Below are 54,268 nucleotides of genomic sequence, written 5' to 3' on the forward strand. Positions count from 1 at the left end.
GGGTGGGGGCCTGGGTCGGTGGGGGTGTGGTCGCGCTGGGGGTCGGCGTGGGGGCCGTCGGCGTCGGGGACGGGCTCGGCGCCTGCGGGACGACCGCGTAGACCTCCATGCCCCACAGCGAGTACCCGAAGCGCGTCGCGCGTGCCAGCCCTTGCATGCGGACGTACTGCGCCGTCACGGCGCCGAAGCGGACGGTCTCGTTCCCGCCCTGGCCGGAGGCCACCGTCGCCGCGGCGGTCCAGTGGACCCCGTCCATGGAGGTCTCGATCGCGTAGCGCGACGCGTACGCGTCCTGCCAGTGCAGGACGACCTCGCCCAGCGTCGCCGGCGCAGCCAACTGCACCTGGACCCACGCGTCGTCCTGGGCCGGTGACGACCACCGCGTCGTCGGATCGCCGTCGGCCACGTTGGCCGCGGGGAAGTCCGAGGTCTCGTCCGCGGACGAGCTCGCCGTGCCGGTGAGGGCCAGGTCGGGGCCGCTGGTGCGGGGGTAGACGTTCACGGTGACGTCCTGCGTCGCCTTGCGTCCGCCGACCGTGAAGACGACGTGCGCCGTGTAGGAGCCCGTCGGGGTGCTCGCCGCCGCCGCGAAGCTCAGCGGGACGCCCGCGCTGCCGCCACGCGGGAGCGCGACCGGGCCGGTGCCCGTGACGGTGACGCCCTTCGCCGTGGCCGGCAGCTGTGTCGCGACCGTCCCGGTCGCCCCGCCGACGCCCTGCGCCTGCAACACCCCGGGGAGCGAGACGGGGGCGCCGCCCGCCTCCAGGTCCACGCTCTGCGCGCCGAGCTGCAGCGTCGCCGGAGGCGTGTCCGCGTACCAGGGGATGACCTGGTAGACGACCGGGGCCTGGCTGCCGGGAGCGCCGGACCAGAGCAGCCGGATCGAGTCGACCTTCAGCTTGGGGTCGGCGGCGAGCTCGGTGTAGCCGCCGGAGGCGATCGCGCCGAGGCGGGTCCAGCCCTTCTCCGCGCTGTGCACCTCGACCCAGCCGGGGGCGGGCACGCTGCCGTCCGTCAGCACCACGACGCGGCCGAGCTGGCGCGCCTGACTGAGCGCCACCGTCAGCCCGTCGCCGGGCTCCGGCGCGGACGCCGCCTGGTAGGGGGCGTCCAGGTCGCCGTCGACGGCGTTGGAGACGGGGGATCCGGAGACCGCGGCGGGACCGGTCGCGGTCAGCGCGGTGGCGTCCGGCGCGCCGACGCTGAACTCGCGGACCGCGACCGCGCTGTCCTGGCCGGAGCCGGCCCGCAGCCGCAGATGGCGCGCGACGGCGCCGGCGGGCAGCGTCGCGTCGATCTCACCCTGACCGTGGTAGTGGCCGACCCGTACCCAGGCGCCGTCGTCGGTGGCGTACTCCAGGATCGCGTCCTGCATGATGTCGCCCTGCGCGACGTCGCCGTCAGGGCCGCCCATCAGGATGTGGACGGTCCGCACGGGGGTGTCGCTGCCGAGGTCGACGCCGACGGTGTCGCCCGCCTGCGGGGGCGCGTCGGACCAGTAGTAGGTGTTCGGGTCGCCGTCGACCATCAGCGCCGGGTCGTCGTCCTGGGCGGCGCCCATCGAGCTGGTCGGGGTGAGCTGGTCGCCGTCGAGGCCGGACCAGCTGTCGGCGGCCTTCAGCGCGCGGTCGAGGAAGGCGTCGAGGACGCCCGTGCCGACCGTGACACCGCTGTCGGCCAGCTGGGAGATCTCCTGCCGGAGCGCGCGGCGCTGGTTCCAGGCGGCAGCGCCGTTCCCGGTGCGCTGCGCCGCGAGCATGTCGACGGCGGCCTGCCCGGCGCGACCGTACAGCGCGAGCTGCTGGATCCAGGCGGAGTCCTCGGCGAGCAGCTGGCCGCCCCTGATCCCGGCCAGATTGTCAGTGGCCCGTGCCATGGTGGTGAACGCGGCACGGAGCCGCGCGGCAGCCTGGGCGCGGGCCGCCGTCGCCGCCGTGGCGCCGGCGTTCGGCTGGGGGGACGCCGGCTCGAAGGCGGCCCAGAAAGCGTCCAGCAGGGGCCGCAGGTACGCGGATTCCTGCCGCCCGAGCGGTGAGGAGGCGCTGTTGCCCGCCAGCGCGGCCAGCGCCGCGCGGGCCTGCTCGACGGGGGTCGCCGCGCCGAGGCGGGCTGTGCCCGTGCCGTAGGTCGTCGCCCCGGCCAGGGCGGAGACGGCGGCCTGCCAGGAGGCGTCCGGCTGGTAGGCCGACGGGTTCCAGGCGAAGTCCGCGGCGGTGAACAGGGGGATGCGCGAGGCGACGGGCTGCTGCATGGCGCTGACCAGCAGCCCGGCCGTCCCGCTCGCCACGCCCGGGTCCCGGCCCTGGTAGGGGCCCAGGTAGAGGCGGTCCTGCTCCGAGTCGTTGACGGGGTAGTTGTCCTCCGTCATCAGCGGGTGACCGAGGGCCTGCTGGGCGGCCGTCAGGTCGCCCGAGGTGATGGTGGCCGGCTCCACGCCCGCGCCGGTCCAGGCGATCCGCACGCTGCCGTCCAACTCGTCGGCCAGGGCGGTTCGGTAGGGCGTCGCGTCGGTCTCGTGGTACTCGCTGGGGAACACGGTCAGCGGGTCGGCGCCCGGGTGCTGTGCGAGGAACCGGCGCAGCACGACGGCCGTGACGTCGGCCTGCGCCTTGGCGGCGGCCTGCGGGCCGTGCCCGTAGCGGGCCGCGTCCGCGTCGCAGTGCCAGTGGGAGAAGGTCGCCTGGGAGAAGTCCAGTTGGAAGGAGCGCAGGCCCAGGCCCCACAGCTGCTCCAGCTTGGCCACCAGCGCGTCCTGGTCCGAGCGGGAGGTGTAGCACAGGGAGGCGCCGAGGGAGAGCGAGTAGCCGAGCGTGACGTGGTTCAGCGCTGCGCGCTGCGCCAGCGTGCGCAGTTCGGCCTGCTGGTCCGCCGGATAGGGGGTGCGCCACAGCGCGCCCCGGTAGGGGTCGTCGCCCGGAGCGTAGAGAAAGAGGTTCTGCTTGGTCTGCCCGAGGAAGTCGATCACGTCGGCGGTCTGGCCCGCCGTCCAGGGCGTGCCGTAGAAGCCCTCCACGACGCCGCGCACGGGTGCGGCGGGCCAGTCCTGCACCGCCAGCGCGGGCAGCGCCCCGCCGACGCCCAGGATCTGACGGAAGGACTGCACGGCGTTGTAGGTGCCGTCCGCGTCCACCCCGGCGAGGACGGCCACGCCCGCCTGGCCCTCCTGGCCCGTCTCGCCCCCCTTGCCGTCGCCCCCCTTGCCGGCGTCGCCTGCCTTGCCCGACGGCCCGCTCGACGACCTCGCGGCGATCGTGCCGGTGCCCAGGATGTAGCCGCCCGCGGGCAGGCCAGTGGGGGAGAGCGAGGAGTGCCCGGCGCCGGCGAGCGAGCGCAGCGCACGGTCGGTGCCCCCGCTCGCGCCCTCGGCCGCGCCGCCCAGGTAGATGGTCAGCACGCCGGGCTGCGGATCGCTGCCCGGGGACACGGTGTCGACGCGCTGCACGCCGGCCGCTGCCAGCGCGGCCTGCAGCGCTGCCAGCGCGCCCGGGTCGGCGTGCGGGGCCACCGCCAGGGCGACCCGCCCCGGGCGGGCCACCGGCGTGCCCTGAGCCTGCTCGCGCTGCGGACGCGGATAGATCGCGGGCCCGGAGGTCGGCCCGGCTGCCGATCCGGCGTCACCGTCCACCGGCTGCGGGCTCGTCCCTTGCGCGAGCACCTGCGCGGCCGCCCGCGGCCCGGCAACAGCCAAAGCCGAGGGGGCGCTGCCGACCAGACCGCTGCCGACGACGGCGGCGACGGTGAAGGCGGCGCTCGCCTTGAGCGCGGCGCTGCGGGTCCTGACCTGCGCGCGCACCTGCTCGGGCAGCGCTCCGAGCAGCGGCGCGGTGCCCTTGAGCTGGGAGATGATCCGGTCCGCGGTCTCCGGCGCCAGCCGTCGCGCGGTGCGGGCGGCCGTTCGCCGCGCCGTCAGCACGGTCGTGGTCCTCAGCAGCTGCTGCAGTGCCTGATGCTCCGCCACCGTCCGTCGCAGACTGCTGCCCAGAGCGGCGACGAAGCCGTCGGGGCCTGCTGCCGGTTCGGGCCGGTGGTCCACGGGGACTCCTGATGCCGTGTCGGGTAGGTGCGTCACTGCATGCTGTTCTGTGGTGCTTGCTTCTGTGGTGCTTGCTCTTCCGAGGCGGGGGCCGGCTCTCGCGCGGGGGCGGAAACGCCCGGGGGCGCGGGCAGCCGTGCGATCGCCCCGCGTGCCGGAAAACGGCTCGTCGCGGCCTGTCGCACAGCTCCCCGCGCCCCCGGAAGCCGTTTCTCGCCGACCGGAAACAGTGGCCCGGCCGAACTCCTCAACCCCACCATCCCCGCCCTTGGCATGTCAATGCACGGGCGTGTCCACTCGTATACGGGAGAGTGAACTCCGGTTGACGGATCGTCCCCGAAGCGAAGGGGCGGTCGGATCACCCGGTCGACGGTGTCGCGGGCCCGACCCGATGGGTAGGTGTCCTGGGCCGGTCGCAGCCGTTGAACCCAGGGACGCGTACTGCACCGAAACGCAGAGGAGAGCCCGTGGCACCCGAGGCCCACCGCCCCTTCCCCGCCGGCGCGAGTGCCCTGGAGACGCTGGCCCACGCCTACGGCGTGGACACCGAGTTCGAGGGCCGCGTCGTACCGCCGGACACGCTGCGTGCGGTGCTCGCCGCGATGGGCGTGGACGCCGGCAGCCCGGAGGCGGCCGAGGAGGCCCTCGCGGGGTTGCGGGCACGCCGCGCGCACCGGCTGCTCCCGCGGGCGATCGTGCTGCGCGCGGGCCTGAGCGAGGAGGTGCCGCTGCCCGCGGCCGCCGAGGCATGGGTGGAGCTGGAGGACGGGCAGACCGTCACCGTCGGCACGCCCTTCCCCCGCGGGCTGCACGTCGGCGAGGCGGGCGAGACCCGCCCGCTCCCTGCCGACCTCCCCGTCGGCCGCCACACGCTCTGCGCCCGCCTGGGCGACCGCGTCTCCACGGCCGCGCCGCTGCTCGTCGCCCCGCACCGGCTGGCCGGGCCCCCCGGGCGCAGCTGGGGCTTCCTGGTGCAGCTCTACTCGATGCTGAGCGAGCGCTCCTGGGGCATGGGCGACCTCGGCGACCTCGCCGACGTGGCCGGCTGGTCCGGCCACGCGCTCGGTGCGGGCTTCGTCCAGATGAACCCGCTGCACGCGGGCATGCCACCCGGTCCTGACGGCACCTCGGACCCGTCCCCCTACCGGCCCTCCTCGCGCCGCTTCGCCGATCCGGTCTACCTGCGGATCGAGGCTGTCCCCGAGTACGCCCACCTGACGCCCGAGGCCCGCGAGCGCGTTCTGGACGCCGCCCGGCGCGGCGCGCGGCTGCGCGAGGGCGTGCTGATCGAGGAGGCGCTGATCGACCGCGACGCGGTCTGGGCCGCCAAGCGGCAGGCCCTGGAGGTGATCCACGCCGTCCCGCGGGGCGTCGGCCGGGAGGCCGCCTACCAGGCGTTCCTGCGTCGCGAGGGCGAAGGCCTGCTCCAGTACGCGACGTGGTGCGCGCTCGCCGAGGTCCACGGCCCGGCCTGGCGCGGCTGGCCGGGCGGCTTGCGCGACCCCGGCAGCGCGGCGGTGCTCCGGGCCCGCAACGACCTGGCCGACCGTGTCGACTTCCACGCGTGGCTCGCCTGGCTGGTCGACGAACAGCTCGCCGCCGCGCAGGCGGCAGGCCGGGCTGCGGGCATGCCCGTCGGCCTCGTCCACGACCTCGCCGTCGGCGTCCACCCCGACGGCGCCGACGCCTGGGCGCTCCAACACTGTCTCGCCGAAGGCATCAGCGCCGGCGCGCCCCCGGACGCGTTCAACGCCCACGGCCAGGACTGGGGTCTGCCGCCGTGGCGCCCGGACGCGCTCGCCGACGCCGGCTACGCGCCCTACGCCGAGCTGCTGCGGGCCAACCTCCGCCACGCGGGCGGCCTCCGCGTCGACCACGTGATGGGCCTGTTCCGCCTCTGGTGGGTCCCCGAGGGCCGCCCGCCCACGGAGGGCACGTACGTCCGCTACGACCACGAGGCGATGCTCGGCGTCCTGGCGCTGGAGGCGCACCGCGCGGACGCGATCGTGATCGGCGAGGACCTCGGCACCGTCGAGCCCGGCGTGCGCGAGCAGTTGTCCGCGCGCGGCGTGCTGGGCACGTCCGTGCTCTGGTTCGAACGCGACTGGTCCGAGCAGGGCGGCGGCTCGCCGCTCCCGCCGGACCGCTGGCGCGAGGACTGCCTGGCGACGCTCACCACGCACGACCTGCCCCCGACCGCCTCCCGCCTCAGCGGCGACCACGTCGAGCTGCGCCACCGGCTGGGCCTGCTGTCCCGCCCGCTGGCGGAGGAGCAGGCCGAGGACGACGAGGAACGCGAGGAGTGGCTGGGCGAGTTGGCCCGAGAGGGCCTGATGACCGTCCCGCCCTACGGCGAGGGCCCCGCGGCCGATCCGCTGGAGCCCGCCGACGGCCGCCACCTGCCCGAGGCCGTCGCCGCGCTCCACCGCTACCTGCTGCGCACCCCGGCCAGGCTCGTCGGCGTCTGGCTCCCCGACGTCCTCGGCGACCCCCGCCCCCAGAACCTCCCGGGCACCTGCGACGAGTACCCCAACTGGCGCCTCCCGATCGCCGACGCCAACGGCAAGCCCGTGACGCTGGAGCAGCTGGCCGCCGCCGAGCGCACGGCCGAGTTCGCGGTCGTCATGCAGCACCCGGAGGGCGAGCCGAGCGAGTAGCGGTCGAAAACCGTGCCGGGGAGGTCGCTCGGACCGTAGTGTGCTGTCGCCGCAGGACCGGCGGCGACATCGGGGGAAGGGCCGACGAAGCAGAGGGTGGCGCGGGGCTTTCAGGCCCGGCGCCACCCTCCGTCGTCGGAGCCTGCGCTGCTACTTCGCGGCGGCGCGGTCCGCGGCCTGGGCCTTGAGGGCGCGCTCGACGCCCGAGCGGCACTCGACGACCATGCGGCGCAGCGCCGGGGCCGGGGCGTTCGCCTCGAGCCAGGCGTCCGTCGCCTCCAGGGTCTCCGAGGAGACCTGGATCGTCGGGTAGAGGCCGACGATGATCTGCTGGCCCATCTCGTGCGAGCGCTGCTCGAAGATGCCCTTGATCGCGGCGAAGTACTTCGCCGTGTAGGGGGCCAGCAGGTCCGCCTGCTCCGTCTGGACGAAGCCCGCGATGACGGCCTCCTGGACGGTGTTGGTGAGGGTCTCCGCCTCGACCACCGACGCCCACGCCGCGGCCTTGGCCTCGGCCGTCGGGCGGGACGCGCGGCACGTGGCGGCGTGCGCCTCGCCAGCCGCGGTGGGGTCGCGCTCCAGCTCCTCCATGACGGAGGCCTCGTCCGCGACGCCGGTCGCGGACAGGCGCTGCAGCAGCGCCCACCGCAGCTCGGTGTCGACGGCCAGGCCCTCGATCTCGACCGAGCCGTCGAGCAGGCCGGTCAGCAGGGCGAGGTGCTCCTCCGTGGACGCCGCCGCGGCGAACGCCCGCGCCCAGGCGAGCTGGTGGTCGCTGCCGGGCTCGGACGCGCGCAGCAGGCCCTCCGCGGCGTCGGCCCAGGTGGCCCGGCCGGTCGGCCGCCACTCGGGCGCGGCGTAGAGCTCGATCGCCAGGCTGGCCTGGCGCTGCAGCGACTGCACCACGCCGATGTCGGACTCGCGGCCCACGCCCTGGAGCACCAGCTCCAGGTAGTCACGGGTGGCCATCTCGCCGTCGCGGGTCATGTCCCAGGCCGCGGCCCAGCACAGCGCGCGCGGCAGCGACTCGGCGAAGTCGGCGATGTGGTGGGTGACGCTTGCCAGCGAGAACTCGTCCAGGCGGATCTTCGCGTAGGAGAGGTCGTCGTCGTTGAGCAGGATCACGGCCGGACGGTCGCGGCCGACCAGCTGCGGGACCTCCGTCAGCTCGGTCGCCTCGATGTCCAGCTCGATCCGCTCGACGCGCTTGAGGGCGGAGCCCTCCAGCTCGTACAGGCCGATGGCGATGCGGTGCGGCCGCAGCACGGCCTCGCCGCGCGCGCCGGCCGGCAGCGCCGGGGCCTCCTGGCGGACGGCGAAGGAGGTGATGACGCCGTCGGCGTCGACCTCCAGCTCCGGGCGCAGGATGTTGATGCCGGCCGTCTCCAGCCACGCCTTCGACCACGCCTTCAGGTCACGGCCGGAGGTCTGCTCCAGCGCGCTCAGCAGGTCGGACAGGCGAGTGTTGCCCCAGGCGTGGCGCTTGAAGTAGGCCTGCACGCCCGCGAAGAATGCGTCCTGGCCGACGTAGGCGACCAGCTGCTTCAGCACCGACGCGCCCTTGGCGTAGGTGATGCCGTCGAAGTTGACCTGGACGTCCTCCAGGTCGTTGATCTCCGCCATGATCGGGTGCGTGGACGGCAGCTGGTCCTGGCGGTACGCCCAGGTCTTCATCTGGTTGGCGAAGGTGGTCCAGACGTTCGGCCAGCGGCTGCCCTCGGCCTCGGCCTGGCAAACGGTCTCCGCGAAGGTCGCGAACGACTCGTTCAGCCAGAGGTCGTTCCACCACTCCATGGTGACCAGGTCGCCGAACCACATGTGCGCCAGCTCGTGCAGGATCGTGGTCGCGCGGCCCTCGTAGGCGGCGTCCGTCACCTTGGAGCGGAAGACGTACTGGTCGCGGATGGTGACCGCGCCCGCGTTCTCCATCGCGCCGGCGTTGAACTCCGGCACGAACAGCTGGTCGTACTTGGAGAACGGGTAGGCGAAGTCGAACTTGTCCTGGAAGTAGTCGAAGCCCTGCCGCGTCACGTCGAAGATGTGGTCCGCGTCCAGGTACTGCGCCAGCGACGGACGGCAGTAGACGCCGAGCGGCACCCGCTGTTCGCCGTCCGGGCTCACGTACTCGCTGAAGACGCCGTGGTACGGGCCCGCGATCAGCGCGGTGATGTACGTCGACATCCGGGGGGTGACCGGGAAGCGGTGCACCTCGGTGCCCTCGACGGCGCCCTTCTCCGGGTCCGGGGAGACCTCGTTGCTGATGACCTTCCACCCCGTCGGGGCGGTCACGGTGAACCGGAAGGTGGACTTGAGGTCCGGCTGCTCGAAGGAGGCGAAGACGCGGCGCGCGTCCGGCACCTCGAACTGCGTGTAGAGGTAGGTCTGCTGGTCGACCGGGTCGACGAACCGGTGCAGACCCTCACCGGAGCTGCTGTAGGCGCAGTCGGCGACGACACGCAGCTCGTTCTCGGCGGCCAGGCCCGGCAGCGCGATCCGGCTGTCGGCGAACACCTCGGCCGGGTCGAGCACGGCGCCGTTCAGCGTCACCTCGCGCACGGCGGGCGCGACGAGGTCGATGAAGGTGGAGGCGCCGGGCGTGGTGGCGGCGAACCGGACCACGGTGGTGGAGCGGAACGTGCCTCCCTCCGCGGCCGTGCTCAGGTCGAGCTCGATCTCGTAGGCGTCCACACGGAGGAGCTCTGCCCGGGCGCGGGCCTCCTCACGGGTCAGGTTGGTGCCAGGCACGCTGGGTGACTCCTTTGTCGACTGTGTCTTCGCTGGCATCTTTGCACGTCCGGGGTGACGGGCTCAGTGCATTACGCGCAGCGCGCAGACCGGCGTCGGTCCAGGCCCGGGTACGGCGGCATACGGGCTGCGCGGGGGGCGGGGGAGCGGGATGGCGGACTGTCGCCACGGCGGTTCACCGCCCGGGCGCACCGCCGGGGCGAGGGTGTCGGGTTGCTGCCGCCCGAGCCCGGATAGGGTGTCAGATCGCACGTGTGTCTGAAGGGGGATGGACATGGACGGCTTCCGCGTGGACACCGACCCGTTGCAGTCCTTGCGGGAGTTCACCGTCCGCGTCGACTACGGCCGGGAGCACACCACCTTCCTGGTGTACCAGGCGGGGCGGTCCGAGCCGGTCGTGCGCATGCACAAGGACTACCCGCACACCGTTGACGTGCGCCCCTACTACGTCCACCACCGCGCCCACGACTACGTCCACCCCGGAGCCGATCCGCGGCAGCTCCTCGGCTACGTCAAGCTGGGGAAGGCCTGGGACGCGCAGCAGGCCGAGATCGGCGCGATCGGCGCCATGGCGAAGCGCGGCCACATGGACCGGGGCCCCGTCGTGCAGCACGGCCTCGGGACCCTCACGCCGCAGCGGCAGCCCCTGACCGGCAAGAAGCGCGGTGTGCGGGCCGTGCTCGCGTTCATCGACGACTTCTCCTCCCACGGCATCCTCGGCGACCAGGGCCGGGAGGACGCGATGTTCTCGGCTCACGTGCGCTGTACCGGCCCGACGTCCGCCGGCTTCGAGCTGGTGCGGAGGGCCGGGGTGACCGCCACGTACGAGGTCGTGGTGCACGACCCGCAGCTCTCCCGGCTGCTGGTCCTCGCCTACGTGGAGTGCTTCAGCCACGTCTCCGACGGCGATCTGCGGCAGAACCTCGTCGGGCTGGCGACCAACCCGTTCCGTGACAGGAACAAGGCCGAGCACCGCCGGATGAAGCTCGAAAAGGAGCAACGCGAGGGCCGCTGACCAGGGATCGCGCGCTCATGACCCTAGGCTGGGTCCATGCCGCCGATCCGTGACGTCTCCACCGAACTCGTCCCGACCGAGGCGGGCGACGCCCGCCTCACCTGGCACCACCGCGACCGCGCGCCCCACGGCGTGCTGCTTCTCGGCCACGGCGCGGGCGGCGGCATCGAGGCCCCGGACCTCCAGGCGATCGCCACCGGGGTCGACGCGGTGGCCGTCGTCCTCGTCGAACAGCCCTGGCGCGTCGCGGGCAAGCGCCTCGCCCCCGCCCCGAAGACCCTGGACGCCGGCTGGCTCCCGGTCGTCGCCCACGTACGCGCGCAGGTGGGGGACTCCGTCCCGCTCTTCGTCGGCGGCCGCAGCGCCGGCGCCCGCGTCGCCTGCCGCACCGGCGCCCCAACGGGCGCGGCGGGCGTCGTCGCCCTGGCCTTCCCCCTGCACCCTCCGGGCAAGCCGGAGCGCTCGCGGGCCGACGAACTCCTGCAGACGGCCCTCCCCACCCTCGTCGTCCAGGGCGCCCGCGACCCTTTCGGCACCCCGCCCGAGTTTCCCCCGCTGCCCCGCAGGACCCACCGCCTCGTCGGCCTCGACGCGGGCAACCACGCATTCGCCGTGCGCAAGACGGAACCTGACGCGGTGCCGGATGTCGTGCGCGCGGTTGCGGATTGGCTGCAACGACAGATCCGGTAGGGAACTTGTCCGTGGCCGTCCTTATGATGTGTTCGGGCTGTCAGCCGAACAACGGGGAGGCACTCGATGAGTGGCTATGAAGTAGATCTGAGCTACCTGCAGGACACGGTCAAGAAGCTGCAGGGTGTCGCGGACGGCATGGACGACGCGAACCAGAAGGCGCAGTACCAGACGAACCTGATCCACACTCAGATCGGCAGTGAGACCTTCATCGAGGCCAGCAACCTGCACACCGCCCACGACAACATGAAGACACAGCTGGCGAACATGATCAAGACTCTGCAGACGATGATCCAGGAGTTCACCGACAAGACCGGCAGCGCGCACGACCAGTACGCGGCGCAGGACACGCAGACCAGCCAGAACTTCTCGAGGGGGGCCTCCTGATGGCTGACGCGGCAGCTGACTACCAGTACGCACAGCAGCAGGCCAAGGCGCGACAGCAGGCTCAGCAGCAGGGCGACAAGGACTGGAAGAAGTACCTCGACCAGAACAAGGGCGGCAAGAGCGGCTACGACGGCTACACGACCGACTTCGAGTCCGCCGGCGGCTACGAGGGCCTCCGAAAGATGATCGAGGACGCCGATCCGGCCGCGATGATGACGGTCTCCCAGCACTGGGGCTCGATCGGGACGATGCTCAACGAGACGGCGGGTGCGCTGACCACCCACGTCAACAACATGCTGGAGCACTGGACCGGCGACAGCGCGGACGCGTTCCGCCGGAACGCGCAGGATCTGAGCACGAGCCTGACGAACGGTTCGCAGTACGCCAGGATCGCCGAGGGCGCGATGAACCAGGCGAGCACCGCGCTGACCAACGCGAAGAGCACGTTCCCGAGCGCCCCGAGCGAGTGGGACCAGATCACCAGCTCCGGCGGCAGCGACGCCCAGTTCCACCAGGACGCCCTGAAGTACGGCCTGCAGCAGGCGCTGAAGATGGACGGCGGCGATCTGAGCGCCTGGGAGCGCGTACACCAGCAGGCTGTCGAGGTCATGCAGTCACTGGGTACGTCGTACAACTCGTCGGCTGCCCAGATGGGAAATGTGCCTGGCGGCTTGGGTGGGACCAGTGTCTGGCCTGCGCCTCCTGCAAGTGTGACGCCCAGCCCGATTGGAAGCACCGGACGCACGCCCACTGGCCCGAGCGGCGGCGGTGAGACCAGCCTCAAGCCCATTACCGGCGGTGACGGCGGCTTGAAGGACAACTTCAAGCCCGGCCAGAACGGTGGCAACGGTTACGTCCCCGGCGGCGGTGGAGTCGGTGGCATTCATGGCGGCGGTGGCGGCGTCACGCCGCCCAAGATCGGTGGCACGCTTGACGGCACACCAGGCGGCCTAAGGACGGGTACCGGCGTCGGCGGCGGTATGCCTGGTGGCGGAGGCGTCGGCGGTGTCCCCGGCCTCGGCATGGGCGGCGGCGGTGTCGGCGGAGGCGCGTTCGGCGGCGGTGCCGGCGGTCTCAGCGGTCTCGGTGCCAGCGGCCTCGGTAGCAGCTCAGGCAGGGCCAGTGGCGAGGGTGCGAACGGTCTGTCAGCCGAAGAGAAGGCCGCGATGGGCGCCGAGGGCGAGGGCGCTGGCGGTGCTGGCCAGGGCGAGGGCATGGGCATGGGCGGTGCGGGCGGCCTGGGCTCCGGCAGTCAGAAGAAGAAGCAGCGCAAGGCTCGCGCCGGCTATCTGATGGAGGACGAGGAGACCTGGAACGACACGGGTGCGTCCAACCCAGGCGTGATTGAGTTCTGACAGTCAAGTAGTGTCCTGCTGGTCGGTTGAACAAAGACGAGCGGGGTGACGGTATGGGCTTCAGGCGAGCACTGCGAAGTTTGGGAGGGGCAGCGCTCGCTGGAGCCCTTGTCGTTGGCATGGCGCCGGCTGCTCACGCCGACACCGCCAGGAACACCCAGTGGGCCCTGACGGATTACAAGGCGAGCCAGTACGTCTGGCCCAAGAGCACTGGCAAGGGTGTGACGGTCGCCGTCATCGACTCCGGAGTGCGGGCTACCCACGTCGACCTGGCTGGGCAGGTGCTGCCGGGTACGGACTTCCAGTTCGGTGGAAACGGTCAGACAGATCACTCGCCTGAGTTCCACGGAACACTCGTCGCGAGCCTGATCGCCGGACATGGTCACGGTCCCAACGGCGAGGACGGCATCATGGGGCTCGCCCCTGGTGCGAAGATTCTCCCTATCGGTATCGGCCCCGGGAACGCAGGTCCCGGAACGGACTACACCACCAAGGCCATCCGCTACGCCGTGGACCACGGTGCGGAGGTCATCAACATGTCCATCGGTGGGCCGGACAACGACTCGGTGACCGAAGCCGCTGTCGCATACGCAGAAGAGCACAACGTCGTGTTGGTTGCGGCGGCCGGGAATGATGGCATCTCCGATCCGCAGTACCCGGCGTCCTACCCGGGTGTGATCAAGGTCGGGGCGGTCGACAAGACCGGCAAGCTTTGGAGCAAGTCCGACACCGGCGGGATCACGGTCGTCGCTCCGGGTGTCAGCGTCCTTGGCGATGGCGGCGACAGCGACACCGGATACCGGATGGGTGATGGAACAAGCTTCGCCACGGCTTACGTTTCCGCGATCGCAGCGCTCTACCGCTCGGCCCATCCGAACCTGACAGCGGGCCAGATCGTCAACTACATCATCAAGACGGCGATTCCGCCCAACGGCATGACCACCCCCGATGCTTCCTACGGCTACGGGATCGCGTCGCCCGATCTCAATATGGCAGTCGTCCCTGGTCCGGCTGCCGGGCCGCTGCCCCAGTCGAGCCCGTTGCCTTCCGGAACATCGGCATCGAGCGGCACCACGACCACCGCGTCCGGTTCGTCCTCGGGTGGTAGTTCGATGGGGATCGTCCTCGGGGTCCTCGGCGGGCTCGTTGTCCTCGTGATCATCGTCGTGGTGATCGTGCGCAGCCGTCGTGGCGGCGGTGGCGGGAACGGTGGTGCCGGGGGCGGTGGTGGCCAGCCGGCGTATGTGGCGCAGGGGCAGCAGCCGCAGGCGTATCAGCCGCCGACAGGGCAGTACGGCGGGCAGAGTCCCTACGGGCAGGCGCCCCAGCAGAATCCGTACGGTGGGGGGAACCAGCAGTACCCGCCGCAGCAGAACCCCTACGGGAACCAGGGGCGGTAGCGACAGGACGAAGGGGCTTCAGCCGAGCGATGCTCGGCTGAAGCCCCTTCGCATGGGGTGCCTGGGGTTACTTGAAGAGTTGGGCGGCGGTGCCGCCGAGGTCGGGGGCGGCGAGCAGGATCTGGCCGTTGGGCAGCATGTAGACCGAGCCAGGGCTGTAGTTCACCGGGACGAGGTTCGACGGGAGTTTGGCGATCACGGTGGACTTGCCCGACGTGGGGTCGAGGGACACGATCTCGGGGGCGGCGTTCGAGCTGTAGCCGGGGGTGAAGGAGATCGCGTAGACCTTGCCGGCGCCCGAGCCGGATCCCGAGGCGCTCTGCGGGGTGCTGATGACGTCCGCGCCGCCGTGCGACTCGCCGTCGTAGGTCCAGAGGACGGCGCCCGTGCTCGGGTTGACTGCGGTGATGGCCTGCTTCGACGAGCTGCTGTTGGTCGGGACGAGCAGCGTCGACGGGCCGACGGCCACCGCGCCGGAGTCGGCGCTGTTCAGGCGCATCGGGGCCTGGACCGGGTCCGGCAGGGAGAGGGGCGTCGAGTTGCCGCTGCTGTCGTAGCGGTACGCGGCCTCGGAGCCGCCGCTCTCCGTCGTGGCGACGATCGGCGATCCGTCCAGGACGGTGCTGATCTGGATGTGGTCGGACTCCTGCTTCTGCCAGATCTGCTTGCCCGTCGCCGCGTCCAGCGCGCTCAGCGTGTACGTCGGGGTGACGTCGGCGCAGTAGTCGTCGACGATGACCGTGCCCGCGCCGCCGTACGGGTAGGCGTTGCAGTACTGGCCGCGGGCCTTGTAGCCCCAGACCACCTGGCCGTTGGTCAGGTTGACGCCGCCCAGCACGTTGCTGTTGACGATGACGCCGACCTGGCCGTCGATGAAGGTGGCGGTCGGGGTGGCGTCGGTGTGGTCCGACGAGGTGAGCGAGCTGGACCACAGCGTCTTGCCGGTGCTGGTGTCGATGCCGACCAGCGTCGTGCAGCTGTCGACGTTGGGGCCGAACCCGATCGTGCCGATGCCGGAGGCCGAGACCGTCGGCGACATGGCGCACGGGACGGCGGAGCCGGAGAGCGGCTGGGCGGTCCACGCCGGAGCGCCGTTGCTGAGGTTGTACGCCTTGACGCCGGCCGAACTTGCCCGGACCAGGTACTGGTTGGTGACCCAGGTGCCGACCTGCTGGTCGGAGAGGCTGCCTTTGACCGTCCAGCCCGCCGCCAGCGTGCGCGCCGAGCCACCGCCGCCGGTCCCGCCTCCGCCGCCTCCACCGCCGGAGGTGAGCGCGATGGCCGCCACCGCGACGACCACCAAGGCGACGCCGCCCGCGATGATGCCGGTGATCGCGTTGCGGCTCAGGCCGCTGCGCGGGGCGGCGGCGGGCTGCGGATAGCCGGGATACGGATATCCCGGCTGGGGCTGACCCTCCATCGGGAGCGGCGGCATCTGCGGCCACTGCCCCTGGCCGTTCGGTCCCACCCCGGGCTGGCCGTACGGGGCCTGCCCCGTGGGGCCTTGCTGGTAGGGCTGCTGCTGCTCGAACGGCGGCTGGCCGTAAGGGGCTTGCTCGTACCCCGGCTGCGCGCCGTAGGGAGACTGTCCGTACGGAGGCTGCGCCATCGGTTGGCCCATCGGCTGCGCCATCGGATTGGGCACCGGCTCGCCCATCGGCGGCAGGGGGTAGGGCTGCGCGGGGGCGGCGCCGTCGGCCTGCATCGGAGCGCCGGGGCCCGGATAGCCGTAGCCCTGCGTCGGCCCGGCCGCGAACGGCTGCTGTCCCTGCCCCTGCCCTTGCCCCTGCCCGGGCGAGTACGCCTGCGGCTGCTGCTGATGCGGGAAGCCGTACCCGCCGCCCGGTGGCATCTGGCCGCCGCCGCCCGCGTGAGCGCCGCCCTGGGCCTGGTGCGGAACCTGCGGTGTGGCCATCTCCGTCGGGGTGTAGGCCCAGCCGGGCTGCCCGGAGAGCTGCGGCGGAGGTCCGTCCGTTCCGGCCCCGCCCGCCGTCGCACCGCCCGCCGCGTCCGCGCCCGCCGCGTCCGCGCCCGCCGCGTCCGCGGCGGCCTTCGGCACCGCGTCCTGTGGCGTGCCCGCCGCCAGGCGGTAGTCGTCGTCTCTCTCGGCCGAGCCCGAACTGTGGTCTGTCATCCCGTGCGCCTCTCCAAAACCGTCGACTGACGATCAGCCAACGCGAGGGCATGCAGCGCCACGCCCCCGTCAAGCCAGCCTAGCGGGACCGGACAGACGGGGGCGAAACACTTCAGGAGATGGACTCAGCGCGCGTCGCAGGCCTGCGCGCGCAGGGCGCGGGCGAGGTCGTCGCGGCACTCGCGCACGAGACGGCGCAGCGCGGGGGCCGCGTCCTCGTGCTCGGCGAGCCACTGGTCCGTGCGGGCCAGCGTCGCGTCCGTGCTGATCAGGCGCGGGAAGAGGCCGTTGACGATGCGCAGCGCGATCTCGATGGACCGCTCCGCCCAGACCTTCTCCAGCACCTCGAAGTACGGCTCCGCGTACGGCGCGACGAGCTCGCGCTGCGAGGCCTGCTGGAAGCCGGCGATCTCCGCCTCCAGCAGGGCGTTCGGCAGCTCGTCCGTCTCCACCACCGCGTGCCAGGTGCGGGCCTTGGTCTCGGCGTTCGGGGCCGCGGCCCGGGCCGCGGTCTCCAGCCGCTTGCCACTGGCGGTGTTGTCGCGCTGCAGTTCGGCGCTCAGCTCGGCGTCGCCCGCGCGGCCGGTGGCGACCAGCGTCTGGAGCAGCGCCCAGCGCAGCTCCTGGTCGATGTCGAGACCGTCGATCCGGGCGGTGCCGGCCAGCAGCCCCTCCGCCAGGCGCAGTTCGGACTCGACGTGCGCCGACTGTGCGAAGTGCCGCGCCCACGCCAGCTGGTGGTCGCTGCCCGGCTCCGCCGCCCGCAGCTCCGTGAGCGCGCCCGCGGCCAGCGCCTGCGCGGCGTCCTCGCGACCCTCCGGCGCGACGTACTGCTCCAGCGCCAGCTTGGACTGGGTGTGCGTCTGCTGGAGCACGCCGGTGTCGCTCTCGCGGCCGGCGAAGCGCAGCACCAGGTCGAGGTAGTCACGGGCCGGCATCAGGCCGTCACGCGTCATGTTCCACACCGCCGACCAGCACAGGGCGCGCGCCAGCGGATCCTGGATGTCGCCGAGGGAGGCCCGCAGGGTGTCCAGCGACTCCGCGTCGAAGCGCATCTTGCAGTACGTCAGGTCGTCGTCGTTGACCAGCACCAGGGCCGGACGCGGCGCGCCGACCAGCTCGGCGACGGCCGTGCGCGCCTCGGCCCGCACGTCCAGCTCGACGCGCCGGCTGCGCACCAGGCGGCCGTCCTCCGTCAGGTCGTAGAGGCCGATGGCCACGCGGTGCGGTCGCAGCGTGGGGTAGTCCTCGGCGGCGTCCTGCAGTACGGCGAAGTCGGTGATCCGGCCCTCGGCGTCGACGGTCAGCTCGGGGGTGAGCGCGTTGACGCCCGCCGTCTGCAGCCAGGCGCGCGACCACTGCGCCATCGCCTCCTCGCCGCGACCGCTGGTCTCGGCGAGGACGTCCAGCAGGTCGTTCAGCGTGGTGTTGCCGAAGGCGTGGCGCTTGAAGTAGCGGCGCGCGCCCTCGAAGAACGCGTCCCGGCCCACGTAGGCGACCAACTGCTTCAGCACCGACGCGCCCTTGGCGTACGTGATGCCGTCGAAGTTGAGCTTGGCGTCCTCGAGGTCGCGGATGTCCGCGGTGATCGGGTGCGTGGTGGGCAGCTGGTCCTGGCGGTAGGCCCACGCCTTGCGCCGGTTGGCGAAGGTGATCCAGCCGGACTGGTACTTGGTCGCCGCCACCTGCGAGAACGCGCCCATGAAGTCCGCGAAGGACTCCTTGAGCCACAGGTCGTCCCACCACTGCATGGTGACCAGGTCGCCGAACCACATGTGGGCCATCTCGTGCAGGATGACGTTGGCCCGGCCCTCGTAGGCCGCCTCGGTCACCTTGGAGCGGTAGATGAACTCCTCGCGGAAGGTGACGCAGCCCGGGTTCTCCATCGCTCCGATGTTGTACTCGGGCACGAAGGCCTGGTCGTACTTGCCGAACGGGTACGGGTAGTCGAACTCCTCGTGGAAGAAGTCCAGGCCCTGCTTGGTGACGGTGAAGATCTCGTCCGAGTCGAAGTACTGCGCCAGCGACTTGCGGCACAGGGCGCCCAGCGGGATCTCCAGCGTGGTGCCGTCCGAGAGCTCGCGGGTGTAGTGATCGCGGTCCACGTGGTACGGGCCGGCGACGATCGCGGTGATGTACGTGGAGATGCGCTGCGTCGGCGCGAAGCTCCAGGTGCGCGACCGGTCCTCGTTGCGCTTCGGCTCGCCCGTGGCGGCGCAGTTGGAGAACGCCTCCCAGTGCGCGGGCGCGGTCACCGAGAAGGTGAACGGCGCCTTCAGGTCCGGCTGCTCGAAGTTGGCGAAGACGCGGCGCGCGTCGGCCGGCTCGTACTGGGTGTAGAGGTACACCTCTCCGTCGACCGGGTCGACGAACCGGTGCAGACCCTCGCCGGTGTGGCTGTAGGCGCAGTCGGCGTCGACGACCAGCTCGTTCTCGGCGGCCAGCCCCGGCAGCGCGATCCGCGACCCGTCGAAGACCTCGGCCGGGTCCAGCTCGCGCCCGTTCAGCGTCACGGTGCGCACGTGCGGCGCGAGCAGGTCCGCGAAGGTGTCCGCGCCCGGCTCGGAGCAACGGAACCGCAGGGTCGTCCGCGAGCGGAAGACGCCGCTGTCGCCGAGGGCGCTGCGGACGTCGAGCTCGACGGTGTACGCGTCGACCTCGAGGATCCGCGCCCGCTCGCGGGCCTCGTCACGGGTGAGATTGGTGCCGGGCACGTCGGTTACTCCTCGTGCTGATGGGGCGCGCTGGGGTGGTAGCGCGGCTTAGCCGTGGATCTCTTGTTCTGGCATCTTGTCACGCCGGGTGGTGCCGGGAATGGCGACGTGTGGATGAGCGTTCCACCGAGTGGGGGCCGGTTGTGGCGACGCATCGTGACGACCGGGAACGACTCGGACAAGCAGGACAGACAAGTAGGACAAGGGAGCACGTACATGTCCGTGGACGCCGCAGCAGCGCCCGTTACCGCAGACTTCTGGTTCGACCCCCTGTGCCCGTGGGCGTGGATGACCTCGCGATGGATGCTCGAGGTCGAGAAGCAGCGCCCGATCAAGGTCAGATGGCACGTGATGAGTCTGGCCGTCCTGAACGAGGGCCGCGACCTGCCGGAGAAGTACGCGAAGCTGATGGACGAGGCCTGGGGCCCGGTCCGGGTCTGCATCGCCGCCGCGCAGAAGCACGGTGAGGGCGTGCTCGCCCCGCTCTACACGGCGCTGGGCACCCGCTTCCACAACGGCGGCGAGCAGCGCGACCGCGCCACGATCGAGGCCGCGCTCACTGACGCGGGCCTGCCGACGTCGCTCGCGGACGCGATGGACTCCACGGACTACGACGACGCGCTGCGGGTCTCCCACAAGGAGGGCATCAGCCTGGTCGGCGAGGACGTGGGCACCCCGGTCATCTCCGTCCCCGGCCCGGCGGGCGAGCGCATCGCCTTCTTCGGCCCCGTCGTCACCCCGGCCCCGAAGGGCGAGGCGGCGGGCCGCCTCTGGGACGGCACGATCCTGGTCGCCTCGACCCCGGGCTTCTACGAGATCAAGCGCACGCGGACCCAGGGCCCGATCTTCGACTGAGCGTCACCTTGAGGGGCGCGAGGGCTCTGCTTCGCGAGGGCTCTGCTTGAGGGGCGCGAGGCTCTGCCGATTTGCGGCTCCGCCGCGTGGGCGCGAGCAACCACCCTGCGGGGATGGCTCTGCTCCGTTGGTGCCACACCACCACGGTGGCTTGTCGCGCACTTCCTCGCGCCCCCAGTGTGCTGCACCTAGCTGCGGGAGCGAACCGTCTTCCGCTGCCAGACCAGCCCCAGCAGGGACAGCACGCCCGTCGCGCCGAGCGTCGTCGCGAGCTGGACGCGGTTGCCCTGGCTCAGCAGCATCAGCGTGAGGACGGCCACGACGCCGGCCAGGGCCACCCAGGTCAGGTACGGGAAGGCCCACATCCTCACGGTCAGCCGCTCCGGCGCCTCGCGCTCCAGCCGCCTGCGCATCCGCAGCTGGGCGACGCAGACGAACGCCCACACCACGAGGACCGCCGCCCCGACGGCGTTCAGCAGCCAGGCGAAGACCGTCGTCGGCCACCAGAAGTTCAGCAGCACCGCGAAGAAGCCGAAGGCGGAAGACGCCAGCACGGCGAGCCGCGGCACGCCCCCGCGCACGCGGGCCAGCGCCTTGGGGCCGAGGCCGCGCTGGACCAGCGAGTACGCCATCCGGGACGAGCCGTAGATGTTCGCGTTCATCGCGCTGAGCAGGGCGATCAGGACGACCACGTTCATGATCTGCGCCGCCGCCGGGACGCCGATGAGGTTCAGGGTTGCGACATACGGGCCGTTCTTGACCACGTTCGGGTTGTTCCACGGCAGCAGGGTGACGATGACCGCCATCGAGCCGACGTAGAAGATCGCGATGCGCCACATCGCGGTCCGCACCGCGTTGCCGACGCTGCGCACGGGGTCCTTGGACTCGGCCGCCGCGATGGTGACCGTCTCCAGGCCGCCGTATGCGAAGACGGACGCGAGCAGGCCGGTGACCAGGCCGTTGACGCCGTGGGGGAGGAACCCGCCGTGGCCGGTGAGGTTGGTCAGGCCGGGCGCGCCGTTGCCGACGACGCCGAGGACGGCCAGTACGCCGAGCACCAGGAAGCCCACGATCGCCGCGACCTTGATCGCCGCGAACCAGAACTCGAACTCGCCGAAGTTCTTCACCGCCGTGAGGTTGCTCGCGCAGAAGAAGGACATGAACAGCGCGACCCACATCCAGGTGGGCGTGCCGGGCAGCCAGCTGGTCATGATGCCGGCGGCGCCGGTCGCCTCCGCGGAGACGCCGACGCAGAGCAGCAGCCAGAACAGCCAGCCGGAGGCGAACCCGGCCCAGGCGCCGATCTCCTTCTCCGCGTGCACGGAGAAGGAGCCGGAGGCGGGGCGCGCGGCGGACATCTCACCGAGCATCCGCATGATGAGCATGACCAGCACGCCGGAGGCCGCGAAGGCCAGCACGATGGAGGGGCCCGCCGCGGCGATGCCGGCGCCGGAGCCGACGAAGAGGCCGGCGCCGATGACGCCGCCGAGGGCGATCATCGAGAGGTGACGCGGACGGAGGCTGTGGGACAGGCCGGGAGTCGCGGCCTGCTCGGCCTGCCGCCCGGTCTGCTGCGTGGGCTGAGGTGCGGTCGTGGTGCTCATCTGTCCTGCGCGTAGGTGGCGGGTGGTGTTCGCATACTGAACCGGCGTGCTCAGTATTCGGGCAATGCTGCCCGCCTCGGCAGGGAAACCGGACGGAGCGGCCAGCATGCGAACGCCGAAATCACCCAAGGTGACGCGATGGCCGCGCTCCGTCGTCGGCACGTCGAGCCTGCCTAAGCCTTGACCTGCGGTTTTGTGGGAAGCGCCCTAAGCGCCCCGCCCTCCGGTGGGGATAGGTTCACGAACGTTCACACCTTGCCCCTCACCCACCGGACCACAGGAGCCCAGCCGTGAGTCTCGCCGCACCGATCGTCCGTCCCGGCGCCGTCCTCGCCGACCTGTTGCCCGCCGCCGGGGCCACCCGTGGCCGCGCGCTGGTCCGCGACGCCGCGCTCGTCCTCGGCGGCGCCGCGTTCACCGGTCTGGCCGCGCAGTTGTCCGTGCCGGTGCCGGGTTCGCCGGTGCCGGTGACCGGGCAGACGCTGGCCGCGCTGCTCGTCGGCACCGCCCTCGGCACCAGCCGCGGCGCGGCCTCGATGGCCCTCTACCTGCTGGCCGGCATCGCCGGCGTGCCGTGGTTCCAGGGCGGCAGCTCCGGCGCGACGGGCGCGGTGCTGTACACCCTCGGCTACGTCGTCGGCTTCGTCGTCGCGGGCGCGCTCGTCGGCGCGCTGGCCCGGCGCGGCGCCGACCGCTCGCCGCTGCGCACGGCCGGTGCGATGGCGCTCGGCAACCTCGCGATCTACGCCGTCGGCGTGCCGTGGCTGGCCGTCGCCGCCCACGTCTCCCTCGCCCAGGCCGCCTCGCTCGGCCTGTACCCGTTCCTGCTCGGCGACGCCCTCAAGATCGCCATCGCCACCGGCCTGCTCCCGGCCGCCTGGAAGCTGGGGCTTCGCCGCTGAGATCCTGCGACGGCGCGACGCCTGGCACGGCCTCCCCCAGCCTTCGGCCGGGGGTACCCCCAGCGCCGACCCTCACGGCAGCTCAACGGCGAACCCCCAGTGGGCCGCCGCGCCTCCGCGGAGCAGGGCTGACATAATCGCGCCATGCGCGTCTACCTGGGATCCGACCACGCCGGTTTCGAGCTCAAGCAGCACTTCGTGAAGTGGCTGACCGAGGCCGGGCACGAGCCGATCGACTGCGGTCCGCACATCTACGACGCGGTCGACGACTACCCGCCGTTCTGCCTGCGCGCCGCCGAGCGCACCGCGGCGGACCCGGAGGCCCTCGGCGTCGTCATCGGGGGCAGCGGCAACGGCGAGGCGATCGCCGCCAACAAGGTGAAGGGCGTTCGCGCCGCGCTGGCCTGGAGCCTGGAGACCGCCAAGCTGGGCCGCGAGCACAACAACGCCAACGTCCTCTCCATCGGCGGCCGGATGCACAGCGTCGAGGACGCCACCTCCTTCCTGGAGGTCTTCCTCGACACGCCGTTCTCCGCCGAGGAGCGTCACATCCGCCGCATCGACATGCTGACGGAGTACGAGACCACCGGCGAGCTGCCGCCCATCCCGGCCCACCACCCGCAGGGCTGAGCAGGGCTCCGACGCCGCCGTGCCCGAGGGCCACACCATCCACCGACTGGCCGCCGAATACCACCGGGTCTTCGGCGGCCAGGCCGTTGCCGTCTCCAGTCCGCAGGGCCCCTTCGCCGAGGCCGCACGGCAGTTGGACGGCCACGGGCTGACCGCGACCGACGCCAAGGGCAAGCACCTCTTCCTCGGCTTCGGCGCGGCGGGCTGGGTGCACATCCACCTCGGCCTGTACGGGAAGGTCTTCTGGGGCCACGGGGCCGCTCCCGACCCCGTGGGCCAGGTCCGGCTGCGGATCGCCTCCGACGACGCCTACGCGGACCTGCGCGGCCCGAGCCGATGCGCGCTGGTCACCCCGGGCGAGAAGCTGGAGGCCGAAGCCCGCCTCGGCCCGGACCCGCTGCGCCCGGAGGAGACGGGCGACGCCGCCTGGAAGCGGATCAGCGGCAGCCGCACCACCATCGCCGCGCTGCTGATGGACCAGAAGGTCCTGTGCGGCGTCGGCAACGTCTACCGCGCCGAGGTGCTCTTCCGTCAAGGCGTCGACCCGCACCGCCAGGGGCGCAGCCTCGACCGCGCCGAGTGGGACGCGATCTGGAACGACCTGCGCCCGCTGATGCGGGACGGCGTCCGGCTGAACCGCATCGACACCGTCCGCCCCGAGCACACCCCCGAGGCGATGGGCCGCCCGCCCCGCGTCGACGACCACGGCGGTGAGGTCTACGTCTACCGTCGCGCCGGCCAGCCCTGCCTCGTCTGCGGCACCGAGGTCCGCACCGAGGAGCACGCGGCCCGCAACCTCTTCTGGTGCCCCCGCTGCCAGGCCTGACGCTCCACGCGGCGCACGGGCTCACCGCGGACGAAGTCCGCGCTCCCAGCGCGCCGTTCGCGCCGGTCCTCAGCCGGTGGTGAGGGAGAGCACCAAGGCCATCACGCCGAACACGCCCGCGCCCACGCACAGGGCCAGCACCGCGAAGCCCAGCCGTCCTGCCGCGCGGGCGGCGTGGGGGCTGTGCTCGGCGCGGCGGCCGAGCAGGGCCGAGGGCAGGGAGCCCGCCAGCATCAGGCCGAACAGGATGAGCGCCAGCCAGCCCACCGAGTGGGCCAGGCTGATCGGGCCGTAGTCGCCCGCGCCGAGGCGGTCGACGTCCAGGGTGCGGCCCCGGGCCGGATGCCCTGACGCCGGGACCGTCGCCGCCGGGTCCGTCACCGACCCGTCCGTGGCCTTGAACACACCTGTGCAGACCCCGGGTTCGCCGGGCTGCCCGCACGAAGCCACCGTCAGGGTGCCCGGCGTCCCCGCGAGCCCCGCGGCGTACCCGGCCCGGTAGCCGCCGAGCAGGACCAGCCCCAACCCGATGACGGAGATCACGAGAAGCAGCGGCAGGCTGGCCCGCACCTGCGTGGGGCGGGTCCTGCGGTCGGTCGCGGTAGACATACGCCGACGCTATCCCGAGCCGAGCGCGCCGTTGCGCCCGGGGCCGCCGCACGCGCCGGGCTCTGCGGACGCACAGAATGGCGCGATCGCGGCAGCCCGCGACCGCGATACGTCGACGCGCGGCGGCGGCGCTCGATAGGGTCTGCGGAACATGGCACGCCGCGACGCCGGGGGACACCCGGGCGACACCCGTACGGTCCGCCTGCGCAGGGCGCAGCGACGGGCCTGGCGACGGGTGCGCAGGGCCGCCGTGGACTACTTCCGCGGGGACGGCGCGGACTGGATCGCCTTCGTCTCGCTGCTGCTCCTCGTGCCGTTGCTCACGTTCGCCACTGTCTCGTTGCCGGTCTGGTTCCCGCCGACCGTGCTCGTCATGCCGGTGATCTCCGGCGCGTTGTTGCTGCGGCCCAGCAGTCTCGTGCTTCTGTACGCCGCCGCGGCCGCGGCCCTCGCCGCGGAGTCGGTGCTGCTCGGGCCGTACGACGGCAGCGATCTGACCCGGGTGACGCCGGGCAGCGTGCTGACCGTCGGCGCGGTCGGCGCCGTCGGGCTGGTGCTGGCGCAGTTCCGCAGCCGCGTCGGCGTGCCGTGGCGACGGGGCGGGTCGATGTTGTTCGACCTGCGCGAGCGGCTCAAGGTGCAGAGCCGGATCCCGTCCCTCCCCGCGGGCTGGCACGCCGAGATGGCGCTGCGTCCGGCGGGCGGGCAGTCCTTCTCCGGCGACTTCGTCGTCGCCGCACGGACCGGAACGGGCAAGCGGGTACTGGAGGCGGTGCTCGCGGACGTCTCCGGCAAGGGCATGGACGCCGGTTCGCGCGCCCTGCTCCTCTCCGGCGCGTTCGGCGGCCTGTTGGGCTCACTGCCCCCGCACGACTTCCTTCCGGCCGCCAACGGCTACCTGCTGCGCCAGGGTTGGGAGGAGGGCTTCGCCAGCGCCGTGCACCTGGTGCTGGATCTGGACACCGGCGAGTACGAACTGCTGTCGGCCGGTCATCTTCCCGGCATGCAGCGGGCGAACGGAACCGGCCGTTGGCAGACGAAGGAAGCCGAGGGGCCGTTGCTCGGCATCTACGACGGCGCCAAGTTCGAGGGCGTGCGCGGGGTGCTGGCCCACGGCGACGTGCTGATGCTCTGCACGGACGGCATGGTCGAGGCCCCTGGCCGGGACCTGTCCGAGGGCATGGACCGACTCATGGGCGAGGCCGACCGGTTGGTCGGCAGCACCTTCGCCGGCTCCGCCTGGCGGCTGATCGAGCGGGTCGCCGAGGACCGCAGCGACGACCGGGCCCTCCTGCTCCTCTGGCGCGAATAGGCGTATCGCTGGCCGCACTTGTACCATCCGTCACACGATCTTCGGACAATCTCGGCTGATAGTGCACTCCGGCAGTGCAGTGTGAGCCAGAACCGCTTTACGGAGCCCGTTGATCCGGAGAGACTGACTAAGCGGGCGAGCGTGAGCTGGGGGTGGTGCCGTGGTGACGCGGTGTGGCCTCGGCGCCGGGCGTCCCTCAGCTGTTGACGTAGCCGTCGTCACGCTCGAAGCGAGGAAGTGGGGCCCGTGACAACCTTCTCCATCTCCGCGGTGGTCCTGTTGGGGATCCTGCTCGTTGTGTTCCTCAGGAACAAGAGCATCAAGATGAGCTACACCGCGTTGGCCGTCCTGTTCGGATTCTTCCTGGCCAAGACGTCGGCGGCGGCCCCGATCCAGACCTTCCTCACCCAGATCGCCGACACGATCAACCAGATCACGAAGTGACTCAGAGCAGCCGGCGCAACAGGGCCATGGGCTCCGGCGGCTGACTGCGCGTCGGCCCGTCGGTCAGCGGCGCCGGGCTGGGCGGGGGTGTCGTGGACGCGGTCTCCGCATCCCGCAGGGCGTCCGGGTCACGGGTGAGCAGCAGGAAGCACCGAGCCCAGGCGAGGTGCTCCCCGCGCGGCCAGCCGAGCGCTCGCAGCGCTGCGGACGCCGTGGGCACCGGCTCGCCGTCGACCCGCACCTCGGCGATCTCGTCGTCGGCGCGCCCGCCGAAGAAGACGCGCACCCCGTGCAGGGCGCGGCCGTCCAGGTGCGGCAGCACCTCCGCGGCCAGGGCGGGCAGCAGGTGATGGCCCTCGACCCAGGCGGTGAGCGGCTCGCTGCGGAACCCGAAGACGGCCGCCGGCCCCTGCACCGAGTACCAGCCGGGCACCCCCGTGGGCGCGCCGGGCGCGAAGACGTCCCCGTGCACGCCGCGGCGTTCCAGCAGCTCCACGACCGCACCGGCCGTCGTGGTGCGCCACATCCGCACCCCGTTCTCGAGCCGCTGCTCCTCGGTGCGCCCCAGTCCGCTCACGCAGTCCCAGACGACCGGCCCCTCTCCGTCGCCCAGCCGCAGCGCGTAGCCGAGATCGAGATGCGGCGGGGCCCCGGCGTCCGCACGGGGGTCGCGGTGCTCGCGCACGGCCACGGCCGTGGTCCCCGGGCCGCGCACGACCTGCTCGTCGACGTGGAAGCGACGCCCGAGCGCGGCCATCTCCCGCACCACACTGCGCCGTATCACGTCCAGCCGCTGCTCGGCTCGCAACCTGCCGCCCCTCGTGAAGCCCGTGTGAAGCCGCGCCGAGCGTACCGCGCGCAGGTGTTCACGACTCCTGCAGGACGCGGGGTTCTTCCGGCCGCGGTCCGGGCGGGGCTCAGGCGCCGCGCCGTCCCAGGGCCTCGGCGCCCATCGCCAGGCCGTCGGCCGCCGTCACGGCCGGGAAGGTGTTGATCCGGAACACGTCGCCCCAGGCCAGGGCGACCTCCATGATCGGCGCGAAGCTGTCGGCCTGGAACACGACCACGACGGCCGTGTCCTCGCTGCCCAGCCAGTACTCGCCCTCCGCGGAGAACCCCGCGGGGTACTGCCACTGGGCCCGCCGCGCCAGGGCGCCGTCCCGCTGCTCCCGGGTGAGTCCGGGCTGCCACTCGAAGGTCATGACGTAGAGCACGATGCCTCCCTCGAACGAGGGACGAGGGGATGCCTGCCCCTCCACGCTAGGAGCGCACCCGGGCCGCCGCACCACGGGGCCGGGACGACGAACGGCCCCAGCCCGGCGATCATGTCGCTGAGCTGGGGCCGAACCGTTGGAGCGGGCGACGGGAATCGAACCCGCGTAGCTAGTTTGGAAGACTAGGGCTCTACCATTGAGCTACGCCCGCGGGGCTTGCGCCGTGGATCAGGGTAGCGGACGCGGGCGGGCGGATGCACACCACTTGACCTGCGCGGCGTCGAAGCCGAATTCGCTCGGGTGGCGACCCCGCAGCATGTACGCTACGTCTCGCGAGACGAACGGGGTGTGGCGCAGTTTGGTAGCGCGTCCGCTTTGGGAGCGGAAGGTCGTCGGTTCGAATCCGGTCACCCCGACTGCGCAGGGCAGGTGAAGGTGCGGGAGCGCCCCTGCTGAGCTGCGAAGACAGCCGCCCGGGCCGTGGGGGCGAAGGCTGATTGTGGTACCGGTAGGATGGGTCGCTGGTGGCGTCTGCGCACCGCGGCGATGGTCGCGGGTGTGCGGGGTCCACCGACGCAGCCCGGCGGGCGATTAGTCAACAGGACGCATCACCCGTCTCGCCGCGTGCCCGAAGACCGGGCCGTGGCGGACACACCGACCGTAAAGCCCCCAAGGAGACCCAACCGTGAAGAGCGCCGTGGAGACTCTGAACCCGACCAGGGTTCGACTCACCGTCGAGGTGCCCTTCGAGGAGCTCAAGCCCAGCCTCGACGCGGCGTACAAGAAGATCAACCAGCAGGTCACGGTTCCGGGTTTCCGTAAGGGCAAGATCCCGGCTCGCGTCATCGACCAGCGTTTCGGCCGCGGTGCCGTGCTGGAGGAGGCCGTCAACGACGCGCTGCCGAAGTTCTACGGCCAGGCGGTCGAGGAGGGCAAGATCGACGTCCTCGGCCAGCCGGAGATCACCGAGATCGAGGGTGTCGAGAAGCTCGCCGACGGCGGCGACCTGAAGTTCACCGCCGAGGTGGACATCCGTCCCGAGATCACCCTGCCCGACTTCGAGACCATCGAGGTCGAGGTCGACCCGATCGAGGTCACCGACGAGGACGTCGACAAGAGCCTGGAGCAGCTGCGTGAGCGCTTCTCCTCGGTCAAGGCCGTCGAGCGCGCCGCCGCCGAGGGCGACGTCGTGGTCGTCGACCTCGAGGCCAAGGTCGACGGTGAGGTCCCCGAGGACGGCACCGCCACCGGCGTGACCTACGAGATCGGCTCCGGCCGCCTGCTGGACGGCATCGACGACGCGGTCATCGGTCTGGAGGCCGGCGGCTCCGCGACCTTCACCACCGAGCTCAAGGGCGGCTCCGCCGCGGGCAAGGACTCCGAGGTCACCGTCACCGTCACCGCCGTGCAGGAGAAGGAGCTCCCGGCCCTGGACGACGAGTTCGCCCAGATGGCCAGCGAGTTCGACACCCTGGACGAGCTGAAGGACGACTCCCGCAAGCGGCTCGCCCGCATGAAGGAGTTCGACCAGGCCACCCAGGCCCAGGAGCGCGTCCTCGACAAGCTGCTCGAGCTCGTCGAGATGCCGTACCCGGAGAAGCTCCTCGCGGACGAGATCGAGACCCGCAAGCACAACCTGGAGCACCACCAGCTGCCCCAGATGGGCATCGACATGGACGCCTGGCTGAAGCTGCAGGAGAAGTCCGCCGAGGACTTCCAGGCCGAGCTCGAGGACCAGGCGAAGAAGGGCATCAAGACCCAGTTCGTGCTGGACGCCATCGCGGCCAAGGAGGAGCTGGGCGTCTCCCAGGAGGAGCTCACCGAGCACCTGCTGCGCCGCGCGGCCGGCTCCGGCATGACGCCGGACCAGTTCGCCCAGCAGGTCGTCCAGGGTGGCCAGGTGCCGCTGCTCGTCGGTGAGGTCGTCCGCGGAAAGGCCCTGGCGTCCGTCGTCGAGGCCGCCAAGGTCGTGGACACCGAGGGCAACCCGGTCGACTTCGCGGACGACGAGGACGAGGACGCAGAGACCTCCGAGGCCGTCGAGACCGTCGAGGTCGAGGCCGCGGCCGAGGTCGAGGAGACCGAGGAGGCCTGAGCCTCCCCAGCCTGAAACGGCAGGGCCCGGACCGCGTCACGCGGTCCGGGCCCTGCCGCGTTCGGGGGTTTCCGCGTTCGCGCAGAGCACGACACGTGACGCTCAAAGCGAACAGGTCGGTTTTGAGGGATGGCCGGACCAGCACTGCGCGTTAGGGTCGGTGGAAACGCTGTGACGGCGGCCCTCGACGACCAGCCGTCGTGTCAACAACGAGCAGGTGGATACGTGACGATTCCGCAGATCTCGATGCCCGGGCTTGTGACCCCGCGTGCCGCCGGCGACATCGGCGGTGGCGGTCTGGGAGACCAGGTCTACAACCGTCTGCTCAACGAGCGCATCATCTTCCTCGGCCAGCAGGTCGACGACGACATCGCCAACAAGATCACCGCGCAGCTGCTGCTGCTGGCCGCGGACCCGGAAAAGGACATCTTCCTTTACATCAACTCCCCGGGCGGCTCGGTGACGGCCGGCATGGCGATCTACGACACCATGCAGTACATCAAGAACGACGTGGTCACCATCGCGATGGGCATGGCCGCCTCGATGGGCCAGTTCCTCCTGACGGCCGGCGCCAAGGGCAAGCGCTTCGCGCTCCCGAACGCCGAGATCCTGATGCACCAGCCCTCGGCAGGTCTGGGCGGCTCGGCCACGGACATCCGCATCCAGGCTCAGCAGCTGGTCCGGATGAAGCACCGGATGGCCGAACTCATCGCCGAGCACAGTGGTCAGACGGTGGACCAGATCACCAAGGACTCCGACCGCGACCGCTGGTTCACCCCGGTCGAGGCCAAGGAGTACGGCCTGATCGACCAGATCATGCACAGTGCCTCGGACGTCCCCGGTGGCGGCGGCACGGGCGCCTGAGCCCTCGGCAGGCACCACCACCAGTCGCCACCCAGTCGACCATCGTCCCGGAGGACGGAAGAACCCGATGAACATCCCCAGCCTGTCCGCCGCGCAGTCGCGCGTCGACAACATGATCGCCGAGGGCCGGTACATCCTGCCCAGCTTCGTCGAGCGCACCTCGCAGGGTTACCGCGAGTACAACCCCTACGCCAAGCTCTTCGAGGAGCGCGTCATCTTCCTGGGAACCCAGGTCGACGACGCCTCGGCGAACGACATCATGGCCCAGCTGCTGTGCCTGGAGTCGATGGACCCGGACCGGGACATCTCCATGTACATCAACTCGCCCGGCGGCTCCTTCACCGCGCTGACGGCGATCTACGACACCATGCAGTACGTCAAGCCGGACATCCAGACGGTCTGCATGGGCCAGGCGGCCTCCGCCGCGGCCGTGCTGCTGGCGGCCGGCACGCCGGGCAAGCGCATGGCGCTGCCCAACGCCCGCGTGCTGATCCACCAGCCGTACACCGAGACCGGCCGCGGCCAGGTCTCCGACCTGGAGATCCAGGCCGCGGAGATCCAGCGCATGCGTGAGCTGCTGGAGGTGCTGCTCTCCAAGCACTCGAACAAGAGCCAGCAGGAGATCTCCGACGACATCGAGCGCGACAAGATCCTCACCGCCGAGGAGTCGCTGCAGTACGGTTTCATCGACCAGATCATCTCCACCCGCAAGACCACCGCGGTCTGATTCCGACCGCCCCTGCGCTTCGGGTGACGCTCCGGGCGCGGTCCGTGACCGCGCCCGGAGCCGTTCCGCGCAGCCGAGTGCCGGCTGAGACCAGCACCACGCAGTCAGACCGCCCCCCGCTCTTGGAGCCCGGGGCGACGCCTGGCACCATCGTCAGTACCGACATCCTGATCCGGCCGATTCGTTTATTCGCCCAGGGCGGAAGTGGGAAGCCGTCGAACACGGCGAATCGCGGCTCCTGACGGAGTACCGTCGGATACCAAGCACCAGGCTCCGCCCCCCAGGGAGCCTTTGGCGAAGGGGAAGCACCTCGTGGCACGCATCGGTGACGGTGGCGACCTGCTCAAGTGCTCGTTCTGTGGCAAGAGCCAGAAGCAGGTGAAGAAGCTCATTGCCGGGCCAGGCGTGTACATCTGCGACGAGTGCATCGACCTGTGCAACGAGATCATCGAGGAAGAGCTCGCGGAGACCTCGGAGGTCCGCTTCGAGGAGCTGCCGAAGCCCCGCGAGATCTACGAGTTCCTCGACGGTTACGTCGTCGGCCAGGAGGTCGCCAAGAAGGCCCTCTCCGTCGCCGTCTACAACCACTACAAGCGTGTGCAGGCGGGCGAGAACGGCAAGCACGGCCGCGACGACGGCATCGAGCTGGCCAAGTCCAACATCCTGCTGCTGGGCCCCACCGGCTCCGGCAAGACGCTGCTGGCGCAGACCCTGGCCCGGATGCTGAACGTGCCGTTCGCGATCGCGGACGCCACGGCGCTGACGGAGGCCGGCTACGTCGGTGAGGACGTCGAGAACATCCTGCTGAAGCTGATCCAGGCGGCCGACTACGACGTCAAGAAGGCCGAGACTGGGATCATCTACATCGACGAGATCGACAAGGTCGCCCGCAAGAGCGAGAACCCGTCGATCACGCGCGACGTCTCGGGCGAGGGCGTGCAGCAGGCGCTGCTGAAGATCCTCGAGGGGACGACGGCCTCGGTGCCGCCGCAGGGCGGGCGCAAGCACCCGCACCAGGAGTTCATCCAGATCGACACGACGAACGTGCTGTTCATCGTGGGCGGCGCCTTCTCCGGTCTGGAGCGCATCATCGAGGGCCGCGCGGGCAAGAAGGGCATCGGCTTCGGCGCCCCGATCCGCTCCAAGCACGAGATCGACTCCAGCGACCTGTTCCGTGAGGTCATGCCGGAGGACCTGGTCAAGTTCGGCATGATCCCCGAGTTCATCGGCCGTCTGCCGGTGATCACCTCGGTGCACAACCTGGACCGGGACGCGCTGCTGCAGATCCTCACCGAGCCGAAGAACGCGCTGGTCAAGCAGTACCGTCGCCTCTTCGAGCTGGACGGCGTCGAGTTGGAGTTCACCACCGAGGCGCTGGAGGCCATCGCCGACCAGGCGATCAAGCGCTCCACCGGCGCCCGCGGTCTGCGCGCGATCATGGAGGAGGTGCTGATGTCCGTGATGTACGAGGTGCCCTCGCGCAAGGACGTCGCCCGCGTGGTCGTCGACGAGGACGTGGTCCTCAAGCACGTGAACCCGACGCTGGTCCCGCGCGACCTGCGCGCCCAGCGCGAGCGCCGCGAGAAGAGCGCGTAAGGATCGAACCGAAAGGGGTCCGGGGCTTCGAGCCCCGGACCCCTTTCGCGTTACCGCGTGCGTTACTTCTTGGTGACCGACACCGAGTTGATCACCACGGTGTCGTTCGGCTTGCCGTCGCCCTGGCCGTTGGAGTTGTCACTCCCGTCCTGGCCGATGTGGTTCAGGATGTCCAGGCCCGAGGTGATGGTGCCGAACGGCGTGTAGTTCGGCGACAGCTGGCTGTCCTTGTAGACCAGGAAGAACTGCGAACCATTGGTGTTGGGGCCCGAGTTGGCCATCGCCAGGGTGCCGGCCGGGTAGGTGCCGCCCTGGATCGCCGGGGCGTTCAGGTACTCGTCGTCGAACTTGTAGCCCGGACCTCCGGTGCCGGTGGCCGTCGGGTCGCCGCACTGCAGCACGTAGATGCCGGCCGTGGTGAGCCGGTGGCAGTGGGTGTGGTCGAAGAAGCCCTGCTGGGCGAGGAAGACGAAGCTGTTGACCGTCTTCGGCGCGTGCTGGGCGTCGAGCTTCAGCCCGACGTCCCCGCAGGAGGTCTTCAACGTCGCGGTGTAGGTCGCCTTGGTGTCGATGCTCATGGCCGGCGGCTGCGACCACTGCTTGGTGGTCGGGCTGCCCGATGCGACGTTCCCGCAGAACGCCGTGCCGGAGCCCGCCGTGCTCGACGACTTGGACGAGCCCAACGTCGCCCACAGGACGCCGCCCACGACCAGCAGCAGCACCAGCACCGCCGCCCCGATGGCCAGCGTCCTGCGCTTCCGCGCCTTGGCCTGCTCCTGGGCGCGCAACGCCTCGATCCGCGCCCGCCGCATGGCGCCCGGGTCCTCGCTCACCTTCGCTCCTTCTGACACTCGTGCCCCGTTGCCTACCTGTCGGTACACAAGTGTGACCGGTGCGGGCGACGGGGCACGAACGGGGCGCGCGAGCGCGGCGACGTCGGTGTGGCTACTTCTTGACCTCGGCGGCATGCCGGAAGGCCAGCGTCATCGCGGCCGTGCCGCTCAGGTCCGAGGAGCCCGCGCGGGAGTAGTCCATGACCGAGCCGAAGCCGCTGTTGTCGGCCCAGACGCAGACGGGCAGGCTCTTGCCGAGCGACGCCAGGTGGACCTGGGCGCACTGCATGCTGCCGCCCTGGGAGCCGGCCGCCTCGTCCGTCTGGTCGCTGACCGAGACGCCCTGGTCGCCGCTCATGCCCTTCCAGAAGTCGCCGATCCCGAACTGGGCGCCGAGCGTGCTGCCGTAGCCGCCCATGAAGAGGAAGGAGGGGCTGGTGCTGGTGGCGGAGCTGCCGTAGATCGCGACCGTGGGCGTCAGGTGCGCCGTGGTGGCCAGGGTCTGCGCGCTGCTCTGCACGGCGGCGAGGTTGGGGTTGGCGTCCTGGCGCGCGTAGCTCTGGAACGAGACCGGCGGGACCAGCTTGTTCGCCCCGACCGTCTTGGCCACGTTCATGCCCAGGTAGGCGACCACGCCGCCGCCGACCAGCACCACGGCGGTGAGGATCAGCAGCACGTTGCGGAGCGTGTGCGACTGCTTGGGCGGCACGGGGGCGTAGCCCCAGGCCGCGGCGCCCTGGTCGTAGCCCGGCTGCTGGTACCCGGGCTGCTCGTAGCCCGGCTGTTGGTAACCCGGCTGCTGGTAGGGGGACTGCTGGTACGGCGGCGGGGAGCCGGGCGCCGCGTAGCCCTGCGGGTACTCGGGCTGGGGATAGCCACCCGGAGGCGGATTGGTCGACATGGTCGATTATCAGACCAGCGTGGCCGGTCCCTGTCCATCGCGTTACCGCACCAAGCCGCGCTGAGCCCTCGTTCGCGGAACGAAAGCGTTCGTGACCATGGACACCCGCCCTCTAAACTTGCCGTCGTGACCGAAATGAACCAGCACCCCGCCGACGCCGGGGTCGACAGCGCCCTCGAGACATTGCCGACGCAGTACACGCCGGCGGACGTAGAGGGGCCGCTGTACGAGCGCTGGGTAGAGCGCGGTTACTTCGCGGCGGACGACAAGAGCGAGAAGCCGCCGTACACCATCGTCATCCCGCCGCCGAACGTCACCGGCTCGCTGCACCTGGGCCACGCCTTCGAGCACACCATCATCGACTCGCTGACGCGCCGCAAGCGCATGCAGGGCTACGAGGTCCTGTGGCAGCCCGGCATGGACCACGCCGGCATCGCGACGCAGAACGTCGTCGAGCGGGAGCTCGCCAAGGAGGGCAAGTCCCGTCACGACCTGGGCCGCGAGGCCTTCGTCGAGCGCGTCTGGCAGTGGAAGGCCGAGTCCGGCGGCCAGATCAGCGGTCAGATGCGCCGTCTCGGCGACGGCGTGGACTGGTCGCGTGAGCGCTTCACCATGGACGAGGGCCTGTCCCAGGCCGTCCAGACCATCTTCAAGCGCCTCTACGACGACGGGCTGATCTACCGCGCCGAGCGCATCATCAACTGGTGCCCGCGCTGCCTCACCGCCATCTCCGACATCGAGGTGGAGTACCAGGACGACGAGGGCGAGCTCGTCTCGATCCGCTACGGCGAGGGCGACAACGCCATCGTCGTCGCGACCACGCGTGCCGAGACGATGCTCGGTGACACCGCCGTCGCCGTCCACCCGGACGACGAGCGCTACAAGCACATGGTCGGCACCGAGATCGAGCTGCCGCTGACGGGCCGTCGGATCCCGATCGTCGCCGACGCGCACGTCGACCCGGAGTTCGGCACCGGCGCCGTCAAGGTGACGCCCGCCCATGACCCGAACGACTTCGAGATCGGCCAGCGGCACGACCTGCCGGCCATCACCGTCCTGGACGAGCACGGCGTCATCACCGCGCACGGCCCGTTCCTCGGCCTGGACCGCTTCGAGGCCCGCTCGGCCATCGTCGGCGCGCTGCGCGCCGAGGGCCGGATCGTCGCCGAGAAGCGCCCGTACGTCCACAGCGTCGGCCACTGCTCGCGCTGCAAGACGACCATCGAGCCGCGGCTGTCCATGCAGTGGTGGGTCAAGGTCGCCCCGCTGGCCAAGGCGGCCGGTGACGCGGTGCGTGACGGCAGCGTCAAGATCCACCCCGAGGAGATGGAACCCCGCTACTTCGCGTGGGTCGACAACCTGCGCGACTGGTGCATCTCGCGCCAGCTGTGGTGGGGCCACCGGATCCCGGTCTGGTACGGCCCGAACGGCGAGATCGTCTGCGTCGGCCCCGACGAGGAGCCGCCCACGGGTGAGGGCTGGCACCAGGACACCGACGTCCTCGACACCTGGTTCTCCTCCGGTCTGTGGCCGTTCTCGACGCTGGGCTGGCCCGGGCAGACGCCGTCGCTGGAGAAGTTCTTCCCAACGTCCGTGCTGGTCACCGGCTACGACATCCTCTTCTTCTGGGTCGCCCGGATGATGATGTTCGGCCTGTACGCGATGGACGGCACCCCGCCGTTCCACACCATCGCCCTGCACGGCATGGTCCGCGACCAGTTCGGCAAGAAGATGTCGAAGTCCTTCGGCAACGCGGTCAACCCGCTGGACTGGATGGACGCCTACGGCGCGGACGCGCTCCGCTTCACGCTCGCCCGCGGCGCGAACCCCGGCACGGACGTGCCGATCGGCGAGGACTGGGTCCAGGGCTCGCGCAACTTCTGCAACAAGGTCTGGAACGCCACCCGCTTCGCGCTGATGAACGGCGCGACGGTGGAGGGCCCGCTTCCCGCCGCCGAGCAGCTGAGCGCGGCGGACCGCTGGATCCTGTCCCGCCTGAACAGCACCGTCGCGGAGGTGGACGCCCTCTACGACGACTACCAGTTCGCCAAGCTGACGGACGCGCTGTTCCACTTCGCCTGGGACGAGGTCTTCGACTGGTACGTCGAGCTGACCAAGTCCACGCTGGCCGAGGGCGGCCCGGCGGCGGACGTCACCCGGCGGGTCCTCGGCGAGGTCCTCGACGTGACACTGCGTCTGCTGCACCCGATCACGCCGTTCGTGACGGAGACCCTGTGGACCGCGCTGACGGGCGGCGAGTCGGTCGTCATCGCCGAGTGGCCGGCCGACAGCGGCTTCCGTGACGCGGTGGCCGAGCGGGAGATCGAGCTGCTGCAGCAGGTCATCACGGAGGTCCGCCGCTTCCGCAGCGACCAGGGCCTCAAGCCCGGCCAGAAGGTTGCCGCCCGGCTGACGCTGGAGGGCACCTCGCTGGTCGCCCACGAGGGCGCGCTGCGTTCCCTCGCCCGCCTCACCCCGGCGGAGGAGGGCTTCCACGCGACGGCCACCCTCCCGATCGCGGGCGCGACGGTCGCCCTGGACCTCTCCGGCGCGATCGACGTCGAGGCGGAGCGCAAGCGCCTGAGCAAGGACCTCGCGGCAGCGGAGAAGGAGCTGGCGCAGGCCGAAGCCAAGCTCGGCAACGAGGCATTCGTGGCCAAGGCCGCCCCGGCCGCGGTCGACAAGATCCGCGGCCGCCTCGCCAAGGCCACGGAGGACATCGAGCGCCTCACCGCCCAGCTCGAGGCTCTCCCGAAGGCATAGCCATCAGGGGCGCGAGGAACTGCGCGAGTAACCACCCCGTCGGGATGGCCCCTGCTCGTCCAGCGACACACCACTTCGGTGGCTCGTCGCGCGGTTCCTCGCGCCCCCAGCGTTTGCCCACTTCCGACGGTGCATGAGTGCCGCTCGGCGTCCGTACACTTGCGCCGTGAGCGACACTGAGCTGACCGCGGTAGCCGCGGAACTGGCCGCCAAGTGGCCGGAGACCAAGATCGATCCCTCTCTGGAGCGGATCCAGGCGTTGATGGACATCCTGGGCCAGCCCCAGCGGTCCTATCCGTCCATCCACATCACCGGCACCAACGGCAAGACCAGTACGGCTCGCATGATCGAGCAGCTGCTGCGCACCTTCGAGCTGCGCACCGGCCGCTACACCAGCCCGCACGTCGAGTCGATCACCGAGCGCATCAGCCTCGACGGGGAGCCGATCAGCCCCGAGCTGTTCGTGCAGACGTACGAGGACATCAAGCCGTACGTCGCCATCGTCGACGCCCAGCAGCCGGTGCCCATGTCCTTCTTCGAGGTGGTCACCTCGATGGCGTACGCCTGCTTCGCCGACGCGCCGGTCGACGTGGCGGTCGTGGAGGTCGGGATAGGGGGCACCTGGGACGCGACCAACGTCATCGACGGGGTGGTCTCGGTGATCACGCCGATCTCGCTGGACCACATGGACCGCCTCGGCGACACGCACGCCGCGATCGCGGGGGAGAAGTCCGGGATCATCAAGAAGGGCGGGCTCGCGGTCGTCTCGCAGCAGCCGCTGGACGCCGCCGAGGTGATCCTGCGCCGCGCGGTAGAGATCGACGCGACGGTCGCCCGTGAGGGCCTGGAGTTCGGCGTGCTGCGGCGCGACGTCGCCGTCGGCGGCCAGATGATCACCCTGCGGGGGATCGGCGGCCACGAGTACGAGGACATCTTCATCCCGCTGCACGGTGCGCACCAGGCGCAGAACGCCGCGGTCGCGCTGGCCGCGGTCGAGGGCTTCTTCGGCGTGGGGGCCGCGCACCAGCAGCCGCTGGACATCGACAAGGTGCGCGCGGCGTTCGCGGGCGTCAGCTCGCCGGGCCGCCTCGAGGTGGTCCGCCGCAGCCCGACCATCGTTCTGGACGCCGCGCACAACCCGGGCGGCGCACAGGTGACGGCGGAGGCGATCGGCGAGTCCTTCGGCTTCACCCGCCTCGTCGGGGTCTTCTCGCCGAGCGGCGACAAGGACGTCCTGGGCGTCCTGGAGGCCCTGGAGCCGGTGCTCGCGGAGATCGTGGTCACGCAGAACAGCACGCAGCGCGCGCTGGACGTGGACCGCCTGGCCGAGCTCGCCGTCGAGGTCTTCGGCGCGGACCGCGTCCACGTCGAGCCCCGCCTCGACGACGCGATCGAGGCCGCGGTCACCCTCGCCGAGGAGGAGGGCGACCTCGGCGGCGCGGGCGTCCTGATCACCGGCTCCATCATCACCATCGGTGAGGCGCGGATCCTGCTGGGCAAGAAGTAGTGGACAAGAAGTAGCTGGACAGGAAGTAGTCGCACCACCCGGGGGCGCGGAGCCGCACAGCGGCTCCGCGCCCCTGGGGCCGGGCCCTCGGATCGGGGCGCGTAAGCTTTGCGTCGTGCGTACCCTCTGCTCCTCCACGCTGATCAGCGAAGCGATGGTCATCGGCTTCGCCGCGCTTGTCGCGATGCGGCTCTCGCATGTCTCCGCGGCGACGCTCTGGTCGGTCTCCGGAGCGGCCATGCTGCTGTGCGTGCTGCTCTGCGGCGTGCTCAGCCGCCGCGGTGCGGTGACGATCGGGTGGGCGCTGCAGATCGCGCTGATCGCCAGCGGCGCGATCGTCGGCATGATGTACGGCCTCGGTGTGATCTTCGCCGGGCTGTGGTGGGCGTCCGTCCACTACGGGCGGAAGATCGACACCATCAAGGCGGCCCGCGCGGCGGAACCCGCCGCGGCCGCACAGGCGTAGCACAGCCCCCGGGCGGGTGAATCCAACCGGGCTCCCGCTGCAAAAGATGGGACAGCACTCCGGTAGTCTCGTGTCGATCATCACATCACGAAACTCCGGGAGCCGTCCCATGTCCTCGACGTCCCAGCGCACGCTGATCCTGCTCAAGCCCGACGCCGTGGCCCGTGGCCTGATCGGTGAGATCGTCTCCCGCATCGAACGCAAGGCGAACTGGCGTATCGCGGCCATGGAGCTGCGCACCCTGGACAGCGCGACGCTGGAGCAGCACTACGCCGAGCACGTGGGCAAGCCGTTCTATGAGCCGCTGATGGGCTTCATGTCGTCCGGCCCCTCCGTTGCCATGATCGTCGAGGGTGAGAGCGTCATCGAGGGCATTCGAGCCCTCGCCGGCAAGACCAACCCGCTCGAGGCCGGTCCCGGCACCATTCGCGGGGATTTCGCCACGATCACCCGGGAGAACCTGATCCACGCCTCCGACTCCGAGGAGTCCGCCGCGCGCGAGATCAAGATTTTCTTCCCCGGTCACGCCTGACCCACCCGGCGCACACCTTTCTCACGGAATTTCCACGGTCCGTACCCGGACCGTGGAGAACCGAACGCCGACACACGGCGTCCCAATGGCGGGATATCCGATCGTCTGCACGGACAATGGCGATAAAGATCCCGTCGCTACCATGGTGACTGCCTGACGGCAGCTTCATTCATGGTCGTTCATGGTCAGCAACTGACGGCCAGTGAGCCGGCGTCCCGCCCGCAATCCGCTGCCGTCGCCCCCAAACCGCGAGCCCGGGAAGGCCCCCACCCCATGGCGAACAACATGTCGTTCATCGGCCGTGACATGGCTGTGGACCTCGGTACGGCCAACACGCTGGTGTACGTCAGGGGCCGAGGGATCGTCCTCAACGAACCGTCAGTGGTGGCCGTCAACACCAACACCGGCGGAATCCTCGCGGTGGGTGCGGAGGCCAAGAAGATGATCGGGCGCACGCCCGGCAACATCGTGGCCATCCGCCCGCTCAAGGACGGCGTCATCGCCGACTTCGAGATCACCGAGCGGATGCTCCGCTACTTCATCCTGAAGATCCACCGCCGCCGCTACCTGGCCCGGCCGCGCGTCGTGGTCTGCGTGCCCAGCGGCATCACCGGCGTCGAGCGCCGTGCCGTGATCGAGGCGTCGGCGCAGGCCGGCGCGCGCCAGGTGCACATCATCGAGGAGCCGATGGCGGCGGCGATCGGCGCGGGCCTGCCGGTCCACGAGGCCACCGGCAACATGGTGGTCGACATCGGCGGCGGTACCACCGAGGTGGCCGTCATCTCCCTCGGCGGCATCGTCACCGCGCAGTCCATCCGGGTGGCCGGCGACGAGCTCGACAACGCGATCATCCAGCACATCAAGAAGGAGTACTCGCTCCTCCTCGGTGAGCGCAGCGCCGAGCAGATCAAGATGACCATCGGCTCCGCCTACCCCGTCGAGGGGGACAACGAGGAGCACAGCGAGATCCGCGGCCGCGACCTGGTCAGCGGGCTCCCCAAGACGGTCGTCATCTCCGCCGCCGAGGTGCGCGAGGCGATCGAGGAGCCGGTCAACACCATCATCGACGCCGTCAAGACCACGCTGGACCAGTGCCCGCCGGAGCTCGCCGGTGACATCATGGACCGCGGCATCGTTCTCACGGGTGGCGGCGCGCTGCTGCGCAGCCTGGACGAGCGGCTGCGCCGCGAGACGGGCATGCCGGTGCACATCGCCGAGAACCCGCTGGACTCCGTCGCGCTCGGCTCCGGCAAGTGCGTCGAGGAGTTCGAGGCGCTCCAGCAGGTCCTCGACGCCCAGCCGCGCCGCTGACCCCCGAGTCGGCCCAGCTCCACCCGCAGCCCAGCTCCACCCCTAGCAAGGCCCACCCGCTCACGTTGCGTCACGAATTGAAGGGCTCCGCCGAGAATCGTGAGGGACACACGAGAGAGCCGACTCCTGCTGATCCTGCTGGTGGCGGTCGCGTTCGCGTTGATCACCGTGGACATCCACGGCGGTGACGACTCGCCGCTGAACGGCCCGCGCTCCGCCGCCGCCTCGCTCTTCGGGCCGGTGGAGAGCGGGGTCTCGCGGGTGGTCAGCCCGGTCGCGGACGGTCTGCACGCGCTGCGGAACTCCGGCAGTCAGGCCGACCGGATCCGCCAGCTCGAGCAGCAGAACGAGTTGCTGCGTCAGCAGCTGTCCTCCAACGACCTGGTGAAGTCCCGCGACGGCCAGCTGAGCAAACTGCTCGGGCTCGCGGGGGCCGGCCAGTACACCATCAAGGTGGCGCAGGTCGTGGCCATAGGGTCCAGCCAGAACTTCTCCTGGACCGTCACCATCGACATCGGCAGCAACGACGGCATCCTGCGCGACATGACCGTCATCAACGGTGACGGTCTGGTCGGGCGGGTCACCACCGTCGCGCCGACCACCTCCACCGTGCTGCTCGCGGTCGACCCGCGGTTCACCGTCGGCGCGCGGCTGGAGAGCAGCGGCGAGGTCGGCTTCGGCACCGGCGAGGGCGACGCCCCGATGCGGGTGGAACTGCTCAACGGCCACGCGAACGCGAAGGTCGGGGGCCGGCTGGTCACCTTCGGTTCCGAGAAGGACAAGCCGTTCGTGCCGGGCGTCCCGTTCGGCACGATCACCCAGATCGTCAACACCCCCGGCGAGCTGACCAAGACGGTGCTGGTCCAGCCGTTCGTCAGCTTCACCAAGCTGGACCTGGTCGGCGTCGTGGTGCAGCCCCCGCCGACGGACCCGCGTTTCGCGGTGCTGCCGCCCAAGCCCGCACCGCCCGCGCCGTCGAGCACGCCCAGCCCCTCGACCCCGGCCTCCGCCACGCCGTCCGGCGCCGCGACGAAGAAGAGGTGACGCCATGATCCAGCGCTTCCTGCTCTCCGCGGCCCTCATCGTGGGCGCGATGGTGGTCCAGGTCAGCATCCTGGCCCGGCTGGGCCTGCCCGGCGCGGTGCCGGACCTGCTGCTGCTCGTGGTGATCGGCCTCGCGCTGGTCTACGGGCACGTCACCGGATGCCTGATCGGCTTCTTCGGCGGCCTCTTCATCGACCTCGCGCCGCCGTCCGACCACGCGGTCGGCCGGTACGCGCTGGTGCTGTGCGTCGTCGGCTACGCGGCGGGCCTGCTCAAGCCGGAGACGGGTCAGCTGCGGTCGGTGATGACGCCGTTGATGGTGGTCGCCGCCGCGGCCGTCGGCTCCACGCTGCTCTACGCCGGCGTCGGCGCCCTGGTCGGCGACACCGCCGCCCGGCACGTCGGCCTGACCGGCCTGCTGATCTCGTCGGTCATCTACGACGTGCTGCTCGCGCCGTTCGTCGTCCCCGGCGTCATGGCGCTCGCCCGACGCACCGTCACCGACCCCGCCGCGGGCGCAGGCCAGGGGCCCGCGCCGAAGCCGCGCCGGATCGGCCTGAACCGCCGTGGCACCTTCTTCGCCGACCGCGGCACACGCACCGGCGGCACGGCCGGACTCGGCACCGTACCCGGTTTCGGCCAGGGGTCCGGCGCCTCCGGCAAGCCGAGCCGGAGCGGCAGGCTCAGCCGCCTCGCCGGCAAGTCCGTCAAATAGCCGACGCCGTACGCGGCGCCGCACCATCGACCACCTGAAGAACCAGCGGAAGCCAGGAGGGGAACCCCGTGGGCAACATCCCGGAGACGGGCCGCACCCGGAAGATCACCGGCCGGCTGCTGGTGCTCCAGGTACTGGTCCTCTCCCTGCTCGGCACGCTCGGCGGCCGACTCTGGTACCTGCAGATCCGCAACGGAGCCTCCTACGAGCAGCAGGCCTCGTCCAACCACATCCGCTCGGTGGTCGTCCCGGCCGTGCGCGGTGAGATCCTCGACGCCAACGGCGTGCCGCTGGCCACCAACACCACCAAGCTGGTCGTGTCCGTCTCCCGCACCTCGTTGATAAGCCAGAAGGACGGCGGGTTGGCCGTGCTGACCCGGCTCGGCCAGGTGCTCGGCATGAGCACGGAGCAGGTGAAGGACAAGGTCCGGCTCTGCGACGCGAAGACCCCGGCGCCCTGCTGGAACGGCTCGCCCTACCAGCCGATCCCGGTGACCCAGACGGCCACCACCCAGCAGGCCATGCAGATCATGGAGCGCCAGGAGGACTTCCCCGGCGTCACCGCCACCCCGGCCGCCGTGCGCACCTACCCCGCGCCCGACAAGGCCAACGCGGCGCAGATACTGGGTTATCTCTCCCCGGTCACCCAGGACGAGATCAACGCCGCCACCGACGCCAGCGGCAAGTCCTCGCTGTCGCCCTCGGACCAGGTCGGCCGCGCGGGTCTGGAGTTCCAGTACGACAAGTACCTGCGCGGCGACAACGGCACCAGCAACCTCGAGGTGGACAACCTCGGCCGGGTCATCGGCACGGCCGGCGGTAACGCCGCGGTCCCCGGCGACTCGGTGGTCACCAGCCTCGACGCGCGCATCCAGGCGATCTCCGAGCAGCAGCTCCAGCAGGCGCTGCTCACCCTGCGAAAGACCTACGACCCGGTCACGCACGAGAACTTCAAGGCCGACTCGGGCGCCGTGGTCGTGATGAACGTGCACACGGGCGCGATCATCGCCATGGCCAGCGCCCCGACGTACGACCCGAACATCTGGTCCGGCGGCATCTCCGCGAAGGACTACGCCGCGCTGAACAGCACGGCCTCCGACTACCCGATGCTGAACCGGGCGATCCAGGGCCAGAGCGCACCGGGCTCGACCTTCAAGGTGGTCAGTACCACCGGTGCCCTCAACGCCGGCTACGGCTTCGACTCGACGTTCCCCTGCACCTCGTCGATGACCATCGGCGGCCGCGTGTTCAAGAACTTCGAGGGCGAGAACTTCGGCGCCATCAACCTGTCGAAGGCCCTCGAGGTCTCCTGCGACACCGTCTTCTACAACATCGCCTACCAGCAGTGGATGAAGGACGGCGGGACCAAGCCGAAGAACCCGAAGGACTGGCTGTACAAGACGGCCCACCAGTTCGGCCTCGGCACCCTCACCGGCGTCGACCTGCCGGGCGAGGTCAAGGGCCGGGTGCCGGACCGTCAGTGGCACGTCGACTACTACAACGCCATGAAGGACGTCTGGTGCCAGCAGGCCAAGACGGAGACCGACGCGTACCTCAAGGCCATCGCCACCGAGGACTGCGCGGACTTCGCCACCCTGCGAGCCGGTGACGAGGTCAACTACGCGATCGGCCAGGGTGACACGCTGGTCACCCCGATCCAGATGGCCAGGATCTACTCGGCGCTGGCCAACGGCGGCACGCTCTACCAGCCGGAGCTGGCCAAGGCGATCGTCAGCCCCGGCGGCAAGCAGGTCCAGATGATCAACCCGGTGGTCCAGGGCCACCTGCCGGACACCCCGCAGATGATCAGCTACATCGACCAGGCCACCGCCAACGTCATCACCACCGGTACCGCCGCCTGGAAGTTCGGCGGCTGGCCGCAGGACAAGATCCAGCTGCACGCCAAGACCGGTACCGCGGAGGTCGTCGGCAAGCAGACCACGTCCTGGTTCGACACGTACACCAAGGACTACGCGATCGTGATGACGATCTCCCAGGGTGGTACGGGTTCGGGCGGTTCCGGTCCGGCCGTGCGCAACATCTACAACGCGCTCTACGGCATCCAGGCCGACAACTCCGTCGACCCGAGCAAGGCGATCCACCCGCCGGCGCAGAAGCAGCTGCCGACGTTCCACGCGGACGGCACGGTCACCAGCCCGGTCGACTACACCGTGCAGCTGCCGCCGCTGGCCTCCACCCCGGACCGCCAGGCCCCGGTGCTGCCCGCGTTCGACATCGCCGCCCTGGCCCCCGAGAGGAGGGCCGACGGATGGCTGGCCTGACGAGCCCGAGCTGGTCCGCCCCGCGCTACAAGCCACGCCGGGAGGGCATGGGGCGGCTGCTGGAGCGGGACTCCCCGTTCCGGCGGATGGACTGGATCCTGGTGCTGGCCGCGCTCGCGCTCTCCGGCATCGGCTCGCTGCTGGTGTGGTCCGCGACCCGCTCCCGGGTCGAGATCAACCACGGTGACCCGCAGTACTTCCTGGTCCGGCACCTGGTGAACCTCGCCATCGGCATCGGCCTGTGCACGGGCGTGGTGCTGCTCGGCCACCACCGGCTGCGCACCGCCGTGCCGTTCATCTACGGCCTGTCGATCCTCGGCGTCCTCGCCGTCCTCAGCCCGCTGGGCTCGACGGTCAACGGCGCGCACTCGTGGATCGTCCTGGGCGGCGGCTTCTCCATGCAGCCCTCGGAGTTCTGCAAGATCTCCATCATCCTGATCTGCGCGACGATACTGTCCGCGCGCGTCGACGCCGGCGAGATGGCGCGGCCCGACTCCCGCTCGATCCTCCAGGCGCTGGGCCTCGCGGCGGTGCCGATAGGCATCGTGCTGATGATGCCGGACCTGGGCTCGACCATGGTCATGGTCGTCATCATCCTCGGCCTGCTGCTCAGCTCCGGCTCCTCCTCGCGCTGGCTCGCGGGCCTGACCGTGGTCGGCGCGATCGGGGCCGCCGCCGTGGTCCAGTTGCACATCCTGAAGCAGTACCAGATCGCCCGGTTCGCGGCCTTCGCGGATCCGACGCTCGACCCGGCCGGCGTCGGCTACAACACCGCGCAGGCCCGTATCGCGATCGGCTCCGGCGGCCTGCTGGGCAAGGGCCTCTTCCACGGCACGCAGACCACCGGCCAGTTCGTCCCCGAGCAGCAGACGGACTTCGTCTTCACCGTCGCGGGCGAGGAGCTGGGCTTCGTCGGCGGCTTGGTCATCATCGGCCTGCTCGGCGTGATCCTGTGGCGCGCGTGCCGGATCGCCCGTGAGGCGACGGACCTTTACAGCACGGTCCTGGCGGCGGGCGTGGTGACCTGGTTCGCCTTCCAGGGCTTCGAGAACATCGGGATGACGCTCGGGATCATGCCGGTCGCCGGCATCCCGCTGCCGTTCGTCAGCTACGGCGGCTCGTCGATGTTCGCGATCTGGATCGGCATCGGCCTGTTGCAGTCGGTGAAGATACAGCGCTCGATGGCGGGCTGACGCCCGGGCAGGGGGAGAGCCCGGGGTAGTGCAACGGAGCGCATCCCGCGCGGCACGGCATGCGCCTCGGAACTCCCGTGGCCCAGGCGAGCGAGAATCGGTCGCCTGGGCCACGTTGCGCCAGAGGCAGCAGAAGTGCCACGAGGAGAAGCACTGCAAGTGCCCGCCCGGCCCTCGCGGCCCCAAGGGCGCTGCCGGTCCCAAGGGCGCTGCCGGTCCCAAGGGCGCCGCGGGCGCGAAGGGCGCGACCGGCCCGGCCGGGCACAACGGCGCCACCGGCGTGACGCGTGCCGCGGGGGCGACCGGCCGCTGGGTCACCATCGACTCGGACGTCCACGGCGACTACCTCTGCACTGCCCTGGTCGGTGGCGCCCCGGGCCACGTGGACGTCGGCTCTGCGAAGATCAACCCGGCCCCGGCGGGCACCACGACGTGGACCACCCCGGCCTTGCGGCCGGCGTCTCGGCCTGTGGCGTTTCCCTGGCGGACCAGGGCAACTCGATCCTCGTCAGTGCGATCAGCACCACCGGCACGGTGAACCGGACGGTCTGCGCCTTCGCCGCCGGGGCGAGCCCCGTCTCAGTCCTGTCCCGGGAACCGGTACGCCTCGACCTCGGTCAGCAGCCGCTTGCGCCGCTCCTCGTCGTCCTCCAGGAAGGACGCCTCGAAGGAGTTCCGCGCCAGCAGCCGCAGCTGGTCGTTCGTCAGCCCCAGGGCCGTACGGACGCCGTCGAAGTTCTCGTCCACGTATCCGCCGAAGTGCGCCGGGTCGTCGGAGTTGACGGTCACCAGCAGCCCGGCCGCGAGCATCGCGGGCAGCGGGTGGTCGGCGAGAGTGTCCACACAGCGCAGCCGGACGTTCGAGAACGGGCAGACGGTCAGCGGGACCCGGTCCCGCACCAGCCGCTCGACCAGCTCCGCGTCCTCGATCGCACGGATGCCGTGGTCGATCCGCTCGACCCGCAACACGTCCAGAGCCTCCCAGACGTAGTCCGGGCCGCCCTCCTCGCCCGCGTGGGCGACCAGCCGCAGGCCTGCCTCCCGCGCCAGCCGGTAGACGTCCGCGAACTTCGACGGCCGGTGCCCGACCTCGGCCGAGTCCAGGCCGACCCCGTGGATCGCCGCGCCGAAGTACGGCCTGCAGGCCTCGAACGTCGCCAGCGCCGACTCCTGCGGGAGGTCCCGCAGGAAGCACATGATCAGCCTGGTGCTGATCCCGTGCCGCTCCGCCGCCGCGTCCAGCGCGCGCCGCAGCCCGCGCACCACCGAGTCCAGCTCCACGCCCCGCGAGGTGTGCGCCTGTGGATCGAAGAAGATCTCCGCGTGCCGGACCCCCTCCGCCTGCGCGCGGGCGAGGTAGGCCTCGGCCAGTGCCGTGAAGTCGTCCTCGGTCCGCAGCACGTCCATCAGCTGGTAGTAGAGGTCCAGGAAGGACTGCAGGTCGGAGAAGGCGTAGGCGGCGCGGAGCTGCTCCGGGTCGGCGTAGGGCAGGTCCACCCCGTTGCGGTGCGCCAGCTCGAAGGCGAGTTCGGGCTCCAGCGTGCCCTCGATGTGCAGGTGCAGTTCCGCCTTGGGGATCGGTGACACAGTGCGCTACCTCAGGAGTGAGCCGGTACGGACATTCGGGTCAAACCACTTACCTTAGTCCCTGCGGTAACCTTGAGGGTCACCCCGGCGTCCACACGAAAGTCCCTGCCTCTCATGCCTGTCGAGTCGGTCTTCCCGCGCCTGGAGGCCCTCCTCCCGCACGTCCAGAAGCCGATCCAGTACGTCGGCGGCGAGCTCAACTCGACCGTCAAGGACTGGGACGCCTGCGATGTCCGCTGGGCTCTCATGTATCCGGACGCGTACGAGGTCGGCCTGCCCAACCAGGGCGTCATGATCCTCTACGAGGTCCTCAACGAGCGCGAGGGGGTTCTCGCCGAGCGCACCTACAGCGTCTGGCCGGACCTCGAGGCGCTGATGCGCGAGCACCGCGTCCCCCAGTTCACCGTCGACGCCCACCGCCCGGTCAAGGCCTTCGACGTGTTCGGCCTGAGCTTCTCCACCGAGCTCGGCTACACCAACATGCTCACCGCGCTTGACCTCGCCGGCATCCCGATGCTCGCGGCCGACCGCACCGACGAGGACCCGATCGTGCTCGCCGGCGGCCACGCGGCGTTCAACCCGGAGCCGATCGCGGACTTCCTCGACGCGGCCGTCGTCGGCGACGGCGAGCAGGCCGTCCTCGACATGACGGAGATCATCCGCGCCTGGAAGGCCGAGGGTCGCCCCGGCGGCCGCGACGAGGTGCTGCTGCGCCTCGCGCGCACCGGCGGCTTCTACATCCCGCGGTTCTACGACGTCGAGTACCTGCCGGACGGCCGCATCGCCCGCGTCGTCCCCAACCGCCCGGGCGTGCCGTGGCGCGTGTCCAAGCACACCGTCATGGACCTCGACGAGTGGCCCTACCCCAAGCAGCCGCTGGTGCCGCTGGCCGAGACGGTCCACGAGCGCATGTCGGTGGAGATCTTCCGCGGCTGCACCCGCGGCTGCCGCTTCTGCCAGGCGGGCATGATCACCCGCCCGGTGCGCGAGCGCTCCATCACCGGCATCGGCGAGATGGTCGAGGCGGGCCTCAAGGCCACCGGCTTCGAGGAGGTCGGCCTGCTCTCGCTGTCCTCGGCCGACCACACCGAGATCGGCGACATCGCCAAGGGCCTGGCCGACCGCTACGAGGACGACAAGGTCGGCCTCTCCCTGCCGTCGACCCGGGTGGACGCCTTCAACATCGACCTCGCCAACGAGCTCTCCCGCAACGGCCGCCGCTCGGGCCTCACCTTCGCCCCCGAGGGCGGCAGCGAGCGGATGCGCAAGGTGATCAACAAGATGGTGTCCGAGGAGGACCTCATCCGCACGGTCGCCACCGCGTACGGCAACGGCTGGCGCCAGGTGAAGCTCTACTTCATGGCCGGTCTGCCGACCGAGACCGACGACGACGTGATGCAGATCGCCGAGATGGCGAAGAACGTCATCGCCAAGGGCCGCGAGGTCACCGGCACCAACGACATCCGCTGCACCGTCTCCATCGGCGGCTTCGTGCCCAAGCCGCACACGCCGTTCCAGTGGGCCCCGCAGCTGGGCGTCGAGGAGACCGACGCGCGCCTGATCAAGCTCCGTGACGCGATCCGCAGCGACCGCAAGTACGGCCGCAACATCGGCTACCGCTACCACGACGGCAAGCCGGGCATCATCGAGGGTCTCCTCTCCCGCGGCGACCGCCGCGTCGGCGCGGTCATCCGCGCCGTCTACGAGGACGGCGGCCGCTTCGACGGCTGGCGCGAGCACTTCTCCTACGACCGCTGGATGCGCTGCGCGGACAAGGCCTTCTCCGGCACCGGCGTCGACGTCGCCTGGTACACCACGCGCGAGCGCCAGTACGAGGAGGTCCTGCCCTGGGACCACCTGGACTCCGGCCTCGACAAGGACTGGCTCTGGGAGGACTGGCAGGACGCCCTCGAGGAGGTCGAGGTCGACGACTGCCGTTGGACCCCGTGCTTCGACTGCGGCGTCTGTCCTCAGATGCAGACCGAGATCCAGATCGGCCCCACCGGCAAGAAGCTGCTGCCGCTGACGGTCGTCAACAAGTAGCACCGCGCCCGCACCACGCAGAGCGGCCCCGCCTTCCCGAAGGCGGGGCCGCTCTGCGTGGTGCGGGCGCGGTGGGTCAGGACAGTTGAGTGAGGGTCATCGCCGAGGGGCCCTGGCCGGGGGTGTCCGTGCAGGACCAGTCGCCCGAGGGCTGGGCGGTGATCAGGGACAGGCAGTGGCCGAGGGCCTGCTGGCCGTAGGCGTTGGGGTGGAAGGACTCCTGCTCGGTGCCCTGGGTGGCGCCGGTGGTGAGAAAGCGGGCCCACTCGCTGGTCGCGGGGGAGGGCGGCTGAGTGGACGTCGCGAGCTGGTCGTGGGTGGAGCAGACCTCGTGGCCCTGGAGGGCGTTCTCGAGGTCGAGGAACTGGACGCCCTTCGCGTCCGCGACGCCGCGCAGGGCGGAGGAGATCTCGGGGATCAGGGTGTCGCGGGCCCAGTCGGAGTCGCCGTTCCAGAACGGGCATCCGCCGGTGTCGGTGCGCGACCAGCCGCTCTCCGCGTAGCGGTTCTCGCCGCTGCGGGGGATGGGGGAGGGGTAGGACTGGAGGATGATCCGGTAGCTGCCGGCCGCGTAGCCGTCGGAGGCCATCGCCGCGTTGATCGAGTCGATGGTCCTGCCGACGCTCGCCATCGCGCCGGGGAGGGCGGAGGCGATGACCTGCTGCTCGGAGGGGTTGCAGTAGCTGTACCAGATCTCGTAGTCCTCGACGCACGTGGTGATCACGTTGCTGAAGCCGAGGTCGTTGCCCCCGATCGAGAGCACGATCGTCTGGACGTCGTCGGTCGCGGCGATCTGGGCCAACTGGTCGGCCTGCGGGGCCTCGCCCTTGAAGGAGTGACCGCCGTCCGCCGCACGCAGGACGTTCGCGGTGGTGGCCCCGGAGCAGGCGATGTTGACGCGGGTGGACTGGGCGAGGCCCGGCGCGCTGTCGACCTCGGCGGTGTCGGAACGGTCGCAGCCGCTGTTGTAGGTCGGCCCGTACACGACGGTGGGGTCGTAGCCGCCGTTCACGTAGGCGCGGTCGGTGCCGTCACGGCTTCCTGAGTAGTCGTCGCTGTTGCCGAGCCAACGTCCGGCCTCGCCGGAGATGTAGCTGTCTCCCACGGAGACGACCGCGGGCGGTCCGGTCACGGCCGCATGCGCGGTGCCGCTCCCGTCGAGGAAGGCGAGAAGAAGGGTCAGGGACGCGACGCCGAGTCGCATCCCTCTGGAGGAGCCAATCATGGGTGAACTCCAGGTGAGGGTTGGGGTTCACCGGCCGGTGCGCAGAATCTGGCACACGGCTGATTGCTACCGCAAGGTAACTACGGCAATTATTTGTCGAGGGACCGTCCGGAAAGGGGCGCGTGGTATTTACGCCCCTTTCCGGAGCGAAATTCATTCAGCAGGCGCAGAGGCAGAAGGGGTGGCCGGCCGGGTCCGCGAAGACCCGCCAGGACTTGGCGCCCTCCCAGTCCTCCAGCAGCGTCGCGCCGAGCGCGAGCACCTGCTTCTGAGCGGCGTCGAGGTCGGTGACGCCGATGTCGATGTGCGCCTGTTGCGGGGTGTCCTGGCCGGGCCAGGCGGGCGCGCGGAACGCCCCGGTCTCGACCAGCTGGAAGGCGAGCTTGGTGCCGTAGTCGCCGACCAGCTCCACCCAGCCGTCGCCCTCGTCCACGACCTGTCCGCCGACCAGTTCGGCGTAGAAGGCGGCCAGGGCCAGGGGGTCGGGACAGTCGAGTGCGTAGGCGCGCAGAGTGCCGATCATGTCGTGCCTTCCGTGAGCGTTACCGCCAGAAGCGGTTTACGGGTAACTGCTGGCGTTACTGGATGCTGCCGCACAATCGGTAACATCGCAAGCATGGGAGACGCCCCGGAGCCGCTGCGGCTCGTCCAGGACCTGGTCAACACCCTCGATGTCGGGAGCGGTCAGGACGGTCTGGAGGCGTTCCTCGCCGAGGGTGTCGAGGTCGAGCGGGTGCGCGCCTTCCGGGAGCTGCTACGGCTTGTATGTATGGATCACGCCGGAATGAATATTTCTTCGGAGGCATTGGCGATATTCGAGGACTGCCTCGCTGCCGCGCCTCTGGTGCTCACGCTCGGCGGCGACGCCGGTGCGGAACTTGTCCCCGCCCCCGGACTGCCGCCGACAGAGCTGCTGTTCGCGCAGGTCGCGGCCGCCGTCGCGGTGTCCGGCAAGGACTGGCTGCGGCTTAAGGCGTGCGCCGACCAGTCCTGCCGCTGGCTTTACTACGATCGCTCTCCGGCCGGACGCGGCCGCTGGTGCAGCATGGCCGTATGTGGAAGTCGTGCGAAGATGCGCGCCTATCGGGCCAGAGGAAATGTTTCTGCAGTCTCTTCGGCCGAATATGCTCAATAGCATGGCCAAGACCCTGATCGACCTGGACGAAGAGGCCCTGGCGTTCGCAGCCGAGGTGCTCGGCACGAAGACCAAGAAGGACACGGTCAATGCCGCGCTGCGGGAGATAGGGGCACGGGCCAAGCGCGAGAGGGCTCTGGAGCAGATGATCCAGCTGTTCGAGTGCGGGGCCTTCGACGACTCCATGCAGCGCCAGGGACGCCAGGGGGGTGCGCGGGTTTGGCCGGAGCAGGCGGCTTCCTGATCCACACCTCGGCCGTCGGACGCATGATGCGCCCCGACGTGATCGAAGACTGGCGCGAGCAGATCTCCTCCGGGCAGGTCGGCGTCTGCGACGTCACCCGGCTTGAACTGCTCCGCACGGCCCGTTCCGGCGAGGAGTTCGCGCGGATGCGCGCCGGTGTCGAGGCCCTGTACACCTGGTGGCCGCTCCCCGAGAAGGCCCTGCGCCGGGCCCTCGACTACCAGGAGCGGCTCGCCGAGGACGCCGAGCGCGGGGCGCTGCGACTCGTCGGCACGGACGGGCTGCTGCTCGCGGCCACCGCCGCCCACCACGGCCTGACGCTCCTCCACTACGAAGCGGACGTGGAGACCCTCGGCGCGCTCACCGGCCTGCCCACCCGCTGGCTCGCCGAGCCCGGATCCATCCCCTGACGCGCGCGCGTACCCTTGTAGGCGCACATCCGCCCCTACTCCCGAAGGACTGAGCGCACTGGCACGCCGCACGCCCGATGGTCCGCCGCCCGCACCCGTGGTCCAGCGGATCCGTCTCCGCTACACCAAGCGCGGGCGACTCCGCTTCACCAGCCACCGCGACTTCCAGCGGGCCCTCGAGCGCGCCCTGCGGCGCTCCGCCGTTCCCATGGCGTACTCCGCCGGCTTCACCCCCCACCCCAGGATCAGCTTCATGAACGCCGCGCCCACCGGCGCCGCGAGCGAGGCCGAGTACGTGGAGCTGGCCCTCGCCGAGCACCGCGACCCGGAGCTGCTGCGCAGGCAGCTCGACGAGTCGCTGCCGCCCGGCCTGGACGTGATCGACGCCGTCGAGGCGCAGGGCAAGGACTTCATGGAGCGGCTCCAGGCCTCGGTCTGGCAGCTGAGGCTGGACGGCGTCGAGGCGGACGCCGCCCGCGCCGCCGTCGCCGGGTTCCTCGCCGCCGACGAGGTCACCGTGGAGCGGCAGACCAAGAACGGCCTGCGCAGCTTCGACGCGCGCGGCGCGGTGATCTCGCTGCAGGTCGTGGATGCGCAGGTGGACGCGGGTGCGCCCGCCCTACCGGAAAGTACGACCGATATCCCTGCAGGCCGCGCCTGTGCGATACTGCGGCTGGTTGTTCGGCACGCCACACCCGCCGTCCGACCCGACGACGTCCTGACCGGGCTTCGTGCGACGGCCGACCTCGCGCTGCCGGTCCCCGCTGGGGTGACCAGGCTGGCGCAGGGGCCGCTCGACGAGGAGTCCGGTGCGGTGACCGACCCGTTCGCGTCCGACCGCGACGCGGCTGCGGCCCTTGGAGCCCACAGTTCCGAGGCGGCCGGGCCGCAGCTCGTGTAGCGGCGATCGGTCGGCGACGCGGCGTCGCCGGCGCCCGACCGGCGCCCTGGGAGCCATCCGGGGCCGGGTCGAGGGGTGCGACCAGAAGACTTCGGCACGCCCGCGAACCTCGTGGGGGTGCCACGACGACATACGCGAGCCCCCGTGCGGCGCCCGCCTCACCGGCGCGGCGCCCGGGGGCGTGACGGGAGAACCGCCCGCATGCCCGACATCACCGACAACGAATCCAACGAACGGCGCGACCAGAGCGACACGCAGGCAGCGGCCCCCAAGGCCGCCCCGCGCCGTCGCCGCGCCGCCAGCCGCCCGGCCGGTCCGCCGACGCCGGAGGCTGCCGCCGCCGAGGCCCAGATGGCCGAGTCCGGCGC

The 54,268-nt window shown here is 70.9% G+C and carries 43 protein-coding genes and 2 tRNA genes; 31 read left to right on the top strand and 14 right to left on the bottom strand.

Going from position 1 to position 54,268, the window contains the following annotated elements; all coding sequences use genetic code 11:
- Positions 1-4,033: glycoside hydrolase family 84 protein (locus tag TR48_RS39150; protein WP_052442909.1), on the bottom strand; the 4,033-nt coding region annotated here is incomplete at its 3' end.
- A gap of 467 nt (positions 4,034-4,500) precedes the next feature.
- Between TR48_RS39150 and malQ the strand changes: the two genes are divergently transcribed.
- Positions 4,501-6,690 (top strand): 4-alpha-glucanotransferase, encoded by a 2,190-nt coding sequence (malQ, locus tag TR48_RS23035; protein WP_042370400.1) that lies wholly within the window; start codon positions 4,501-4,503, stop codon positions 6,688-6,690.
- A 150-nt stretch (positions 6,691-6,840) separates the two neighbouring features.
- Here malQ and pepN (TR48_RS23040) read toward each other — a convergent pair whose 3' ends face one another.
- A complete protein-coding gene (gene pepN / locus TR48_RS23040) occupies positions 6,841-9,435 on the bottom strand; it encodes an aminopeptidase N (protein ID WP_042370402.1) in 2,595 nt (864 codons plus the stop codon).
- Between the two features lie 274 nt (positions 9,436-9,709).
- On the opposite strand from pepN (TR48_RS23040), the gene TR48_RS23045 reads away from it, so the two are divergent.
- The 5 genes from TR48_RS23045 (at position 9,710) to TR48_RS23065 (ending at position 14,282) form a co-directional block, all read left to right on the top strand.
- Complete coding sequence (locus TR48_RS23045; RefSeq protein WP_152628124.1) at positions 9,710-10,450, top strand: hypothetical protein; 741 nt, start codon at positions 9,710-9,712, stop codon at positions 10,448-10,450.
- A gap of 36 nt (positions 10,451-10,486) precedes the next feature.
- Positions 10,487-11,140, top strand: coding sequence for an alpha/beta hydrolase family protein (locus TR48_RS23050; protein ID WP_042370406.1), 654 nt, complete (start codon positions 10,487-10,489; stop codon positions 11,138-11,140).
- 66 nt (positions 11,141-11,206) lie between these two features.
- On the top strand, positions 11,207-11,527 hold the full coding sequence (locus tag TR48_RS23055) for a type VII secretion target (protein WP_052442910.1): 321 nt from the start codon (positions 11,207-11,209) through the stop codon (positions 11,525-11,527).
- Positions 11,527-12,882: a WXG100 family type VII secretion target gene (locus tag TR48_RS43470; RefSeq protein WP_052442911.1), complete on the top strand. Its 1,356-nt coding sequence runs from the start codon at positions 11,527-11,529 to the stop codon at positions 12,880-12,882. Before TR48_RS23055 ends, TR48_RS43470 begins: the two co-directional genes overlap by 1 nt.
- A gap of 119 nt (positions 12,883-13,001) precedes the next feature.
- Complete coding sequence (locus tag TR48_RS23065; RefSeq protein WP_052442912.1) at positions 13,002-14,282, top strand: S8 family serine peptidase; 1,281 nt, start codon at positions 13,002-13,004, stop codon at positions 14,280-14,282.
- A gap of 67 nt (positions 14,283-14,349) precedes the next feature.
- Here the strand turns inward: TR48_RS23065 and TR48_RS23070 are convergent, their stop codons facing one another.
- Together TR48_RS23070 and pepN (TR48_RS23075) are read right to left on the bottom strand one after the other, a co-directional pair.
- On the bottom strand, positions 14,350-16,416 hold the full coding sequence (locus tag TR48_RS23070) for an outer membrane protein assembly factor BamB family protein (RefSeq protein ID WP_042370410.1): 2,067 nt from the start codon (positions 16,414-16,416) through the stop codon (positions 14,350-14,352).
- Positions 16,417-16,541: 125 nt separating this feature from the next.
- Positions 16,542-19,130, bottom strand: a complete 2,589-nt coding sequence (gene pepN, locus TR48_RS23075) for an aminopeptidase N (RefSeq protein ID WP_042370412.1) — start codon at positions 19,128-19,130, stop codon at positions 16,542-16,544.
- Positions 19,131-19,346: 216 nt separating this feature from the next.
- Here pepN (TR48_RS23075) and TR48_RS23080 point away from each other — a divergent pair, with 216 nt between their 5' ends.
- The gene (locus TR48_RS23080) at positions 19,347-19,985 is read left to right on the top strand and encodes a mycothiol-dependent nitroreductase Rv2466c family protein (protein WP_042370414.1); all 639 of its coding nucleotides are present in this window, start codon (positions 19,347-19,349) and stop codon (positions 19,983-19,985) included.
- A 188-nt stretch (positions 19,986-20,173) separates the two neighbouring features.
- On the opposite strand, the gene TR48_RS23085 is transcribed toward TR48_RS23080, so the two are convergent.
- Positions 20,174-21,589: an amino acid permease gene (locus TR48_RS23085; RefSeq protein WP_042370416.1), complete on the bottom strand. Its 1,416-nt coding sequence runs from the start codon at positions 21,587-21,589 to the stop codon at positions 20,174-20,176.
- 290 nt (positions 21,590-21,879) lie between these two features.
- Between TR48_RS23085 and TR48_RS23090 the strand changes: the two genes are divergently transcribed.
- From TR48_RS23090 to TR48_RS23100, 3 genes are all read left to right on the top strand, one after another.
- Positions 21,880-22,491 (top strand): biotin transporter BioY, encoded by a 612-nt coding sequence (locus TR48_RS23090; RefSeq protein WP_042370417.1) that lies wholly within the window; start codon positions 21,880-21,882, stop codon positions 22,489-22,491.
- A 144-nt stretch (positions 22,492-22,635) separates the two neighbouring features.
- On the top strand, positions 22,636-23,121 hold the full coding sequence (locus TR48_RS23095; protein ID WP_042370425.1) for a ribose-5-phosphate isomerase: 486 nt from the start codon (positions 22,636-22,638) through the stop codon (positions 23,119-23,121).
- 19 nt (positions 23,122-23,140) lie between these two features.
- Positions 23,141-23,947: an Fpg/Nei family DNA glycosylase gene (locus TR48_RS23100; RefSeq protein WP_042370427.1), complete on the top strand. Its 807-nt coding sequence runs from the start codon at positions 23,141-23,143 to the stop codon at positions 23,945-23,947.
- Positions 23,948-24,016: 69 nt separating this feature from the next.
- Here TR48_RS23100 and TR48_RS23105 read toward each other — a convergent pair whose 3' ends face one another.
- Entirely contained in the window at positions 24,017-24,556 is a 540-nt protein-coding gene (locus TR48_RS23105) for a hypothetical protein (protein WP_152628125.1), read from the bottom strand.
- Between the two features lie 151 nt (positions 24,557-24,707).
- Here TR48_RS23105 and TR48_RS23110 point away from each other — a divergent pair, with 151 nt between their 5' ends.
- Both TR48_RS23110 and TR48_RS23115 read left to right on the top strand, forming a co-directional pair.
- Positions 24,708-25,868, top strand: coding sequence for a PP2C family protein-serine/threonine phosphatase (locus TR48_RS23110; protein WP_042370431.1), 1,161 nt, complete (start codon positions 24,708-24,710; stop codon positions 25,866-25,868).
- A gap of 246 nt (positions 25,869-26,114) precedes the next feature.
- On the top strand, positions 26,115-26,312 hold the full coding sequence (locus TR48_RS23115; protein WP_042370433.1) for a hypothetical protein: 198 nt from the start codon (positions 26,115-26,117) through the stop codon (positions 26,310-26,312).
- Position 26,313: 1 nt separating this feature from the next.
- Here the strand turns inward: TR48_RS23115 and TR48_RS23120 are convergent, their stop codons facing one another.
- The 3 genes from TR48_RS23120 to TR48_RS23130 all read right to left on the bottom strand — a co-directional run bounded on the left by TR48_RS23120 (position 26,314) and on the right by TR48_RS23130 (position 27,737).
- Positions 26,314-27,120: a DUF6348 family protein gene (locus tag TR48_RS23120; RefSeq protein ID WP_152628126.1), complete on the bottom strand. Its 807-nt coding sequence runs from the start codon at positions 27,118-27,120 to the stop codon at positions 26,314-26,316.
- A gap of 109 nt (positions 27,121-27,229) precedes the next feature.
- A complete protein-coding gene (locus tag TR48_RS23125; RefSeq protein ID WP_042370439.1) occupies positions 27,230-27,526 on the bottom strand; it encodes a DUF3303 domain-containing protein in 297 nt (98 codons plus the stop codon).
- A 137-nt stretch (positions 27,527-27,663) separates the two neighbouring features.
- A tRNA-Gly gene (locus TR48_RS23130) sits at positions 27,664-27,737 on the bottom strand.
- A gap of 131 nt (positions 27,738-27,868) precedes the next feature.
- Here TR48_RS23130 and TR48_RS23135 point away from each other — a divergent pair.
- The 5 genes from TR48_RS23135 to clpX all read left to right on the top strand — a co-directional run bounded on the left by TR48_RS23135 (position 27,869) and on the right by clpX (position 32,808).
- Positions 27,869-27,942, top strand: a tRNA-Pro gene (locus tag TR48_RS23135).
- A gap of 269 nt (positions 27,943-28,211) precedes the next feature.
- Positions 28,212-29,621: a trigger factor gene (tig, locus tag TR48_RS23140; RefSeq protein ID WP_042370441.1), complete on the top strand. Its 1,410-nt coding sequence runs from the start codon at positions 28,212-28,214 to the stop codon at positions 29,619-29,621.
- Positions 29,622-29,867: 246 nt separating this feature from the next.
- A complete protein-coding gene (locus TR48_RS23145; RefSeq protein WP_042370496.1) occupies positions 29,868-30,485 on the top strand; it encodes an ATP-dependent Clp protease proteolytic subunit in 618 nt (205 codons plus the stop codon).
- A 67-nt stretch (positions 30,486-30,552) separates the two neighbouring features.
- Positions 30,553-31,212 carry an ATP-dependent Clp protease proteolytic subunit gene (locus tag TR48_RS23150; RefSeq protein WP_042370443.1) on the top strand — a complete coding sequence of 220 codons (660 nt, stop codon included), beginning with the start codon at positions 30,553-30,555 and terminating at the stop codon, positions 31,210-31,212.
- 312 nt (positions 31,213-31,524) lie between these two features.
- The gene (gene clpX, locus TR48_RS23155; RefSeq protein WP_042370499.1) at positions 31,525-32,808 is read left to right on the top strand and encodes an ATP-dependent Clp protease ATP-binding subunit ClpX; all 1,284 of its coding nucleotides are present in this window, start codon (positions 31,525-31,527) and stop codon (positions 32,806-32,808) included.
- 62 nt (positions 32,809-32,870) lie between these two features.
- Here clpX and TR48_RS23160 read toward each other — a convergent pair whose 3' ends face one another.
- Both TR48_RS23160 and TR48_RS44475 read right to left on the bottom strand, forming a co-directional pair.
- The gene (locus tag TR48_RS23160; RefSeq protein WP_236652284.1) at positions 32,871-33,641 is read right to left on the bottom strand and encodes a peptidylprolyl isomerase; all 771 of its coding nucleotides are present in this window, start codon (positions 33,639-33,641) and stop codon (positions 32,871-32,873) included.
- 112 nt (positions 33,642-33,753) lie between these two features.
- Positions 33,754-34,542: a hypothetical protein gene (locus tag TR48_RS44475; protein ID WP_042370445.1), complete on the bottom strand. Its 789-nt coding sequence runs from the start codon at positions 34,540-34,542 to the stop codon at positions 33,754-33,756.
- A 135-nt stretch (positions 34,543-34,677) separates the two neighbouring features.
- Between TR48_RS44475 and TR48_RS23170 the strand changes: the two genes are divergently transcribed.
- From TR48_RS23170 to rodA, 9 genes are all read left to right on the top strand, one after another.
- Positions 34,678-37,305 (top strand): valine--tRNA ligase, encoded by a 2,628-nt coding sequence (locus tag TR48_RS23170; protein ID WP_042370447.1) that lies wholly within the window; start codon positions 34,678-34,680, stop codon positions 37,303-37,305.
- 166 nt (positions 37,306-37,471) lie between these two features.
- The gene (folC, locus tag TR48_RS23175; RefSeq protein ID WP_236652285.1) at positions 37,472-38,812 is read left to right on the top strand and encodes a bifunctional tetrahydrofolate synthase/dihydrofolate synthase; all 1,341 of its coding nucleotides are present in this window, start codon (positions 37,472-37,474) and stop codon (positions 38,810-38,812) included.
- Between the two features lie 115 nt (positions 38,813-38,927).
- Positions 38,928-39,278 (top strand): DUF4233 domain-containing protein, encoded by a 351-nt coding sequence (locus TR48_RS23180; RefSeq protein ID WP_042370451.1) that lies wholly within the window; start codon positions 38,928-38,930, stop codon positions 39,276-39,278.
- A gap of 109 nt (positions 39,279-39,387) precedes the next feature.
- Complete coding sequence (gene ndk / locus TR48_RS23185; protein ID WP_042370453.1) at positions 39,388-39,810, top strand: nucleoside-diphosphate kinase; 423 nt, start codon at positions 39,388-39,390, stop codon at positions 39,808-39,810.
- A gap of 285 nt (positions 39,811-40,095) precedes the next feature.
- Entirely contained in the window at positions 40,096-41,121 is a 1,026-nt protein-coding gene (locus TR48_RS23190) for a rod shape-determining protein (RefSeq protein ID WP_042370503.1), read from the top strand.
- Positions 41,122-41,220: 99 nt separating this feature from the next.
- A complete protein-coding gene (mreC, locus tag TR48_RS23195) occupies positions 41,221-42,165 on the top strand; it encodes a rod shape-determining protein MreC (RefSeq protein WP_042370455.1) in 945 nt (314 codons plus the stop codon).
- 4 nt (positions 42,166-42,169) lie between these two features.
- On the top strand, positions 42,170-42,880 hold the full coding sequence (mreD, locus tag TR48_RS23200; RefSeq protein ID WP_042370457.1) for a rod shape-determining protein MreD: 711 nt from the start codon (positions 42,170-42,172) through the stop codon (positions 42,878-42,880).
- Between the two features lie 68 nt (positions 42,881-42,948).
- Positions 42,949-45,162: a penicillin-binding protein 2 gene (gene mrdA / locus TR48_RS23205; protein ID WP_042370459.1), complete on the top strand. Its 2,214-nt coding sequence runs from the start codon at positions 42,949-42,951 to the stop codon at positions 45,160-45,162.
- Entirely contained in the window at positions 45,150-46,355 is a 1,206-nt protein-coding gene (gene rodA / locus TR48_RS23210; protein WP_042370461.1) for a rod shape-determining protein RodA, read from the top strand. Before mrdA ends, rodA begins: the two co-directional genes overlap by 13 nt.
- Before the next feature lie 579 nt (positions 46,356-46,934).
- Here rodA and TR48_RS23220 read toward each other — a convergent pair.
- Positions 46,935-47,942 carry an adenosine deaminase gene (locus TR48_RS23220; RefSeq protein WP_042370466.1) on the bottom strand — a complete coding sequence of 336 codons (1,008 nt, stop codon included), beginning with the start codon at positions 47,940-47,942 and terminating at the stop codon, positions 46,935-46,937.
- A gap of 114 nt (positions 47,943-48,056) precedes the next feature.
- Here TR48_RS23220 and TR48_RS23225 point away from each other — a divergent pair, with 114 nt between their 5' ends.
- Entirely contained in the window at positions 48,057-49,985 is a 1,929-nt protein-coding gene (locus TR48_RS23225) for a TIGR03960 family B12-binding radical SAM protein (protein WP_042370468.1), read from the top strand.
- A 76-nt stretch (positions 49,986-50,061) separates the two neighbouring features.
- Here TR48_RS23225 and TR48_RS23230 read toward each other — a convergent pair whose 3' ends face one another.
- Positions 50,062-51,210 carry a GDSL-type esterase/lipase family protein gene (locus tag TR48_RS23230; RefSeq protein ID WP_084729676.1) on the bottom strand — a complete coding sequence of 383 codons (1,149 nt, stop codon included), beginning with the start codon at positions 51,208-51,210 and terminating at the stop codon, positions 50,062-50,064.
- 157 nt (positions 51,211-51,367) lie between these two features.
- A complete protein-coding gene (locus TR48_RS23235; RefSeq protein WP_042370470.1) occupies positions 51,368-51,733 on the bottom strand; it encodes a VOC family protein in 366 nt (121 codons plus the stop codon).
- Positions 51,734-51,826: 93 nt separating this feature from the next.
- On the opposite strand from TR48_RS23235, the gene TR48_RS23240 reads away from it, so the two are divergent.
- From TR48_RS23240 to TR48_RS23255, 4 genes are all read left to right on the top strand, one after another.
- Positions 51,827-52,345: a CGNR zinc finger domain-containing protein gene (locus TR48_RS23240; RefSeq protein WP_042370472.1), complete on the top strand. Its 519-nt coding sequence runs from the start codon at positions 51,827-51,829 to the stop codon at positions 52,343-52,345.
- A 1-nt stretch (position 52,346) separates the two neighbouring features.
- A complete protein-coding gene (locus TR48_RS23245; protein ID WP_042370475.1) occupies positions 52,347-52,589 on the top strand; it encodes a type II toxin-antitoxin system VapB family antitoxin in 243 nt (80 codons plus the stop codon).
- Positions 52,565-52,999: a PIN domain-containing protein gene (locus TR48_RS23250; RefSeq protein ID WP_052442913.1), complete on the top strand. Its 435-nt coding sequence runs from the start codon at positions 52,565-52,567 to the stop codon at positions 52,997-52,999. Before TR48_RS23245 ends, TR48_RS23250 begins: the two co-directional genes overlap by 25 nt.
- A gap of 97 nt (positions 53,000-53,096) precedes the next feature.
- Positions 53,097-53,900, top strand: a complete 804-nt coding sequence (locus tag TR48_RS23255; protein WP_042370476.1) for a TIGR03936 family radical SAM-associated protein — start codon at positions 53,097-53,099, stop codon at positions 53,898-53,900.
- The last annotated feature ends 368 nt before the right edge of the window (positions 53,901-54,268 follow it).

It is taken from the genome of Streptacidiphilus neutrinimicus (genome assembly GCF_000787815.1).
GTDB classification, from domain to species: Bacteria; Actinomycetota; Actinomycetes; order Streptomycetales; family Streptomycetaceae; genus Streptacidiphilus; species Streptacidiphilus neutrinimicus.

What these genes read in the sequence shown, in the direction of transcription:
- TR48_RS23045 (WP_152628124.1), top strand. Translation starts at nt 9,710, where the DNA reads ATGGACGGCTTCCGCGTGGACACCGACCCGTTGCAGTCCTTGCGGGAG.
- TR48_RS23050 (WP_042370406.1), top strand. Translation starts at nt 10,487, where the DNA reads ATGCCGCCGATCCGTGACGTCTCCACCGAACTCGTCCCGACCGAGGCG.
- TR48_RS23055 (WP_052442910.1), top strand. Translation starts at nt 11,207, where the DNA reads ATGAGTGGCTATGAAGTAGATCTGAGCTACCTGCAGGACACGGTCAAG.
- TR48_RS43470 (WP_052442911.1), top strand. Translation starts at nt 11,527, where the DNA reads ATGGCTGACGCGGCAGCTGACTACCAGTACGCACAGCAGCAGGCCAAG.
- TR48_RS23065 (WP_052442912.1), top strand. Translation starts at nt 13,002, where the DNA reads ATGGCGCCGGCTGCTCACGCCGACACCGCCAGGAACACCCAGTGGGCC.
- TR48_RS23070 (WP_042370410.1), bottom strand. Translation starts at nt 16,416, where the DNA reads ATGACAGACCACAGTTCGGGCTCGGCCGAGAGAGACGACGACTACCGC.
- TR48_RS23080 (WP_042370414.1), top strand. Translation starts at nt 19,347, where the DNA reads ATGTCCGTGGACGCCGCAGCAGCGCCCGTTACCGCAGACTTCTGGTTC.
- TR48_RS23085 (WP_042370416.1), bottom strand. Translation starts at nt 21,589, where the DNA reads ATGAGCACCACGACCGCACCTCAGCCCACGCAGCAGACCGGGCGGCAG.
- TR48_RS23095 (WP_042370425.1), top strand. Translation starts at nt 22,636, where the DNA reads ATGCGCGTCTACCTGGGATCCGACCACGCCGGTTTCGAGCTCAAGCAG.
- TR48_RS23105 (WP_152628125.1), bottom strand. Translation starts at nt 24,556, where the DNA reads ATGTCTACCGCGACCGACCGCAGGACCCGCCCCACGCAGGTGCGGGCC.
- TR48_RS23110 (WP_042370431.1), top strand. Translation starts at nt 24,708, where the DNA reads ATGGCACGCCGCGACGCCGGGGGACACCCGGGCGACACCCGTACGGTC.
- TR48_RS23145 (WP_042370496.1), top strand. Translation starts at nt 29,868, where the DNA reads ATGCCCGGGCTTGTGACCCCGCGTGCCGCCGGCGACATCGGCGGTGGC.
- TR48_RS23150 (WP_042370443.1), top strand. Translation starts at nt 30,553, where the DNA reads ATGAACATCCCCAGCCTGTCCGCCGCGCAGTCGCGCGTCGACAACATG.
- TR48_RS44475 (WP_042370445.1), bottom strand. Translation starts at nt 34,542, where the DNA reads ATGTCGACCAATCCGCCTCCGGGTGGCTATCCCCAGCCCGAGTACCCG.
- TR48_RS23170 (WP_042370447.1), top strand. Translation starts at nt 34,678, where the DNA reads ATGAACCAGCACCCCGCCGACGCCGGGGTCGACAGCGCCCTCGAGACA.
- ndk (WP_042370453.1), top strand. Translation starts at nt 39,388, where the DNA reads ATGTCCTCGACGTCCCAGCGCACGCTGATCCTGCTCAAGCCCGACGCC.
- TR48_RS23190 (WP_042370503.1), top strand. Translation starts at nt 40,096, where the DNA reads ATGTCGTTCATCGGCCGTGACATGGCTGTGGACCTCGGTACGGCCAAC.
- mreD (WP_042370457.1), top strand. Translation starts at nt 42,170, where the DNA reads ATGATCCAGCGCTTCCTGCTCTCCGCGGCCCTCATCGTGGGCGCGATG.
- rodA (WP_042370461.1), top strand. Translation starts at nt 45,150, where the DNA reads ATGGCTGGCCTGACGAGCCCGAGCTGGTCCGCCCCGCGCTACAAGCCA.
- TR48_RS23225 (WP_042370468.1), top strand. Translation starts at nt 48,057, where the DNA reads ATGCCTGTCGAGTCGGTCTTCCCGCGCCTGGAGGCCCTCCTCCCGCAC.
- TR48_RS23230 (WP_084729676.1), bottom strand. Translation starts at nt 51,210, where the DNA reads ATGATTGGCTCCTCCAGAGGGATGCGACTCGGCGTCGCGTCCCTGACC.
- TR48_RS23235 (WP_042370470.1), bottom strand. Translation starts at nt 51,733, where the DNA reads ATGATCGGCACTCTGCGCGCCTACGCACTCGACTGTCCCGACCCCCTG.
- TR48_RS23240 (WP_042370472.1), top strand. Translation starts at nt 51,827, where the DNA reads ATGGGAGACGCCCCGGAGCCGCTGCGGCTCGTCCAGGACCTGGTCAAC.
- TR48_RS23245 (WP_042370475.1), top strand. Translation starts at nt 52,347, where the DNA reads ATGGCCAAGACCCTGATCGACCTGGACGAAGAGGCCCTGGCGTTCGCA.